Source organism: Cellulomonas sp. A375-1 (assembly GCF_001040865.1).
Lineage (GTDB): Bacteria > Actinomycetota > Actinomycetes > Actinomycetales > Cellulomonadaceae > Cellulomonas > Cellulomonas gelida.
Genome location: NZ_LFKW01000018.1, coordinates 1 through 50,350 on the forward strand (window position 1 = coordinate 1; position 50,350 = coordinate 50,350).

47 protein-coding genes, 1 tRNA gene and 1 pseudogene are annotated in these 50,350 nt (G+C 73.9%); 15 read left to right on the plus strand and 34 right to left on the minus strand.

The genetic code is table 11. The features are described from left to right. The 7 genes from CWIS_RS01800 to urtA form a co-directional block, all read right to left on the minus strand. Window positions 1–2,026 (minus strand): biotin carboxylase N-terminal domain-containing protein (locus tag CWIS_RS01800; RefSeq protein WP_048341525.1); only part of this gene is annotated, 2,026 nt, incomplete at its 3' end. 271 nt (window positions 2,027–2,297) lie between these two features. Further along, entirely contained in the window at window positions 2,298–3,026 is a 729-nt protein-coding gene (locus tag CWIS_RS01805) for a GntR family transcriptional regulator (RefSeq protein WP_229747283.1), read from the minus strand. An 87-nt stretch (window positions 3,027–3,113) separates the two neighbouring features. Beyond that, the gene (gene urtE / locus CWIS_RS01810; protein ID WP_048341580.1) at window positions 3,114–3,809 is read right to left on the minus strand and encodes an urea ABC transporter ATP-binding subunit UrtE; all 696 of its coding nucleotides are present in this window, start codon (window positions 3,807–3,809) and stop codon (window positions 3,114–3,116) included. Then, window positions 3,809–4,675, minus strand: a complete 867-nt coding sequence (gene urtD, locus CWIS_RS01815; RefSeq protein ID WP_082156142.1) for an urea ABC transporter ATP-binding protein UrtD — start codon at window positions 4,673–4,675, stop codon at window positions 3,809–3,811. The genes urtE and urtD overlap by 1 nt, the downstream gene beginning before the upstream one ends. Further along, a complete protein-coding gene (gene urtC / locus CWIS_RS01820; RefSeq protein WP_048341527.1) occupies window positions 4,672–5,823 on the minus strand; it encodes an urea ABC transporter permease subunit UrtC in 1,152 nt (383 codons plus the stop codon). Before urtC ends, urtD begins: the two co-directional genes overlap by 4 nt. Beyond that, on the minus strand, window positions 5,820–6,704 hold the full coding sequence (gene urtB / locus CWIS_RS01825) for an urea ABC transporter permease subunit UrtB (protein ID WP_048341528.1): 885 nt from the start codon (window positions 6,702–6,704) through the stop codon (window positions 5,820–5,822). Before urtB ends, urtC begins: the two co-directional genes overlap by 4 nt. 123 nt (window positions 6,705–6,827) lie before the next feature. Further along, the gene (urtA, locus tag CWIS_RS01830; RefSeq protein ID WP_231583629.1) at window positions 6,828–8,087 is read right to left on the minus strand and encodes an urea ABC transporter substrate-binding protein; all 1,260 of its coding nucleotides are present in this window, start codon (window positions 8,085–8,087) and stop codon (window positions 6,828–6,830) included. Window positions 8,088–8,327: 240 nt separating this feature from the next. On the opposite strand from urtA, the gene CWIS_RS01835 reads away from it, so the two are divergent. After that, complete coding sequence (locus CWIS_RS01835; RefSeq protein ID WP_048341582.1) at window positions 8,328–9,551, plus strand: pyridoxal phosphate-dependent aminotransferase; 1,224 nt, start codon at window positions 8,328–8,330, stop codon at window positions 9,549–9,551. Between the two features lie 36 nt (window positions 9,552–9,587). Here the strand turns inward: CWIS_RS01835 and CWIS_RS01840 are convergent, their stop codons facing one another. From CWIS_RS01840 to groL, 3 genes are all read right to left on the minus strand, one after another. Continuing rightward, window positions 9,588–10,256, minus strand: coding sequence for an SIMPL domain-containing protein (locus tag CWIS_RS01840; protein ID WP_048341583.1), 669 nt, complete (start codon window positions 10,254–10,256; stop codon window positions 9,588–9,590). A gap of 10 nt (window positions 10,257–10,266) precedes the next feature. Further along, window positions 10,267–10,884 (minus strand): VanZ family protein, encoded by a 618-nt coding sequence (locus tag CWIS_RS01845; RefSeq protein ID WP_048341530.1) that lies wholly within the window; start codon window positions 10,882–10,884, stop codon window positions 10,267–10,269. 230 nt (window positions 10,885–11,114) lie between these two features. Then, window positions 11,115–12,740, minus strand: a complete 1,626-nt coding sequence (groL, locus tag CWIS_RS01850) for a chaperonin GroEL (RefSeq protein WP_048341531.1) — start codon at window positions 12,738–12,740, stop codon at window positions 11,115–11,117. A 268-nt stretch (window positions 12,741–13,008) separates the two neighbouring features. Between groL and CWIS_RS01855 the strand changes: the two genes are divergently transcribed. Continuing rightward, window positions 13,009–14,433, plus strand: a complete 1,425-nt coding sequence (locus CWIS_RS01855; protein ID WP_231583630.1) for a glycoside hydrolase family 15 — start codon at window positions 13,009–13,011, stop codon at window positions 14,431–14,433. 19 nt (window positions 14,434–14,452) lie between these two features. On the opposite strand, the gene CWIS_RS01860 is transcribed toward CWIS_RS01855, so the two are convergent. From CWIS_RS01860 to CWIS_RS01870, 3 genes are all read right to left on the minus strand, one after another. After that, window positions 14,453–14,656 (minus strand): cold-shock protein, encoded by a 204-nt coding sequence (locus CWIS_RS01860; RefSeq protein WP_048341533.1) that lies wholly within the window; start codon window positions 14,654–14,656, stop codon window positions 14,453–14,455. Window positions 14,657–14,830: 174 nt separating this feature from the next. Next, a complete protein-coding gene (locus tag CWIS_RS01865; RefSeq protein ID WP_053071497.1) occupies window positions 14,831–15,454 on the minus strand; it encodes a LytR C-terminal domain-containing protein in 624 nt (207 codons plus the stop codon). Between the two features lie 139 nt (window positions 15,455–15,593). Next, window positions 15,594–15,917, minus strand: coding sequence for a DUF3263 domain-containing protein (locus tag CWIS_RS01870; RefSeq protein ID WP_048341534.1), 324 nt, complete (start codon window positions 15,915–15,917; stop codon window positions 15,594–15,596). Window positions 15,918–16,122: 205 nt separating this feature from the next. On the opposite strand from CWIS_RS01870, the gene CWIS_RS01875 reads away from it, so the two are divergent. Then, window positions 16,123–16,797: a uracil-DNA glycosylase gene (locus tag CWIS_RS01875; RefSeq protein WP_048341535.1), complete on the plus strand. Its 675-nt coding sequence runs from the start codon at window positions 16,123–16,125 to the stop codon at window positions 16,795–16,797. Here the strand turns inward: CWIS_RS01875 and CWIS_RS01880 are convergent, their stop codons facing one another. From CWIS_RS01880 to CWIS_RS17375, 5 genes are read right to left on the minus strand one after another with little or no spacing between them, the layout of a single operon-like run. Continuing rightward, entirely contained in the window at window positions 16,798–17,355 is a 558-nt protein-coding gene (locus tag CWIS_RS01880) for a hypothetical protein (protein ID WP_048341536.1), read from the minus strand. Further along, window positions 17,352–17,903 carry a hypothetical protein gene (locus tag CWIS_RS17370; RefSeq protein WP_156186511.1) on the minus strand — a complete coding sequence of 184 codons (552 nt, stop codon included), beginning with the start codon at window positions 17,901–17,903 and terminating at the stop codon, window positions 17,352–17,354. Before CWIS_RS17370 ends, CWIS_RS01880 begins: the two co-directional genes overlap by 4 nt. After that, window positions 17,896–18,513 (minus strand): hypothetical protein, encoded by a 618-nt coding sequence (locus CWIS_RS01890; RefSeq protein WP_156186512.1) that lies wholly within the window; start codon window positions 18,511–18,513, stop codon window positions 17,896–17,898. Before CWIS_RS01890 ends, CWIS_RS17370 begins: the two co-directional genes overlap by 8 nt. Next, complete coding sequence (locus CWIS_RS01895) at window positions 18,510–19,139, minus strand: signal peptidase I (RefSeq protein WP_082156144.1); 630 nt, start codon at window positions 19,137–19,139, stop codon at window positions 18,510–18,512. The genes CWIS_RS01890 and CWIS_RS01895 overlap by 4 nt, the downstream gene beginning before the upstream one ends. 30 nt (window positions 19,140–19,169) lie before the next feature. Next, complete coding sequence (locus tag CWIS_RS17375) at window positions 19,170–19,772, minus strand: hypothetical protein (RefSeq protein WP_053071499.1); 603 nt, start codon at window positions 19,770–19,772, stop codon at window positions 19,170–19,172. A gap of 264 nt (window positions 19,773–20,036) precedes the next feature. Between CWIS_RS17375 and CWIS_RS01905 the strand changes: the two genes are divergently transcribed. Continuing rightward, window positions 20,037–20,909, plus strand: a complete 873-nt coding sequence (locus CWIS_RS01905; RefSeq protein ID WP_048341588.1) for an SGNH/GDSL hydrolase family protein — start codon at window positions 20,037–20,039, stop codon at window positions 20,907–20,909. Between the two features lie 21 nt (window positions 20,910–20,930). Here CWIS_RS01905 and CWIS_RS01910 read toward each other — a convergent pair whose 3' ends face one another. From CWIS_RS01910 to CWIS_RS01925, 4 genes are all read right to left on the minus strand, one after another. Then, window positions 20,931–21,803, minus strand: coding sequence for a hypothetical protein (locus CWIS_RS01910; protein WP_048341538.1), 873 nt, complete (start codon window positions 21,801–21,803; stop codon window positions 20,931–20,933). Then, window positions 21,800–22,513, minus strand: coding sequence for a signal peptidase I (locus tag CWIS_RS17380; protein ID WP_053071500.1), 714 nt, complete (start codon window positions 22,511–22,513; stop codon window positions 21,800–21,802). Before CWIS_RS17380 ends, CWIS_RS01910 begins: the two co-directional genes overlap by 4 nt. 13 nt (window positions 22,514–22,526) lie before the next feature. Then, window positions 22,527–22,961 carry a hypothetical protein gene (locus CWIS_RS18575; RefSeq protein WP_048341539.1) on the minus strand — a complete coding sequence of 145 codons (435 nt, stop codon included), beginning with the start codon at window positions 22,959–22,961 and terminating at the stop codon, window positions 22,527–22,529. Between the two features lie 266 nt (window positions 22,962–23,227). Continuing rightward, on the minus strand, window positions 23,228–24,370 hold the full coding sequence (locus tag CWIS_RS01925) for a sensor histidine kinase (protein ID WP_048341540.1): 1,143 nt from the start codon (window positions 24,368–24,370) through the stop codon (window positions 23,228–23,230). A gap of 69 nt (window positions 24,371–24,439) precedes the next feature. Between CWIS_RS01925 and CWIS_RS01930 the strand changes: the two genes are divergently transcribed. Both CWIS_RS01930 and CWIS_RS01935 read left to right on the plus strand, forming a co-directional pair. Further along, window positions 24,440–25,111, plus strand: coding sequence for a response regulator transcription factor (locus CWIS_RS01930; protein ID WP_048341541.1), 672 nt, complete (start codon window positions 24,440–24,442; stop codon window positions 25,109–25,111). Window positions 25,112–25,136: 25 nt separating this feature from the next. Beyond that, window positions 25,137–25,210: transfer RNA gene (locus tag CWIS_RS01935), tRNA-Thr, on the plus strand. Between the two features lie 100 nt (window positions 25,211–25,310). On the opposite strand, the gene CWIS_RS01940 is transcribed toward CWIS_RS01935, so the two are convergent. Beyond that, window positions 25,311–26,240 (minus strand): DsbA family protein, encoded by a 930-nt coding sequence (locus CWIS_RS01940; RefSeq protein ID WP_048341542.1) that lies wholly within the window; start codon window positions 26,238–26,240, stop codon window positions 25,311–25,313. Window positions 26,241–26,310: 70 nt separating this feature from the next. Next, on the minus strand, window positions 26,311–28,557 hold the full coding sequence (locus CWIS_RS19175; RefSeq protein ID WP_231583631.1) for a serine/threonine-protein kinase: 2,247 nt from the start codon (window positions 28,555–28,557) through the stop codon (window positions 26,311–26,313). Between the two features lie 126 nt (window positions 28,558–28,683). On the opposite strand from CWIS_RS19175, the gene CWIS_RS01955 reads away from it, so the two are divergent. The 6 genes from CWIS_RS01955 (at window position 28,684) to CWIS_RS01980 (ending at window position 37,384) form a co-directional block, all read left to right on the plus strand. Beyond that, window positions 28,684–30,327, plus strand: a complete 1,644-nt coding sequence (locus CWIS_RS01955; RefSeq protein ID WP_048341543.1) for an HNH endonuclease signature motif containing protein — start codon at window positions 28,684–28,686, stop codon at window positions 30,325–30,327. A gap of 189 nt (window positions 30,328–30,516) precedes the next feature. Then, complete coding sequence (locus CWIS_RS01960; RefSeq protein ID WP_048341544.1) at window positions 30,517–31,956, plus strand: trehalose-6-phosphate synthase; 1,440 nt, start codon at window positions 30,517–30,519, stop codon at window positions 31,954–31,956. Window positions 31,957–31,999: 43 nt separating this feature from the next. Continuing rightward, window positions 32,000–32,818: a trehalose-phosphatase gene (gene otsB / locus CWIS_RS01965; RefSeq protein ID WP_231583632.1), complete on the plus strand. Its 819-nt coding sequence runs from the start codon at window positions 32,000–32,002 to the stop codon at window positions 32,816–32,818. Window positions 32,819–33,030: 212 nt separating this feature from the next. Next, window positions 33,031–34,521, plus strand: a complete 1,491-nt coding sequence (locus tag CWIS_RS01970) for a PQQ-binding-like beta-propeller repeat protein (RefSeq protein ID WP_048341545.1) — start codon at window positions 33,031–33,033, stop codon at window positions 34,519–34,521. Between the two features lie 257 nt (window positions 34,522–34,778). Then, on the plus strand, window positions 34,779–35,903 hold the full coding sequence (locus tag CWIS_RS01975; RefSeq protein ID WP_048341546.1) for an ABC transporter ATP-binding protein: 1,125 nt from the start codon (window positions 34,779–34,781) through the stop codon (window positions 35,901–35,903). A 191-nt stretch (window positions 35,904–36,094) separates the two neighbouring features. Continuing rightward, complete coding sequence (locus CWIS_RS01980) at window positions 36,095–37,384, plus strand: DUF4032 domain-containing protein (RefSeq protein ID WP_048341547.1); 1,290 nt, start codon at window positions 36,095–36,097, stop codon at window positions 37,382–37,384. 171 nt (window positions 37,385–37,555) lie between these two features. On the opposite strand, the gene CWIS_RS01985 is transcribed toward CWIS_RS01980, so the two are convergent. From CWIS_RS01985 to CWIS_RS02010, 6 genes are read right to left on the minus strand one after another with little or no spacing between them, the layout of a single operon-like run. Beyond that, window positions 37,556–38,347, minus strand: a complete 792-nt coding sequence (locus tag CWIS_RS01985; protein ID WP_231583633.1) for a copper homeostasis protein CutC — start codon at window positions 38,345–38,347, stop codon at window positions 37,556–37,558. Continuing rightward, complete coding sequence (gene rlmB, locus CWIS_RS01990; RefSeq protein ID WP_048341548.1) at window positions 38,340–39,338, minus strand: 23S rRNA (guanosine(2251)-2'-O)-methyltransferase RlmB; 999 nt, start codon at window positions 39,336–39,338, stop codon at window positions 38,340–38,342. Before rlmB ends, CWIS_RS01985 begins: the two co-directional genes overlap by 8 nt. Next, the gene (gene cysS, locus CWIS_RS01995; RefSeq protein ID WP_048341549.1) at window positions 39,338–40,771 is read right to left on the minus strand and encodes a cysteine--tRNA ligase; all 1,434 of its coding nucleotides are present in this window, start codon (window positions 40,769–40,771) and stop codon (window positions 39,338–39,340) included. Before cysS ends, rlmB begins: the two co-directional genes overlap by 1 nt. A gap of 55 nt (window positions 40,772–40,826) precedes the next feature. Then, window positions 40,827–42,005, minus strand: coding sequence for an alanine racemase (locus tag CWIS_RS02000; RefSeq protein WP_048341550.1), 1,179 nt, complete (start codon window positions 42,003–42,005; stop codon window positions 40,827–40,829). Further along, complete coding sequence (locus CWIS_RS02005) at window positions 42,002–43,222, minus strand: MFS transporter (protein ID WP_048341551.1); 1,221 nt, start codon at window positions 43,220–43,222, stop codon at window positions 42,002–42,004. Before CWIS_RS02005 ends, CWIS_RS02000 begins: the two co-directional genes overlap by 4 nt. Beyond that, entirely contained in the window at window positions 43,219–43,836 is a 618-nt protein-coding gene (locus CWIS_RS02010) for a TetR/AcrR family transcriptional regulator (protein ID WP_048341552.1), read from the minus strand. The genes CWIS_RS02005 and CWIS_RS02010 overlap by 4 nt, the downstream gene beginning before the upstream one ends. 129 nt (window positions 43,837–43,965) lie before the next feature. Here CWIS_RS02010 and CWIS_RS02015 point away from each other — a divergent pair, with 129 nt between their 5' ends. Further along, on the plus strand, window positions 43,966–45,300 hold the full coding sequence (locus tag CWIS_RS02015; protein WP_048341553.1) for a D-arabinono-1,4-lactone oxidase: 1,335 nt from the start codon (window positions 43,966–43,968) through the stop codon (window positions 45,298–45,300). Between the two features lie 95 nt (window positions 45,301–45,395). Beyond that, entirely contained in the window at window positions 45,396–46,349 is a 954-nt protein-coding gene (locus CWIS_RS02020) for an NADP-dependent oxidoreductase (RefSeq protein ID WP_156186513.1), read from the plus strand. 4 nt (window positions 46,350–46,353) lie between these two features. Here the strand turns inward: CWIS_RS02020 and CWIS_RS02025 are convergent, their stop codons facing one another. Continuing rightward, window positions 46,354–47,325, minus strand: coding sequence for a LysR family transcriptional regulator (locus tag CWIS_RS02025; protein ID WP_048341554.1), 972 nt, complete (start codon window positions 47,323–47,325; stop codon window positions 46,354–46,356). A 73-nt stretch (window positions 47,326–47,398) separates the two neighbouring features. On the opposite strand from CWIS_RS02025, the pseudogene CWIS_RS02030 reads away from it, so the two are divergent. After that, window positions 47,399–48,202: pseudogene (locus tag CWIS_RS02030) on the plus strand (EamA family transporter); the annotation flags it as partial. A gap of 83 nt (window positions 48,203–48,285) precedes the next feature. Here the strand turns inward: CWIS_RS02030 and ispF are convergent. From ispF to CWIS_RS02040, 3 genes are all read right to left on the minus strand, one after another. Continuing rightward, window positions 48,286–48,840, minus strand: a complete 555-nt coding sequence (gene ispF, locus CWIS_RS17885; protein ID WP_082156147.1) for a 2-C-methyl-D-erythritol 2,4-cyclodiphosphate synthase — start codon at window positions 48,838–48,840, stop codon at window positions 48,286–48,288. After that, window positions 48,837–49,595: a 2-C-methyl-D-erythritol 4-phosphate cytidylyltransferase gene (ispD, locus tag CWIS_RS02035; RefSeq protein ID WP_048341556.1), complete on the minus strand. Its 759-nt coding sequence runs from the start codon at window positions 49,593–49,595 to the stop codon at window positions 48,837–48,839. The genes ispF and ispD overlap by 4 nt, the downstream gene beginning before the upstream one ends. Window positions 49,596–49,658: 63 nt before the next feature. Continuing rightward, window positions 49,659–50,141 (minus strand): CarD family transcriptional regulator, encoded by a 483-nt coding sequence (locus tag CWIS_RS02040; RefSeq protein WP_048341557.1) that lies wholly within the window; start codon window positions 50,139–50,141, stop codon window positions 49,659–49,661. Window positions 50,142–50,350 lie beyond the last annotated feature (209 nt).

Genomic DNA, 50,350 nt, shown 5'->3' on the forward strand with positions numbered 1-50,350 from the left:
ACCGCAGCCGCGGGCCGGACAGCCGCACGCCCGTGCGGCTGGCGTGCGCCTGCACCTGCCACGTCGCCCCCAGCAGCGTGGTCATGTCCTCGCGCGTGAGGAAGTCCGGCGCGGGGTGCGGGCCCTCCTGCACGGCCAGCCGCCACGCGCGCGTGAACCGCGGCCGCAGCTCGATCGGCACCGCCGCTCGCTCATCGGCCGCCCGCTCGTCGGCCACCCGCTCGTCGGCCGGCACCAGGACGTCCCCGGTCTGGAGCGCCCGGCCCGCGTAGCCGCCGAACCCGCCGAGCGTGAACGTCGCCGCCGAGCCCAGGTAGTCGGGAACATCCAGCCCGCCGTGCACCAGCACGTACGTCCGCAGGCCGGCGTGCCCGGGTGCCGCGACGTCGAGCACGGCCCCGGCCGCGACGCGCACGGGCTCCCACTGCGGGACCGAGCGCCCGTCGAGCGTCACCACGGCCGGGGCGCCCGTCACGCACACCCACGTGTCGTGGCTGAACCGCAGCCGCGGCCCGGTGAGCGTGCACTCGAGCCCGGGCGCACCCTCGTCGTTGCCCAGCGCGCGGTTGCCGAGCCGGAACGACAGGTCGTCCATCGGCCCCGACGGCGGCACCCCGACCTCCCACAGGCCGCGCCGGCCCGGCCAGTCCTGCACGGTCGTCATGTCCCCGCCGCGCAGCACCTCGACCCACGGCTCGTCGTCGAGCACGTCCGCGAGCAGCCCGGTGTCGACGGCACCGGCGTGCACGCGAGCGTCGGCCAGCGCGGCGCGCAGCTGCGGCAGGTTGGTGGCGACCCCTTCGACCCGCGTCCCGGCGAGCGCCTCGCCGGCCCGGGCGAGCGCCTGCGCGCGGTCCCGGCCGTGCACCACGACCTTGGCGAGCAGCGGGTCGAAGTAGCGCGTGACGCGCTGCCCGGGCTCGGCCCAGCCGTCGACGCGCACGGGCGGCAGCGTCACGTGCGTGAGCGTGCCGGTGCTGGGCAGGCCGCCGCGGCGCGGGTCCTCGGCGTACACGCGGGCCTGCACGGCGTGCCCACTCGTCGGCACGGCGTCGGGACGGCCCGCGAGGACGTCGTCGCCGTCGACGAGGCGCAGCATCCACTCGACCAGGTCGACCCCGGTGACCTCCTCGGTCACGGTGTGCTCGACCTGCAGGCGCGCGTTGACCTCGAGCATCGCGGCGTCGCCGCGCTCGAGGTCGACGACGAACTCGACGGTCCCGACGCTGCGGTACGCCTGCGCGGCGAGCAGGTCCCGGGCCCAGCCGACGAGGCGCGCGCGCAGCGCGTCGGGCAGCCCCGGGGCGGGCGCCTCCTCGATCACCTTCTGGTGGCGGCGCTGCACCGAGCAGTCGCGGTCCCCGAGCGTGACGACCCGGCCACGCCCGTCGCCGAACGCCTGGACCTCGACGTGCCGCGCGCGGCGCACGAGCCGCTCGACGTACAGCGCGGGGTTGCCGAACAGCTCCTGGGCGGTGCGGCGCACGTCCTCGACGGCCGCGACGAGCTCGGCGGGCGTCGCGCACCGGCGCAGGCCGAGCCCGCCCCCGCCCGCGACGGCCTTGACCATCACGGGGTAGCCGATCGCGTCGGCGGCCAGCAGCGCGTCGTCGAGGCCGGTCAGCGCGTCCGACGCCGCGAGCACGGGGACGCCGGCCGCGTGCGCCGCGTGCCGCGCGCGCAGCTTGTCGCCGAACGTCGCGACCTGCGCGGGCGTCGGGCCGACGAACGCGAGCCCGGCCGCCTCGACGTCCGCGACGAACACCGCGTCCTCGGACAGGAACCCGTAGCCCGGGTGCAGCGCGGTCGCACCGGACCGCCGCGCGGCGGCCAGGACGAGCCCCGCGTCGAGGTAGGCGCGCGGGTCCGACCCCAGGTGCACGACGTCGTCGGCCAGGCGCACGTGCGGCGCCGCGACGTCGTCGTCGGTGCACAGCGCGACGGTCCGCCACCCGAGCCGCCGGGCGGTCTGCAGCACCCGCACCGCGACCTCCCCCCGGTTCGCGACGACCAGCGTGCGTCCCACGGCACCCCTCCCGTCGCTCCCGATGCAGGTCCGGGGCGTATACACCCCCGTATCCCGAACGGTACGAACAGGATGTTTCCTCCCGGACCCACCTAGATGAACGCCGCGTTACGCCCCCCATGGCGCCGCTTCGTCGCCTGATCGCGTCGGTTCGTCGCAGCCGCGCCGGTTCGTCGCCTCGCAGCGACGAACCGCAGCGGGAACAACGAACCGCCGCGCGGCGTACCCGTGTCGCCGCGCACCGAGGGGCGGCGACACCGGGCGCAGGGCGTCAGCCTGCGAGGGCCATGCGGGTCATCGCGCTCGTCGCGCGTTCCATGACGACTTCCAGCGACTCGCCCACGTGCTGGTGCAGGGCGGTGAGGGCTTCCGGGAGGCGGCGGGCCACGACCAGCTCGAGGATCTCGATGTGCTCGTCGATGGTCGTGGCGATGCGGGAGGTCTCGACGAAGTCGTGCATGCGCACCGCGCGGATCTTCTGGTTGACCGTCACGAGCGCCTCGGTGAGCTGGGCGTTGCCCGACGACGCGGAGAGCACCTGGTGGTAGCGCTCGTCGAGCAGCACGAACGACGGGTCGGGTGCCGGGGGCGCCGAGCGCAGCCCCACCCAGAACTCGAGCTCGGCCCGCAGCGCGGCCTCGTCGTGCCGCACCGACGGGTTCTCGATCGCCCGCTGGATGCCGCGCAGCTCGAGCGTGATGCGCAGCTCGTACAGGTTGCGCAGGTCCTCCAGCGACGGCACGACGACCGCGTACCCGAAGTCCGTGCGCTCGATCAGCCCGTCGGACAGCAGCCGCGACAGCGCCTCGCGCACCGGGGTGCGCGACACGTCGAACGTCTTGCCCAGCTTGGGCTCGGTGAGCCGCTCGCGCGGGCTGATCCGGCCGTTGAGGATCTCGTCGCGCAGCCGGTGGTACACCACCTCGCGCAGCGACCGACCGTCCGTCGGCGCACTCGTCGTGCTCGCGTCGGCCACGTCAGGACGCGGACCCGTGCTCATGGACATGGAGCCTAACCCTGCGCCCCGCGCGCCCCGCCGACCGGCGCACGCTGCGCGCGCCGGGCCCCTCCCCCCCGCGTCGCCCGCTCACAGCGCCATCGCCGCGCGCACGGCGTCCTCCCGCTCGAGCCCGCCGGACCCCTCGCTCGTGACGCGCCCCGACTCGAGCACGTAGTACCGCGCCGCGGCGGACAGCGCGAACCCGACGTGCTGCTCGACGAGCAGCACCGCGAGCCCGCCGGCGGCCGTCAACGTCATGATCGCGTCCTCGATCTCCTGCACGACGTTCGGCTGGATGCCTTCGGTCGGCTCGTCGAGGATCAGCACCCGCGGGCCCGTGATCAGCGCGCGGGCGATCGCGAGCTGCTGGCGCTGCCCGCCGGACAGCAGGCCCGCCCGCCGCCCGAGCAGCTCACGCAGGGCCGGGAACAGGTCGAGCGCGGCGTCCATCCGAGCCCGCCCCGCGGCGCCCGCGCCGTCCGCGACGAGCTGCAGGTTCTCCCGCGCGGTGAGCGTGCCGAACGACTGCTGCCCCTGCGGCACGTAGGCGAGCCCGCGCCGCACGCGTTGGTGCGGCCGCAGCCTGGTGACGTCCTCGCCGCCCAGCAGGACCGTCCCGCTGCGCACGGGCAGCAGGCCCACCGCGGCGCGCAGCAGCGTCGTCTTGCCCGCGCCGTTGTGGCCCATGACCGCGGTCACGGAGTCCTCGCCCACCTCGACGTCGACGCCGTGCACCACGGACGTGCGGCCGTAGCCCACGTGCACCCCGGTCAGTCGCAGCATCACTCCACCTCCGTCGCGGAGCCGCGCGCGCCCGCGCCACGGCCCAGGTACACCTCGACGACCTTGGGGTCGGCCTGCACCTGCGCGACCGTCCCCTCCGACAGCACGCGCCCCTGGTGCAGCACCGTGACCGACGAGGCGAACGCGCGCAGGAACTCCATGTCGTGCTCGACGACGACGACCGTGCGCTGCTCGCCGATGCGCCGCAGCAGCTGCCCGGTCTGCTCCCGCTCGGCGTGGCTCATGCCGGCCACGGGCTCGTCGAGCAGCAGCAGGCGCGCGTCCTGGACCAGGAGCATCCCGATCTCGAGCCACTGCTTCTGCCCGTGCGCGAGCACGCCCGCGGGTGCGTCGGCGAGCGCGGTGAGCCCGATCGTCTCGAGGGCCTGCGCGACCTCGTCGGGGATCGTGCGCCGCCGCCGCAGCAGGGTCGGCAGCCCCCGGCCCGAGCCGGCCGCGATGTCGAGGTTCTGCAGGACGCTGAGCTCGTCGAACACGCTCGCGGTCTGGAACGTGCGTCCCACCCCCGCGCGCACGATCCGGTGCGCGGGCCGACCGACGAGCTCCACGCGGCCGAACTGCACCGAGCCCGAGCACCGTGCGAGTCCCGTGATCGCGTCGACGATCGTCGTCTTGCCCGCGCCGTTCGGACCGATGAGGAACCGCAGGTCGCCCTGCGTGACGGTCAGGTCGACCCCGTCGACCGCGACGAACCCGTCGAACTCGACGCGCAGCCCGCGGACCTCGAGGTAGTCGTGCCGGAACCGCTCGCCGGGTGCGGCGATCACGGCCTCGAGCGCCTGGGGGTCGAGCGTGACCTGCGGCTCGTCCACGCCCGGCTCGGTGAGGGCTGGCTGCTCGGTCATGCGGTCCTCCCTGCGCTCGCGGTGGCCTCGTCGTGCTCGTCGTCGGGGGTCGTGGGGACGTCGGTACCGGGCGCGTCGGCGGCCGGGCCGGCGGGCTCGTCGGACGACGAGCGACGCCGCACGCGCAGCCGGCCGAGCGTCGCGAACCCGTCGGGCAGGAAGGCGACGACGAGGATGAACAACCCGCCCAGGAAGTACGTCCAGAACGACGGGAACCGCTCGGACAGGCTCGTCTCCGCCCAGGACACGGCGAGCGAGCCGACGACCGGGCCGAGCAGCGTCGCGCGCCCGCCGATCGCGACGCCCACGAGGAACGCGATCGACGGCACCACCCCCACGTCGGCGGGCGAGATGATCCCGACGATCGGCGCGAACAGGGCCCCGCCGATCGCCGCGAACAGCGCCGCGACCGTGTACGCGAGCACCTTGACCAGCGCGGGGTCGTACCCGAGGAACCGCACGCGGTTCTCCTGGTCGCGCACCGCGACGAGCAGCTCGCCGTAGCGCGAGCGCATGATCAGCCGCACGGTCAGCACCATGACGAGCAACGTGCCCGCGGCGATGTAGTAGAGCATCTGCTTGTTCAACGGGTCCGCCAGCGAGAACCCGAAGAACGACCGGAACCCGTTGAGCCCGTTGGTCCCGCCGGTGACCTTCTGCTGGCCGATGAGCAGGATGACGAACGCGGCCGCGAGGGCCTGCGACAGGATCGCGAAGTACGCGCCGCGCACGCGCCGCTTGAACACCGCGAGCCCGAGCAGCGCGGCGAGTCCTGCGGGCAGCAGCAGGATCGCCAGGATCGTGACGACGGGGCTGCGCATCGGCTCCCACCACGCGGGGACGGTGCCGTCGCCGTACAGGAGCATGAAGTCGGGCACGCCGTCCGGGCCGGCGTCGGCGAGCTTGAGGTGCATCGCCATGAGGTAGCCGCCGAGCCCGAAGAACACGCCCTGGCCGAGCGTGAGCATCCCGCCGCGGCCCCACGCGAGCCCGATCCCGACCGCGACCATCGCGAGGCAGATGAACTTCGCGAGCAGGTTGAGCCGGAAGTCCGACAGGACGTTCGGCGCGACGACGAACAGCAGCAGACCGGCCACGCCGATCCCGACGAGCAGGCGGGCCCGCTCGTGCGACCACAGGGCGCTCATGCGAGGCTCCTCGTCCGGACGGCGACCAGACCCTGCGGCCTGACCTGCAGGAACGCGACGATGATGACGAACACGAGCACCTTGGCGACGCTCGCGGTCGACGAGTACTCGATCCCGGCCTGCAGGAGCCCGAGCCCGAACGCGGCGATCACCGCACCCTTGAGCTGGCCGATGCCGCCGACCACGACGACGAGGAACGCGTCGACGATGTAGGAGGTCCCGAGCGTCGGCCCGATCGAGCCGAGCAGGGTCAGCGCGACGCCCGCGACACCCGCGACGCCCGAGCCCAGGAAGAACGTGAGCCGGTCCGTGGCGCGAGTCGAGATGCCCGCGGTCTCGGCCAGGTCGCGGTTCGCGACCGTCGCGCGGATGCGCCGGCCGAGCGGCGTGAGCTTGAGCGCGAGGGCCAGCGCGACGACCGCGAGCGTGGCCAGCGCGAGGATGAACAGGCGCGTCCTGGGGACGCCGACCCCGAGCACCTGGACCGCGCCCGAGAGCCAGTCCGGCGCGCGCACGTCCACGTTCGGCGCCCCGAACACGTCCCGCGCGAGCTGCTGCAGCACGAGCGCGACCCCGAACGTGACGAGCAACGTGTCGAGCGGCCGGTGGTACATGCGGGAGATCAGGGTGACCTCGAGCAGCAGGCCGAGCAGCCCCCCGACCAGGAACCCGATCACCAGGGACACGAGCAGCGAGACACCGGCGTCGGCGACGACCTTCTGCACGACGAACGCCGTGTAGGCGCCCGCCATCATGAACTCGCCGTGCGCCATGTTGATGACGCCCATCTGCCCGAACGTGAGCGCGAGGCCGAGCGCTGCGAGCAGCAGCACCGACCCGAGGCTCAGCCCGGCGAAGAGCTGTGAGACCAGGGCATCCATGCACCCGCGTCCTTCCTGCGCCCTCGTCGGGCGCGGCCTGCCGACGCCCGTGGGCGACGAACGGCTGGGGGCGGTGGCCCGACGCACGGAGAGCATCGTCGGACCACCGCCGTCAGAGGTGGGTCAGGACAGGCCCTCGGCCCACTCGTAGCCCTCGAGGAACGGGTCCGGCTCGATGGGGCCGTCGGACTCCCAGACCGGGTAGATCAGGCCGTCGGCGTCGATCTTGCCGATGAGCGCGGTCTTGGCGATGTGGTGGTTGTCGCCGTTGACCGTGACCGTGCCCTCGGGGGCCTCGAACGTCACGCCGTCGGCCGCGGCCTGCACGTCGGCCACCGCGAACGACTTCGCCTTCTCGACCATGCCCTTCCACAGGTAGAGCGAGGTGTAGGCGGCCTCCATGGGGTCGGACGTCACGCGCTCGTCGCCGTACTCCGCCTTGAACGCCGCGACGAACTTCTCGTTCGCCGGGCTGTCGACCGTCTGGTAGTAGTTCCACGCGGTGAGCTGGCCGACGATGTTGTCGACGCCGATGCCGCCGACCTCCTCCTCGGCGATCGACACCGAGACCACCGGCACCGTCTCGGCGGTCAGGCCGACGTTCTTGTACTCCTTGAAGAACGCGACGTTGGAGTCACCGTTGAGCGTGTTGAACACCGCCTGCGCGCCCGAGCCCTTGAGCTTGGTCACGATCGTCGAGAAGTCCGTGTGGCCCAGCGGGGCGTACTCCTCGCCGACGACCTCGATCCCGTTCGCGCCGGCGTACGCGAGGATCTCCTTGTTCGCGGTGCGCGGGAACACGTAGTCCGAGCCGACGAGGAAGACCTTCGTGACGCCTTGCTCCTTGAGGTAGTCCATCGCGGGGATGATCTGCTGGTTCGTCGTCGCACCCGTGTAGAAGATGTTGGGCGAGGCCTCGAGGCCCTCGTACTGCACGGGGTAGAACAGCAGCGACTCGTTGTCCTCGAAGACCGGCAGCATCGCCTTGCGCGACGACGAGGTCCACCCGCCGAACACCGCGGCCACGCAGTCGGACTTGATGAGCTTCTCCGCCTTCTCGGCGAACACCGTGGGCTCGGACTGACCGTCCTCACCGACGATCGTCAGCTGCTTGCCGAGCACGCCGCCCGCGGCGTTGATCTCCTTGGCCGCGAGGTCGAGCGCGTCGCGCACCGTCTGCTCGGAGATCGCCATCGTGCCGGACAGCGAGTTGAGGAAGCCGATCTTCACCGCGTCGCCGTCGGTCTCGACGCACGAGCCCGCGGCGCTCTCGCCGGAGGCCTCGTCGTCGGTGCGCGACCCACAGGCCGACAGGGCGAGAAGAGCGGCGAGCGCCGCGCTGGACACCGCGAGCGCGCGGGTGGTGCGCATGGTTCTGGTCACGGAGGGGACCCTTTCGCTGGGGTGGAGCTCACGAGCGGAACCGGACGGGGGCGCAGGCACCGCGGCGCACCGCGCTGTGTCCCGGGGTGTATACATCCCTGTGCCCATGTCGCAGGACGGTAGGAGCCGGGTGTTTCGGACAGCGACGCCCGGGCGTGAACGGGGTGTTTCGTCCTGATCCCGATCCGGTCACGCCTGCGGGTGCGGCACCGCGGGTCGGCGCGCGCCTACGCTGCGACCATGCACCTGCGCGCCCTCGACCAGTCCGCGAAGCTCAAGGACGTCCTCTACGAGATCCGTGGGGCGACGCTCACCGAGGCGGCGCGCCTGGAGGCCGAGGGCCACGCGATCCTCAAGCTCAACACCGGCAACCCCGCCGCGTTCGGGTTCGAGGCGCCGCACCAGATCGTGCGCGACATGATCGCGGCGATCCCGACCGCGCACGGCTACAGCGAGTCCCAAGGCATCCTCTCCGCGCGCCGTGCCGTCGTCACGCGCTACGAGACGGACCCCGAGTTCCCGCTGTTCGACGTCGAGGACGTCTACGTGGGCAACGGCGTCTCCGAGCTCATCACGATGGTCATGCAGGCGCTGCTCGACGAGGGCGACGAGGTGCTCATCCCGTCCCCCGACTACCCGCTGTGGACCGCGATGACGTCGCTGTCCGACGGCAAGCCGGTGCACTACCGGTGCGACGAGACGACGGGCTGGCAGCCGGACCTCGAGCACCTCGAGTCCCTCGTCACGCCCCGCACCAAGGCGCTCGTCGTCATCAACCCGAACAACCCGACGGGTGCGGTCTACCCGCGCGAGACGCTCGTCGCACTCGCCGACATCGCGCGCCGGCACTCGCTGCTGCTGCTGGCCGACGAGATCTACGACCGGATCCTGTTCGACGGCGCGGTCCACACGCCGCTCGCCTCGGTCGCGCACGACCTGCTGTGCCTGACGTTCAACGGCCTGTCCAAGACCTACCGGGTCGCCGGGTACCGCTCGGGGTGGATGGTCGTCACCGGGCCGCGCGAGCACGCGACGGGGTTCCTCGAGGGCATCCAGCTGCTCGCGTCCACGCGCCTGTGCGCGAACGTGCCCGCGCAGCACGCGCTGCAGGCCGCCCTCGGCGGCGTCCAGTCGATCGACGCGCTGATCGCGCCCGGCGGGCGGCTGCACGAGCAGCGCGACGTCGCGTGGCGCGGCCTGACCTCGATCCCGGGCGTGACGTGCGTGCGGCCCGACGGCGCGCTGTACCTCTTCCCGCGCCTCGACCCCGACGTCCACGAGATCCACGACGACGCCAGGCTGGTCTACGACCTGCTGGTCAGCGAGCACATCCTGCTGGTGCAGGGCACGGGCTTCAACTGGCCCACGCCGGACCACCTGCGGATCGTCACGCTGCCCGAGGCGCGCGTGCTCGGCGAGGCCGTCGAGCGCCTCGGCAACTTCCTGTCCTCCTACCGCCAGTGAGACCCGAGGAGAGCTGACGGGCGAGGTCGTCGGTGGTCAGCTCGCGACGAAGCGCGCGTGGACCGCGGACTCGACCGTGATGTCCTCGGGCTTCAGGTCGAGCTGGCCGCCCGCCCCGTCGGCGACGGCACCGCGCATCATCGCGACGGCCTCGTGCGCCACCGGTCGGCTCTGGTCACCCAGCATCCCGGGCTCGGCGAGCGCGACCGCACGCACGTCGGCCAGCCCGAGCGCCCGCGCGTAGGCGCCCGCACGCTCGACCGCGTCCGCGACGGCCCGGGCGCGTGCGTCGGCGACGAGCCGCTTCTTCGTGACCTCGGTGAGCGTCCAGGTCACGCCCTGCACCGTGACCCCGTCGAGCACCGCGACCTGCTCGACCCACTCGGCCAGACGCGCGAGGTCCGAGAACTTCGCCTCGAGCCCGACCTGCGCGTGGTGCACGAACGGGAGCTGCTTGCCGTGGTCGTTCCACGGCCGCCGGCTCCACACGCTGAGCCGCTGCGCCGACCACCACGTGACCGGACCCGACGACGGGTCGTGCAGCGCGCGCACCTGGTCGACGATCCGGGCGTGCGCGTGCGTCGTGCGCTGCACCACGTCGTCCCGCTGCGGCCCCTCGAACCCGACGACGAGCGAGACGGTCCCGCGCTCGGCCGCGTGATGGTGCTCGAACCGGCCCTCGACGGTGATCGTGGTCTCCTGCACACGCCCGAGGCTAGTGGGCGCGGACCCGCACCGCCGGGCGTCGGGCCGCGTCGCCGACGACCGCCGGGTCCACGACCGGCACCCCGGCACGACGCGCACGCCGCCGGTCACCCACCACGCGCAGGACGACGACGAGCGCACCACCCAGCGCCCCGGCGACCGCGGCGACCAGCACGTCGTCGGTCGTCGCGCGACGCCCCGTGACCAGGACGTGCTGCAGGACCTCGATGACGACGCCCGTCGTCGCCGTCGCGAGCGCGGCCCGCCACGGGCCCCAGCCGAGCCGCGCCGCGAGCAGCGCACCGCCCAGGCCGAACAGCAGCAGGCTCCCGCCGACCTGCCCGACCGTCGCCGGCCAGGACGCCTGCGCGTACGAGCCGAGGTCCCGGAAGGGCACGAGCTCGGGATCGGCCTCACCCGCGTGCGGCAACGGCCGCAGCGTCACCGTGGCGAGCACGAGCGCCCACACGACGACGAGCGCCTCGCCCACCGAGCGGCACACGGCCGACGACGACCGCTCGGTCCCCCGGTACGCCCAGCACCCGAGGAAGACCCCACCAGCGACCACCGCCCCGACCACCGTGACCACGGCGGCGAGGTCGGAGAAGTTGCGCCACAGCTGTGTCACGGAAGCCCCCTGCTCCGGTGCTCGCAGCACGGCCGCGCCACTGCGGCCGACCACGACCCTAGCGCGCACGCCCGCGCGGCGGCAGGGGGCTGCGCGGGCCCGTCCGTGCCTGCGCCGGCGCGCCCGGGGACGACGAACGGGCCGGCCACCCGAAGGTGACCGGCCCGTCCTGGGTCGTGCTGCCGGACGCTCGGCGTCCGGCGGTGCTCAGCTCAGAGGCCGGCGTCGGCTCAGAAGCCGCCGCCGAAGTCCTCGCCGCCACCGGCCGGGGCCGCGGGGGCCTTCTCCGGCTTGTCGGCCACGACGGCCTCGGTGGTGAGGAACAGAGCGGCGATCGACGACGCGTTCTGCAGCGCCGAGCGCGTGACCTTGACCGGGTCGTTGACGCCCGCGGCCAGCAGGTCCTCGTACGTGTTGGTCGCGGCGTTGAGGCCGTGACCCGTCGGCAGGTTGCGGACCTTCTCGGCCACGACGCCGCCCTCGAGACCGGCGTTGATCGCGATCTGCTTGAGCGGGGCCTCGATCGCGAGCTTCACGATCGCGGCACCCGTCGCCTCGTCACCCTCGAGCTTGAGGTCCGCGAACGCGGTGTTGCCGGCCTGGATGAGCGCCACGCCACCACCGGCGACGATGCCCTCCTCGACGGCCGCCTTGGCGTTGCGCACGGCGTCCTCGATGCGGTGCTTGCGCTCCTTGAGCTCGACCTCGGTGGCCGCGCCCGCCTTGATGACGGCGACGCCGCCGGCGAGCTTGGCGAGGCGCTCCTGCAGCTTCTCGCGGTCGTAGTCCGAGTCCGAGTTCTCGATCTCGGCGCGGATCTGCGTGACACGACCGGCGATCTGGTCGGCCTGGCCGGAGCCCTCGACGATCGTGGTCTCGTCCTTGGTGACGACGATCTTGCGCGCCTGGCCGAGGACCTCGAGGCCGACCGTGTCGAGCTTGAGGCCGACGGTCTCGCTGACGACCTGGCCACCCGTGAGGATCGCCATGTCCTGCAGCATCGCCTTGCGGCGGTCGCCGAAGCCGGGAGCCTTGACGGCGACCGACTTGAACAGGCCACGGATCTTGTTCACGACGAGGGTCGCGAGGGCCTCACCCTCGACGTCCTCGGCCACGATGAACAGCGGCTTGCCGGACTGGATGACCTTCTCCAGCAGCGGGAGCAGGTCCTTGACGTTCGAGATCTTGCCCTCGACGAGCAGGACGTACGCGTCCTCGAGGACGGCCTCCTGACGCTCCGGGTCGGTGACGAAGTACGCCGACAGGAAGCCCTTGTCGAAGCGCATGCCCTCGGTGAGCTCGAGCTCGAGACCGAGCGCGTTGGACTCCTCGACGGTGATGACGCCTTCCTTGCCCACCTTGTCGAGGGCCTCGGCGATCAGGTCGCCGATCGCCTGGTCGCCGGCGGAGATCGCGGCCGTGGCGGCGATCTGCTCCTTGGTCTCGACCTCCTTGGCCTGCGCGAGCAGGGCAGCGGTGACGGCCTCGACGGCCTTCTCGATGCCACGCTTCAGCGCGATCGGGTTCGCACCCGCCGCGACGTTGCGCAGGCCCTCGCGCACGAGCGCCTGGGCCAGGACGGTCGCCGTCGTCGTGCCGTCACCGGCGACGTCGTCGGTCTTCTTGGCGACCTCCTTGACGAGCTCCGCACCGATCTTCTCGAAGGGGTCCTCGAGGTCGATCTCCTTGGCGATGGAGACGCCGTCGTTCGTGATCGTCGGCGCGCCCCACTTCTTGTCGAGCACGACGTTGCGGCCCTTCGGGCCGAGCGTGACCTTCACGGTGTCGGCGAGGACGTTCAGACCCCGCTCGATACCGCGGCGGGCCTCCTCGTTGAAGGCAATGATCTTGGCCATGTGGCGAGCGATCCTTCGCTTGGGTTCGGGTCGGCCGGTCGGTGCCCGCGACGGACGACGACCGGGCGCGCGGTCTTGTCCCGCACACCCGACGTCTCACCTGACGGCCGGGGTGGTTCTGTCACTCTCTACCCGAGAGTGCTAAGTCAATGGTTAGCACTCGACCCCCGAGAGTGCAAGCAGCGGTGCCCGCCTTCACGCCTGGCGAACGCACCGACGCGCGGCGGTTCGGCCCACCGGGCACCGCCTCTTCGATAGGGTGCCGCGCGTGCCAGGTGACGACGCCCGGACGACAGGCCGACGACGCGCGTCCCGCGCCGTCGGCCCCGCGCTGCTCGCGGTCGGCGCGATCCTCGCCGCGGTGCTCCCGGTGGGCGTCCAGGTGGGTGCAGCCCGGCCCGCCGCGGCCGCGGACGCCCCGGCCGCCGGCGCCCCGACCACGCCGTACGCGGTCCTGCCGCTCTTCCAGGAGGGCGTCGCGATCGGGCCCGACGGTGCGGTCGTCGCGGTCCCCGCCGGCACCCGGCCCGCGTTCCTCGACGGCACGCGCGTGCTCGACCCCGAGCTGACGAACTTCGGGGCGGTCCTGGACGGCGGCGAGGTGGAGCACGGCACCCGCGAGGCCCACCGGCTCGCGGACGCGCAGCTCGCGTGGCTCGCCGCGGGCTCGGTGCCGGGTGCGGGCGGTCCGTTCGAGGACCTGAGCCGGACCGCGCTGCTCGACCTGCACACGCTCCTGCTGCCGGGCGGCGCGATGGTCGCGGGCTGGGAGGACCGCTGGCGGTACGTGTGGCCGCGCGACGCGGCCTTCGTCGCGGTCGCGTTCGCACGCACCGGGCACGTCGACGACGCGCTCGAGGTGCTCGACTTCCTGACCCGCGCCCAGCACGACGACGGCGGCTTCGAGGCCCGCTACCTGCCCGACGGCTCGGGACCGCCCGACGACCGCACGGCGCAGACCGACGGCCAGGGCTGGGCCATGTGGGCCGCGGGGCTCGTGCTCGCTGAGCTGCCGCCCGGACCGGTGCGCACGGTCGTCGCCGCGCGCCTCGCGCCGCTCGTGGCCCGCGCGGTCGACGGCACGACGAGCCTGCTCACCACCACCGGTCTCCCGCCCGCCTCGCCCGACTACTGGGAGCGCGACGAGGACGAGCTCACCCTGGGCACCGTCGCGCCGCTCGTCGCAGGCCTCGAGCAGGCGGTGACGGTGCTGGCCGAGGCGGGCGACGTCGAGCGCGCCGAGCGCGCAGGGGCGAGCGCACTGACCGTGCGCACGGCGACGGTCGAGACGTTCGGCGCGGCCGGGTTCACGCGCTACGCCGACGGCGCCGACCACGACGCCGCCGCGGCGTTCGTCCTCGCACCGTTCTGGCAGCGACCGGCGACGGGCGGCCGCGCCGCCTGGCTCGCGTCCGCCGAGGCGATGCGACGCCCGGTCGGGCTGGCCCCCGCCGGTGAGTGGCGGCAGGACGGCGTCACGTGGACGCCGCAGACGTCGCTCTACGCCTGGGTCGCGGCAGAGCAGGGCGACCACGCACGCGCGCTCGCGCTGCTGAGCGCGATCGACTCGCACCGGACCCTGACCGGCTCCGTGCCCGAGAAGGTGCTCGCCGACGGCCGACCGGCCGCGGTCGCCCCGCTCACCTGGAGCGCGGCGTGCGCCCTGCTCGCCCTCGACGCGCTGGACCCCTAGGCCGCACGCGGCCCAGGAATCAGAGCGGGCGGACCTGGTCGGCCTGCGGGCCCTTGGCGCCCTGCCCGACCTCGAACTCGACCTGCTGCCCCTCGTCGAGGCTCCGGTACCCGTCGCTCTGGATCGCCGAGAAGTGCACGAACAGGTCGGCACCCCCCGCGTCCGGGGTGATGAACCCGTAGCCCTTCTCCGCGTTGAACCACTTCACCGTGCCCTGAGCCATGCCCGTGCTCCCTCGTACCGAATGACCTCGCGCCCCTGCACGAAGTGGCGCCGAGCCTAGTGGGAGCGCGCGAACCGACAACAGGGGTCGACGCGACGGCTGTGGACTACGGCGCGCCCGCCCCGAGGGCACTGATCGACCCTGGTCAGCCCGCCGCGGGGCGCCGGGGAACGATCAGGGCAGCGCCGAGACGAGGACGACGACGACTCCCGAGGGCGCCTGCGCCGGGTCGAGCTGCGCGGTGCTCAGGCCGAGCGTCGACGCGACGAGGTCGGCCGTGGCCCGGTCCTCCTCGGCCCCGTAGAACACGCTCGAGGCCGCGGGCTTGGTGCCCGTGAAGTTGTCGGGCTTGACGGACGTGAAGCCGGCAGCCGTGAGCTGCTCGCCGGCCTTCGCGGCCAGGCCCTGGATGCCCGCGGCGTTGTAGACCGTCACCGAGGTCGCCAGGTCCGGCTCGAGGGCCGGCGGCTCCTCGGTCGTCTCGTCCTGCCCGGGCTCCGTGGGCTCCGGCGACTCGCCGCCCGTCTCGTCGTCGGAGCCGCCGGGGGTCGCGGTCGCGGTCGCGGCGGGCGTGCCGTCGTCGTCACCGCCGCCGCCACCGACCAGGGGGAGGTCCCCGCCGCGCGTCGCGAACGTGACCGCGCCGTAGGCGAGGAGCGGAGCGAGGACGAGGACCAGCAGGAACGGCGACCAGCGGCTCCACGCCGAACGGGGCGCGCGGTGGACTCCGCGAGGGGCGGTGGGGTCCGCGGGCGCGTCGAACTCGTCGTCCGGGTAGGGGTAGTCGGCCTTACTCACGGCAGGAAGGCTATCCGCCCGAGCCGTGTGCGCGGGCACCGGCGTGTCGGACACGCTCGCGGCTGGCGCGCCCGGAGCGGACGATCAGGACGGTCCGGGCGTCCGACGACGGGCGCCGGGTCCGGTCGTGGCGTCGGCGTCAGGCCTCGACGCCCAGCCGCCGGGCGGTGCGGGCCCGCTGGCGCGACGAGCGCATGCGCCGCAGTCGCTTGACCAGCATCGGGTCGTGCGCGAGCGCCGCCGGGTCGTCGATCAGGGCGTTGAGGATCTGGTAGTAGCGCGTGGCGGACAGGTCGAACAGCTCACGGATCGCCTGCTCCTTGGCGCCCGCGTACTTCCACCACTGCCGCTCGAACGCGAGGATCGACGCGTCCCGCTCGCTCAGCTCGACACCTCCGTCACGCCCGGCAGGCGCGAGCGGGGTCGGCTGGAGCTGCGCGGTCGATGCGGTCGCTGCGTCCATGCGCGCCAGGATAGGCCCCGAACCACATCCGTGTCATTCGTCCGGCCCCACCTCACCCACCCGTCCCACCCGCGCGCTCGTCGGCCCACCCGCCCCGGACGACGTCGTCGGTCCGACGCGAGATCGGCACTCCGGACTCACGACCTCGCATGCCACTGCCGACCTCGCCGGTGCCGGGACCGGTGAGGGCAGTAGGGTCCCGGGCGTGGATGGTGGGCTGGAGGGGATCGTCGCCGACGACTGGGCGCGCGCGCTCGCGCCGGCGAGCGAGCACGTACGCGCGGCGGGCCGGTTCCTGCGCGACGAGGTCGCCGCGGGCCGCGAGTACCTGCCCGCTCCGGACGCCATCCTGCGGGCCTTCGCCCGCCCGCTCGCCGAGGTCCGCGTGCTCGTCGTCGGCCAGGACCCCTACCCCACGCCCGGCCACCCCATGGGCCTGTCCTTCTCCGTGCAGCCCGACGTGCGCCCGGTCCCGCGCTCGCTCGACAACATCTTCCGCGAGCTCGTCGCGGACCTCGGGGTGCCCCGCCCGACGACCGGGGACCTGTCCCCCTGGGCCGACCAGGGGGTCATGCTGCTCAACAGGGTCCTGACGGTGCGGCCCGGTGCACCCGCGTCGCACCGGGGCAAGGGCTGGGAGGCCGTCACGGGCCGCGCGATCGAGGCGCTCGTGGAGCGCGGCGGCCCGCTCGTCGCGATCCTGTGGGGACGCGACGCGCAGACCCTCAAGCCCGCGCTCGGTGACGTCCCGACCGTCGAGTCCGTGCACCCGAGCCCGCTGTCGGCCTCCCGCGGGTTCTTCGGCTCGCGCCCGTTCTCTCGCGTCAACGACCTGCTCGTCGGCCAGGGCGGCACCCCGGTGGACTGGCGCCTGCCGTAGTCAGCGCGAGCAGTCGCCAGGCTTGCGTGTCTCGTGAAGGTTGATCTCGATCTCGGTCTGACCCCAGCCCGCCCAGTCCTTGGCGGTGAAGGCCATGACGGGCAGCGCCGAGCAGTCGGTGGCGGTGAACTCGCCCGACGCCCCCGAGGTCGACCACTTCCAGTCAGCCGGCATCCCGGGCGCCTTCGAAAGGTCGACCGTGATCCGCAGCCGCTCCCCAGCGTTCGGGTTCACACCTTGCGGTCTCACCTGAACCCTGATGTCCGCTCCTCGCAGGCCGACTCCGGCGCCCTCGTCCCACGGCTTGGAGACTCTCAGGCCAAGCACGTCACAGGTTGCCTTCCCGCTCACCGAGCCGTCGGCGGCGAGCACGACGCAACCGAGGGCGTGAGTCGACCACGTGCCGAGGGAGACCGTCGTGGTGGCGTGGACGTCGTCGGTCCACGCCGCGGAGGTGCGGGCGGCGGAGTCCGCGGCCACGCGGGCGCCGGCGGCGGCGAGCACGGCGACGACGAGCACGGCCACCGCGGCGCGCGCCCGCCTCAGGGTCACGGTCATGAGGTTCCTCCCTGGACGACGACGTCGACCGCCCCGAGCGAGCGCCCGCTGCACGCGGCGGCGTTCGCCCCGGCGGGGACCGAGAAGGTCACGGTCGCGGTCGTCACGGCTGCCGCGGTCGCGCTGGACGGGCTCCCGGCGAGCTCGGCGGCCGGGAGCGGCGAGTAGGTGACGGCGACGCAGCCGTCGAGCAGCGTCGTCGGGTTGGTGGACGCCCAGGTGAGCGCGAGCGGGACGCTCGAGGCGTTCCAGAGGTGGACGGTGCGCTGGACGGGCTTGTCGGGCGTCAGGCCCGTCACGGCGGAGAGCCGGACGGCGGCGCCGGCGGTGTCGGCGGGCGACCAGTCAGCACCGTCCGACGAGCCGCGCAGGTCGACGAGCGCCGCGGACGCCTCGGCGACGCCGTACGCGTCGTCGGTCCAGGCGGCGCTCGTCGCGGCGGAGCCGAAGCCCACGAGCACGCCGCCGCCGAGCACGGCGGGCACGACGACCCGCCAGCGGGGGTGCCGGGGGCCGCGCCGGTGGTCGCGGGGCGGGGTGTCAGACACGGTCGGGGCTCCTCTCGGGTGTGGGGACGGACGGGAGCGGGTCGGGACGGAGCAGGACCGCCCCGGTCAGGGTGGTCGCGGCGGCGAGCCCGACGAGGGCACCGACCGCCCGCAGGTCGCGCGCCGGTGGCGACTCCTCGCGCAGGGCGAGGAGACCCGCGAGCGCCCCAGCGGCGCGCAGCTGCGGCGCGTCGGAGTCCGCGACGGCTCCCGGACCGTGCGCGTCGGGCGCCGCGCCAGGGCCGGGCGCGGGGCGGTCCACGTCCACCCGAAGGTCGTGCGCGCCCGCAGGGAGCACGTCGCCGACGAGCTCCCGCGTCACAGGTCGGCACTCTCCGGTGGACCGGCCGCAGAGCTCGACCGTCCACGTGAGGTCGTCGGGCCCGCTCGTCGTGACGACGACGTCCGTGACGCGCACGGGCGTCGGCACGCGCACGACGCGCAGGAGCGTCGAGGTCGTGCCCGTGGGCACCGCGTCCAGGGACAGCGCGAGCGACTCGTCGCGCTCGTACGGGGTCGGAGCTGCGGCGGCGGTCAGGACGGCGGCGAGGGCGCACGCCGCGGCGACGGTGAGGCTCACCGCGGCCGCGCGCGCCCGGCGCCGCCTCATCGTGGCACCGCCACGAGCCGGGGCGGCTCACCGCTCGCGTCCGACCCGTCGTGCAGGGACCGGCCACCCGACCGCTCGTCGTCGCCGTGCTCGTCGTCCCGGCGCTCGTCGTCCCGGCGCTCGTCGGTGGGGCGACGCGGCGGGGACGCGGGGAGCAGGCTGAGGCCGAGCAGGGACAGGAGCGCGACGCCCAAGGGCACCGCGACGGACGGCCGGGTCAGGGTCGTCAGGACCACGCCGCCGCCGCTGATCTGCCAGGCGGGCTGCCAGACGGTGTCGCCGACGACGTACACGCCGCCGTCGGGCGAGTCGTTGGCGTCGCCCTGCATGCGGATCTCCCACCGGCCGTCGGCGGCGGGCTCGATGCCGACGACACGGTGCGTGACGAGGTTCCGGGTGACCTCGGAGTAGATCGAGGCGACGTCGCCGACCTGCAGCTCGCTGGTCGGGCGGGGGCGGTCGATCAGCAGGTCACCGGTCATGATCCCCGGCTCCATGGAACCGGAGATGACGACGAGGGGCCGGATCCACCCTGCCTGCGTCGCGCCCCAGACGAGGACGCTGGCCAGCCCGAGGGCGGCGACGAGCCACAGCACGGCGTTGCCGAGCAGCTTGAGTGCGCGCATGACGACCTCCTAGGACGGCGCGGGTGGGGGTCAGGCCCGGTTGGCGATCGAGCCCTGGAACCCGATGACGACGTCGCCCTCGGTGCCGCCGAACACGTCGGCGTCGGCGGAGTCGGGCAGTGCGATGGTCACGTCGACCGAGGTCGCGGCGCTGCCGCTGGCGAGCGACGTCGGAGCTGACCCGAGGGTGACGGTCGCGCCGCCCGCCTCGAACAGGTCGCCCTCGGTCTCGAGGGTCGGCGGCGCGATCACGAGGTCGGACGTGCCCATGTTCTTGATCCAGACGGGCACGGTGATCGAGTCCCCCGCGGTGAGGTCCGCGAAGACCTCGGCGGGGATCACGACGACGTCGTCGCCGGTCCCGGGTGCGTCGTCGGCGGTGATGAAGTCGCCGTCCGCGGGCGTGCCGTCGGCGACGAACGCGCCGCGCAGGTCGATCGCGTCGTCCGGGTCGACGGCGCTCGCGCCGGCGCCGAACCACGCGTCGTCGGTCCAGCCGGCCGACGTCGCGGCCGCGCCGATGCCGAGGACCGCCGCACCCGCGAGCGAGAACTTGATGATCGCGGCGCGCTTGCGCTTGCGCTCGTCGCGCTCGGTGGTCTCGAGGCGAGCGTGAGTGGTCGTCGTGGTCATGGTGGGTTCCTCCCTCTGCTGCACGCGGGGGTGACGGCGGTCACCTAGTTGCGAATGGTATCACGTGCAGTAGAAGAATGACTTGGACGACTGTTCAAGATGTGGGTCGAGAGTCCCGATCTGGACAGGTGTCCACCGTTTCACCCGCTCCGCGGCATCCGAACGATGTGCCCCTTTCACGACCTGCGCACCATGCGCACCCTCTGCACCCAGGACGGGCACACCTCGCGCGGCACGCGGACGCCCGGCCCGACGCGCGGCACAATGGCGGACGTGCCCGAGCCAACCGTCCGCTGGAACCGTTACGTCGCCCTCGGTGACTCGTTCACCGAGGGCCTGTGGGACTCCCCCGACGGCGACGCCGGCCCCGCGACGCCCGACGTCCCGCTGCGGGGATGGGCCGACGTGCTGGCCGCACGCCTGTCCGAGCGACGCGTCGCAGCGGGCGAGGACCCCCTCGAGTACGCCAACCTCGCGATCCGCGGTCGCCTGCTGCGCCCGATCCTCGCCGACCAGGTCCCGGCCGCGATCGGCCTGCGCCCCGACCTGGTGAGCCTCGTCGGCGGAGGCAACGACATCCTGCGGCCCGCCGCGGACGTCGACCGGCTCGCGCGTCAGCTCGAGACCGCGGTCGTCCGGCTGCGCGCCGCGGGCATCGACGTGCTGCTGGGCACCGGCGTGGACACGGTCCACAGCGGGCTGATCCGCGCCACGCGCCCCCGCGTCGCGACGTACAACGCGCACATCTGGTCGATCGCGCGACGCCACGGCGCGCACGTCGTCGACCTGTGGGGCATGCGTTCGCTCCTCGACTGGCGCATGTGGGCCGACGACCGCATCCACCTCACCACCGAGGGGCACGCGCGCGTCGCTCAGGCCGCGCTCGTCGGGCTGGGCCTGGCACCCGACGACGAGCGCTGGGACGACCCGCTCGCGCCGCAGCCGCCCGCACCCCGCCTCGAGCAGCTGCGCGGCGACGCGCGGTGGGCGCGCGAGCACGTCTACCCGTGGGCGACCCGGCGCCTGCGCGGCCGCTCGTCGGGCGACACCCGCAGGCCCAAGCGCCCCGTACCCGAGCCGGTCGTCACGCAGGACGCAGCCGACGCAGGCGCACAGGACGCGGGCCGACGGGACTGAGTCCCCGGGCCGAGCACCCGCTCAGCTGCAGTCGAGGACCACCGTGCCGTAGGAGGCGCCGTTGCGCGTCCCGGCGATCTGGAACTGCGCGGGCGAGCCCGCGGAGATGCTGACCTGGCCGTGCCCGGGGTTGCCGGTCATGACCGCCACGGGCGTGGGCGTGCAGGTCGACGACCCGGCGACGAGCTGCGCGTCGCCGCCGCTGCCCTCAGACACCTTCTCGGGCACGAACGGGAACACCGCCGTGTCCGTGAACCGGATCGTCACGCGCCACCGGACCGCGGTGGTCGACGTCGTCGTGACCCGGATCCCGCGGTAGAACACGTTGAGCGGGTTGCCCCACTCCGAGCCGCCGGTCACGACGGCCTGGCACGGGGTCGCCAGCGGCGCGCCGCTCGGGGTGAACGTCTGGCAGGACAGCGCCGGGAGGCTCGGGGGCGTGAAGGTCCAGGTCGCGGGCACGGGCCAGCCGTCGAGCAGGACGAATGCCTTGCCGCCGGACGTGTCGGGAGGCGTGAACGCGGCGCCCGTGGCCGTGAGCGCACCGCTCGTCACGGCCGTCGCCGACGTCGACATGAACGTCTGCGTCCACGATGCGTCGGCGCCGGTCGCGACGCGCACGGCGCCCGTCGCGCACGTGCCGGAGATGCCCGACACGCGGACCTGCGTGTACTGGCCGTTGCTCGGCGTGCCCGTGGGCGTGACCGTGACGGGGCCGTTCGCGCAGCGCGCCTTGGTCGTCGCGTACGGACGCTGGGGTGCGCTGAGCGAGAGGTTCGCGGCGTGCGCGACGGTCGTCGTCACGAGCGCGAGGCTGAGCACGACGACGAGCGCCGCGGCGACCCGGCGGCGCAGACGTGCCCGCCCAGCGGCGGCGCGGGACACGGTCGTCATGCCGATGGCTCGAGCTCGGGGGCCCGGTCCGGGGCGCGACCGCGATCGCCGCCCAGCAGGTCCCAGCCCTCGTCAGGGCTCTGCTCGTGAGGGCTCAGCTCGTGAGGGCTCAGCTCGTCAGGGGACAGCGTGTCGGGGCGCTGCTCGTCGGACGGCCCGTCGTCGGACGGGAGCTCGTCGCGGTCGTCGTCGTCGAGGTCGTCGTCGGACTCGTCCTTCGACGGCCAGACCAGCATCGCGAGCGCGAGCGCGATCATGGCGATCCACACCCACGCGTTCGAGAACGTCTGGAAGACGAGCCCGACCTTGGGGATGTGCACCCGCGCGACGCCGAGGACCTCGTCGCCGGCCGGCTCGAACGGGTCCAGGAACTCGTTGTTGTCACCCTGCATGACCCAGCCGTCGGCGGTCCCGCCGACGACCCGGTGGATGATGCGGCTGTTGCCCGCGACCTCGTCGGGCGCGTAGACGATCACGTCGCCGACCGCGGGCTGCCCGCAGCGCGCGACCACGATGTCGCCCGTGACGTACGTGGGCTCCATGGAGTGGCCCGAGACGAGCGTCAGGGTGGTGCAGCCGCCGAGGCTCGTCGGCCAGATGAACCAGGCGATGACCGCGACCGCCACGTAGAACAGGACCGACGGGAGCGCGCGTAGCGCCCGACGCGCGAGGGGCGCGTCGGGCGCTACGAGCTCTGGCCGGTCCAGCACGTCAGCCCGGAGGTCAGCTGTAGATGGTGAGCGCGAACTGGGCGATGGTGTCGGGGGCGACACCCGTCGGCAGCGCGACCGTGAGCGAGCCACCGGCGGCACCGACGGACGGGGCCGAGGCCGGCGTGAACTTGACCCAGTCACCGGACGCCAGCTTGTAGGCGGCCTCGTACTTCTTGGTGGCGCACGCGGCGTCGACGCCGGAGAAGGTCACGTTCGCGACCTTCCAGGGCGCCGTGACGGTGCCGTCGAACGTCGGCGTCGCGAAGGACGTCGTGATGGGGGTGGCCGCGGGCTGGCAGCTCGCGTTGACCGCGACGGTGCCCGTCTGGAAGTTGCCGCTCCAGCTGAGGTTCAGCTGCGACGCGGACGCGAGCGACAGGCCCGCGACGCCGACGATCGCCAGACCGACGGCCATGACCTTGCGGCGGTTGTTCTTCTTGCTCATGGGGGACTCCTCGACGAAGATCGCAACCCTCGCTCCGAGGGCCAGCTCGCTGTGGTCCGTGGGGGGCGGGCCGGTAGCGAACATAGGAGTCATCGGAAACGGGGTGTCCGACGGGCTGGGTGCTGCCACCCACCCCGTCCGAAATGCCGAGGTGATTCACCCGACAGTGGTCACCCGAAGATCTGGACGAGTGTCCGAAATCGGACTTCACCTGCGACGATGCAGTGCGAGCCGGGCCGCGGCGGACGCGTCGCGCCGGCGGCCGGCTAGAGGGGCAGGCGGGCCTCGAGTCGCACCCCGCGGGGCCGCAGCGGGGCGAGCGTCACCGTTCCCCGGACGAGGTGCAGCCGGCTCGCCAGACGCGCCGTGCCGCCGTCCGGGTCGGCGTGCGACGGGTCGAGGGGCTGGCCGTCGTTCTCCACCGAGACGACGAGCGCACCGTCCTGCACGTCGAGCTCGACGACGATCCGCGACGCCGGCCCGAACTTGAGCGCGTTGGTCACGCCCTCCTCCACCACGCGCACCGCGAGGAGGCGCTGCGCGGTCGTCAGCGAGCCGCGCTCGGGGTCGTCGATCTCGCGCACCGGGGGCGCGACGACGATCTTCGTCGCGATCGTCATCGGCAGGCGCCCGACGAGCGCGCGCACGGCCGGGACCACGCCGAGCTCGAGCCGCTCCGGGTACAGCAGCCGGCTCATCTGCCGCACGTCCAGCTCGCGCACCACGTCGAGCTCGCGCCGCGCCCACTCCAGCGACGCGACGTCGTCAGGGTGGTCACCGCGCGCCCGGATGCGGTCGATCACCTCGACCAGGTGCGCGTTGACGATGACGAGCTTGCCCTGCAGCGTGCCGTGCAGACCCTCGGCGACCTCGCGCCGGACCCTGACCTCCTCGGCCTCGAGCGCCTCGAGCACGTGCTCGACCTCGACCGCCTCACGCTCGGCCCGGCGCAGCTCGGCGCGAACCCTGCGGCGCGAGAGCAGCCCCCACATGCCGATGCCCGACGAGATGCCCGCGATGATCAGGCCCGCCGAGAACTCCGCCTCGATCGTCAACCCGTCGGGCTCGTCGTACACCCCCAGCGCGAGCTGCACGAACACCCGGCACACGGCCGCGATCGTCGACGCCACGACGGCGCCCGCGAACAGCTGGGGTGCGGTCGGCCACCGGTAGACCCGCAGCGCCCCGAGGGCGACGAGCAGCACGACGACGGCGGCGACGTTGGCGGCGATCCTCGACCAGACGCTCACCTCGGCCCAGTCGGGCACGTACCGGGAGTAGATGTAGGCGGCCTGCATCGAGGCGCCCAGCCCGTAGCCGAGCGCGACGATGCCGGTCAGCCGCAGCAGCAGCCGACGGTTCTGGGCGTCGTCGCCGGGGCGCACGACCTCGCGCGTCACGTCGCTCATCGTCGCTCCCGCCCGACCCGCTGTGGTCCTTGCCCGCTTCCCGGGCCGTCGCAGACGATACTGAACCCGATGAGCACTCTTGACCCGGACGTGATCCGAGTGGCGGTCGTCGAGGACCAGCCACTCTTTCGCTCCATGCTCGAGCGCACCCTGGGCCAGACGGCCGGGCTCCAGGTGGTCGTGTCCGTCGGGACCGTGAGCGACGCGCGACGTGCGCTGCGTCCCGGCGCCGCGCACGTCGCGATCCTCGACATCGACCTGCCCGACGGCAACGGCATCGCCCTCGGCGTGACGCTGCGCCGTCAGCAGCCCGAGCTCGGCATCCTCCTGCTGTCCGCGCACGACGCGATGGACCTGCTGCTCGACCTGCCCGCGGACGTCGCCGAGGGCTGGGGCTACCTGTCCAAGAACAGCTCGACGAGCGAGGACCTGCTGGTCTCCGCGGTCCGCTCGGCGGCCGTGCGCCAGACCGTGCTCGACCCCGAGCTGCTCGCGCGCATCACGCCGCGCGCCGGCTCGGACGTCGCCCAGCTCACGCACCGCCAGTACGAGGTGCTGCGACTGCTGGCCGCGGGACTGTCGAACGCCGGCATCGGCGAGAAGCTCGGCATCACCGAGAAGTCCGTGCAGAACCACGTCAACGCGCTCTACGCGACGCTCGGCATCGACGCCGACCCGTCCCGCAACCCCCGCGTCAGCGCCGCCCTGCGCCTCCTGGAGGAGACCGGGCCGGGCCTCTGAGCACCGGTAGGCTGAGCGCCGACCCGCCTCCTTAGCTCAGCTGGCCAGAGCACCTGTCTTGTAAACAGGGGGTCATCGGTTCGAATCCGATAGGGGGCTCCCCAGCCGCCGCGTGCAGATCGCGGCGGACGACGAACGGGCCCGGTCCGGAGCCGCTCCGCAGAGCGACCCGGACCGGGCCCGTTCGTCGTGCTGGTGGTCAGCCCTTGGCGGCGAGCGCGGCCTCGACGGCCTCCTTCAGCGGACCCTGCTGGTAGAGCAGGCCGTTGTCACCCTCGGCGCCCGGCCAGTCCTGGCCGTCGATCGTGACGGTCGGCGTGCCGACCTTGCCGCGGTCCAGCTGCATCTGGTGCGTCGCAGCCGAGACCCACGGCGCGAAGGTGCGCCACTCGCCCGTGCGCTCCTCGGCGGGCTCGCCCACCTCGTACGTGCCCTCGACCGTGTCCGTGAACGTGTCCGCGACGTCCTGCGGGACGCCGACCCCGACGGCCAGCTCCGCGATCTCGTCGTCGGTCGGACCCGTCGTGCCCTCCTTGGGCTGGGCCGAGAACAGCGCCGTGACGAACGCGGTGAACTTCTCGGGTGCCTTGTCGGCGACGATCGCGGCGGCGTTGGCGGCGCGCGTCGAGTACGACGTGCCCTTCGACTGCGAGTCGAGGAAGGAGATCGGGCGGTACTCGATGGTCACGCCGTCCTCGGCGGCCAGCGCCTCGAGGTCCGCCGAGTTCGCGGCGTCGAACATGCCGCAGTAGGGGCACATGAAGTCGAAGTAGATCGTCACGTTGACGTCGTCGGGCGAGGTCTTGCCCACGCCCGCGGCGCTGACGGGGATGCCGCCCTTGTCGTTCGCGGTGGCGGGCGCGGTCACGTCCGCGAGCAGCGGGGCCACGACCTGCGCCGACGAACCGCCGTACACGACCGTGCCGTAGCGCGCCTCACGGTCGGCGTTGCCGCGGATCGTGATCGCGACGACCACCGCGACCGCGGCGACGACCAGCAGGAGCAGGCTCGCGCTGAGGATCTTGGTCCGCTTGGCCTTGCGCTCCTGCTGCTGCCGCATCTGCAGCGCCTTGGCGCGGGCCTCGTCGCGCCGCTGCGACTTGGTCGGCTTGGGGTCGTTCGTGGGCACGGTCTCTCCTCGGTCGTGGACGACAGCCCACAGGGTACGGGGCGTTCCCGTGCGTCGGGAGCCGCCCAGGTCAGGGGATCGTCGGGACCGGCGCGGGAGCCCACACGATGCCCGCCCCGTTGGAGACGAGCGCCGCGATCACCGCCGCCGCCACGAGGCACACCGCGACCATCACGAGGGCGCCGAGCCGGCCCGGCGCGACGACCGCGAGCGCCCTGCGGGCCCCCGTGCGCGTCATGCCCGACGCCGGCCCCCACCACGCCACGACCAGCCAGAGCATGACGAGCGCGGCGACGACCATCGCCGCGGCCGTGCCGTCGACCTCGTCGCCCGCGTCCAGGTCACCGATCGTCCACGTCCCGTTGTCCACCAGCCACGCGACGGCCCCGCCCGCGAGCAGGGTCGCGCACGACGCGACGACGAACGACGGGACGAGCCCGACGACCGCGCGCACCAGGTACCACGGCGTCGCCGCGAGCGTGCGCGGGACGTCGCTCGCGCGCACGCCGCGCACCTCGCGCCGCCCGTGCATCGCCTCGACCGCCGTCCCGTACGTCCGCACGAGCAGCAGCAGCACGACGAGCACGACGAGCACGACCACGGGCGCCAGCGCGGCGGCCGTCGCGACGACCGCGGCCGCCGCGAGCAACGAGCCCCAGCGGCGCACCGCCGGCGGGCGCTCGTAGCCCGACCCCTCCGGCACGACCTCGGACGCGTCGAGGTCGTCCTCGATCCACTCGACGCCCGTCTCGTCGACCCACTCGGTGTCGCCGTCGCCGTCGAACGCGTCGGGCTCGTCGTCGTACCGGCCCGGGCGGCGGAACCCGTCCGGCGCGAGGCGCTGGCCCTGCAGGTCGGCGGGGTCGAGGTCGAAGTCCTCGACGTCGGGGTTGTCGAGGTCGTCGTCGTACGCGCGCTCGTCGAAGTCGGCGCCCGCACCGGCGGGCAGCACCGTCGTCGCACCCGCACCCGCGCCCGCGGGCATCACGCGGGTCGCGCCGTCGTGCACGCCTTGGGCCGGCAGGACGCGCGTGGGGTCCGGCTTCGCGGTCGGGTTCGGGATGACGGTCGTCGCGGCCAGCGCGAGCGAGCGCTCGTCGTCGTCGTCGTGGTCGTCGTCCTCGTGCTCGTCGTCGTGGTCGTCGTCGTCGTGGTCGTCTTCGTCGCGGCCGTCATCCTCGAGGTCGTCCTGGCTGACCTGCGTCGTGGCGATCCCGTCGACGTCGTCGTCCTCGTCGCCGGCGCCGGCGTCCGCCTCCTCGTCGGCGGCGGCGTCCGCCTCCTCGTCGGCGGCGGCGTCCGCGTCCTCGTCGGCGCTCTCGCCGTCAGCGTCGTCGTGCTGGTCGGCGTCCTCGTCGACGTCGTCGTCACCCATGGCAACGGCTGCCGCGGCGTCGCCGTCCGCGTCGCCCTCGTCGAGCGCGTCCTCGTCGCCGTCCAGGTCGTCGTCCACGGGGTAGGCGACCGTGTGCGCCGCCGCGACGGGCCCGTCGAGCGGGTCGCCGTCCACCGCCACCACTGCGAGCGCGGCGATCAGGTCGTCACCGTCGAGGCGACTGTCGGGGTCGGGGTCGAGCGCGCGGCGCAGGGCGTCTGCCGTGAGCGGGCCCAGGCCGTCGACGTCCACCTCGCCGGCGCTCGCACGAGCCAGGACCGCCTGGAGCGGGCGTACGCCGAACGGCGGTCGGCCCGTCGCCGCGAACGCGATCACCGCGGCAAGGCCCCACAGGTCGGTCGCGGGGGACGGCTCGGCACCGCCCAGCAGCTCGGGCGCGAGGTAGCCGGGCGTGCCGACGACAAGCCCCGCCGACGTGATCTGGGCGGCGTCGTCGCCCGCGGCCTGCGCGATGCCGAAGTCGATGAGGACCGGGCCGTCGGACGTGACGAGCACGTTCGTGGGCTTGAGGTCGCGGTGCACGACGCCCGCCGCGTGCACGGCCGCGAGCGCGTCGAACAGGCCCGCCGCGAGCTCGTGCAGCTCGGTGAGCGCCAACGGGCCGCTCGCCCTGACGTGCTCCTCGAGGTTCGGGCCGGCGACGAGCTCGGTGACGATGAACGCCTCGGTCGAGTCCGCCTCCGCGTCCAGCACCGCGGCCACCGCCTTGTGCCGCAGGCGCTGCAGCGCGAGGACCTCGCGGCGCAGGCGGTCTCGCCCCTCGGCGTCCGCGCCGATCTGCGGGTGCAGGAGCTTCAGGGCCACGGCGGTGCCGCCGTCGTCGACCGCGCGGTAGACCGTCCCCATGCCCCCGGAACCCAGGGGCGCGACGATCGTGTACCCACCGATCTGCGACCCCGGTGCCAGGCCGATCCGTTCCATGCCTGGTCACGGTAGGCGGCGGCGCGCGGGCGCGCGAACAGGCGCGCGGACCTGGCCGGCCCGCGAGCGCGTCCGGACTGTGGCCAGGTCTGGTGCGGCGCGTCCGGTTCGCATAGAATCGAACACGTGTTCGACTCCATGACCTCCGTGCCGACGGGCAGCGCGCTGACGCGCCGTCGCGGCGCGCCGTCGTCGTCAGGCGAGAGCTCCGTCGTGTCGGACGGTGCCGCCGTGGTGCTCGACGAGGGCGCCGCGGTGTTCGACGAGGGCGCCGGGGTGCTGGCGTCGTTGCAGGACGTCGCCCACGCGCTGCGCACGCTGGCGGTGCAGGTGAGCGGCGCGCAAGCGTGGACCGGGGCGACGCGTGCATCGGCGATCCGGGTGCTGGACGGGTTGGCCGGTCTGGTCACGGCGGTGCGCGGGCCGGTGCTGGTCGCGCAGCACGCCGCGGCGGCCGCGGCGGGTGCCGAACGGTCGTTCGTGGACACGCGCGCCCGGCTGACCGGGACGACGAGGTTCACCGCCGCGCGCCAGGTCGACTCGGCCCGGGCGATGCAGGCCCTCCCTGACGTCGGGCAGGCCGTGCTGGACCAGGCCATGCCCACGGGTCATCTGGACGTCCTGGGGCGCACCCTGGCCGAGGCAGGCCCGCAGGTCACCGCGATCCTGACCCGCCCCGAGACGCAGCGGCGCCTGGTCGACCTCGCCCGGCACAGCGACCCGCGTGAGTTCTCCCGCTCGGTGGCCGCGCTGGTCGCAGCGCACGACCCCGACGCGCTGGCGGACACCCGCGAAGCTGCGCGCCGCGCGCGCTACCTGACCATGACCCACACCCCCGAGGGGACGTTCCTCAAGGGGCGGCTCGACCCCCTGTCCGGGCAGGCCCTGGCTCGCGCGCTCGACGCCACCGGCCACCGCGCCGACCCCGACCGCACCGCCGACCAGGCGCGCGCCGACGCCTTGACCGCGCTGGCCCATCACACCCTGACCGCGGGTCACCGCCCGGAGCCCGGCTGCGGCACAAGCTCCGGTGCGTCCGCTGACGAGCAGGCGTCCCCTGCCGATCGCGCGCGCGACGCCGCCCAGCCCGACGGTGCCGTGAGCGCACCGGCCGCACAGGTGAACCTGCTCGTCCCGGCCGAGACCTGGCTGGAGATCCGCGAGCACCGGCGAGCCCGTCGCGCCGTGACCGACGCGCCCACGCTCGATGCCTCGCCCACCGGCGGCGCGCGCAGGCTCGTGCTGCCGGCGGTGAGCGACGACGGGATCGTGCTGACCCGGACCGAGCTGGCCACCGCGCTGTGCGATTGCACGATGACGCGGGTCGTCATGGACGCGCAGGGGCTGCCGCTGGACGTCGGACGCGCTCGCCGCATGTTCACCCCGGCCCAACGGACGGCGGTCATCGCCCGCGACCGGCAGTGCGCCTGGAACGGCTGCTCCACCACCGCCCGCCACAGCCAGGTCCATCACATCCGCTGGTGGCACCGTGACGCGGGTCGCTCGGACCTGGCCAACGCCGTGCTCCTGTGCGGTTTCCACCACCACGAGGTCCACCGGCTCGACCTCGACATCCACCGACTCCGCCCGCCCTCGCCGGAGCCCGGGCGGCACCGCCCGGGGACCGTGCGAACCGGGCGCGGTGCCGACGAGGTTGCCGAGAGACGTGATCAGGCGGGCGGCGCAGTCGCGCTCGCCGTGCTCGCGGGGCCGTCGCGGTACGAGTTCCGCGACCAGCGAGGAGTCCTCGTCAACGGCCCGGAACCGTGACGCCTCGGCGTCCGGCCGCGAGGTCCGTCGCCGCAGGACGCGACACCCACGACGTGCCGCCGCGGCCGTGCGCGCGCAGGCCGACGAGACGCCCGGACGAGACCCGGCAAGCGTGCAATTCGGACGTTCGGGCAGCGCGGTGGAGGGCCCGCGACTAAGGTCAAGAATCAGTCAATCCCGGGAGTAGTAGTGCCTGCCGTGCCGCAAGACGGCTACGACCTCGTCGTCGTCGCCAACCGCCTGCCCGTCGACGTGAGCCTGGACGAGAAGGGGAAGCCCACCTGGACCCGCTCGCCCGGAGGGCTGGTGACGGCTCTCGCGCCGGTGATGGCCCAGGCTGACGGTGCGTGGGTCGGCTGGGGCGGGGCGCCCGACCTCGAGCTCGAGCCGTTCGAGGTCGACGGCACGCAGCTCGTGCCGGTGACGCTGTCGGACGCCGACATCGAGCTCTACTACGAGGGCTTCTCGAACGACACCCTCTGGCCGCTGTACCACGACGTGATCGCCCCGCCCGCGTTCCACCGGCAGTGGTGGGACGCCTACCGGCGGGTCAACCAGCGCTTCGCCGAGGCCGCCGCTGCGCAGGCCGCGCAGGGTGCGACCGTGTGGGTGCACGACTACCAGCTGCAGCTGGTCCCCCAGCTCCTGCGCGCGCTGCGGCCGGACCTGCGGATCGGCTACTTCCACCACATCCCGTTCCCCCCGCTGGAGATCTTCGCCCAGCTGCCGTGGCGCAAGGCGGTCGTGGAGGGTCTGCTCGGGGCCGACCTCATCGGCTTCCAGCGTGGCGGCGACGCGGCGAACTTCGTGCGCGTCGTGCGCCGGCTGACCGACCTGACCACGCGCGGGCAGGTCATCACGCTCAACGACGCGCACGGCCGCGTCACCCGCCACGTCCGCGCGGCGGCGTTCCCGATCTCGATCGACTCCCGGGCGTTCGACGAGCTGGCCCGCACCGACGAGGTGCAGCTGCGCGCCAAGGAGATCCGCCGCGAGCTCGGCGACCCGAAGACCCTGCTGCTGGGCGTCGACCGCCTCGACTACACCAAGGGCATCCGGCACCGCATCAAGGCGTACGGGGAGCTCCTCGAGGACGGCCGCCTGTCCCCCAGCGACACGACGCTCGTCCAGGTCGCCTCCCCCAGCCGCGAGAACGTGGGCGCCTACGCGCAGCTGCGCGACGAGGTCGAGCTGCTGGTCGGGCGGATCAACGGCGACTACGGGCAGGTCGGGCACGCGCCCGTGCAGTACCTGCACCAGTCGTTCCCCATGGAGGAGATGGCCGCGCTGTACCTCGCGGCCGACGTCATGCTCGTCACCGCGCTGCGCGACGGCATGAACCTGGTCGCCAAGGAGTACGTCGCGGCACGGTCGGACGACCGTGGCGCGCTGGTGCTGAGCGAGTTCACGGGCGCCGCCGACGAGCTCACCGGCGCGATCCTCGTGAACCCGCACGACATCGACGGCATGAAGGACGCCATCACGTACGCCGCGCACCTCGACCCGCGCGAGGCCCGCAAGCGCATGCGCCGCCTGCGCCGCCGCGTGCTCGGGCACGACGTCAACGCCTGGTCGCAGGAGTTCCTCGCGGTCCTCACCGCGGTCCCCCAGCGGAGCACGCATGTCTGAGTCCCCGCAGCATCCTGAGCACCCACGTCCGGCTCCTCGGTCGGTGCGTGCCGCCACCTCCGCGTCGGGGTCCGTGTCGGCGTCGGCGGTCGACGTGCGGTCGACGCTCGAAGGGCTCGCGCACGACGGGACCGCGCGGCCGCTGCTCGTCGCGCTGGACTTCGACGGCACTCTCGCGCCGCTGCAGGACGACCCGTCGCTCTCGCGGATGCTGCCCGACGCCGTCGCGCCCTTGCGCACGCTCGTCGAGGCGCCCGGCGTGTCGCTCGCGCTCGTGTCCGGGCGTGCGCTGCACGACCTCCACGCGCTCGCCGAGGTCCCGGTCGGGACGTACCTGATCGGGTCGCACGGCGCCGAACGGGCGCGCGTGATGCGCCACGGTCTGGACCGCGACGTCGTGCAGCTCACCGACGAGCAGGCGGACCGCCTCGCGACTCTCGGCGCGCGCGCCGCCGAGATCGCGCGCGGACGCGACGGGGTCTGGGTCGAGTCCAAGCCCACCGCCGTCGTCGTGCACACCCGCCTGGCCGAGCACGACGACGCGCGGGACGCCGAGTCGAAAGCTCTGGCACTCGGCGACGAGCTCGGCTCTGGCGTGCTGCACGGCAAGGACGTCGTCGAGATCTCGGTGCTGCGTGCCAGCAAGGGCGAGGCGCTGCGCGCGCTGCGCGACGAGCTCGGCGCGCGAGTCGTCGTCTACGCGGGCGACGACGTGACCGACGAGCACGCGTTCGCGGCGCTCACCGAGCACGACGTCACCATCAAGGTCGGCGCAGGCGACACCGTTGCGCGCCTGCGCGCCGCCGACCCGCACGAGTTGGTCGACGCGCTCGTCGCCCTCGCCGCCGCTCTCCCCACCTGATGCCGGCCCGCCCTCCAGACCTGCCGGCCCGACCCCGGCCGGGACACCCCACCCGCACCACCTGCGCGAGTCCACCCGAGATGGGTCTGCCTGCCTGAGCCCGACTGCCGAGCCGGGCGACCGAGCACGGGAGCGCCCACCGCCCGCTCCAGACCGGCCGCCGCGCGGCCTACGGCGGCCGCTCGGCCCGCGACGGGTGCCATCATCGGCACATGCCCGTCGAAGTCGAGCTGGTCGAGCTGGTCGAGCCCGAGCCGACCCCACCGGCGGCCGGCGCCTCGGCTGCGAGGCCACGCCGCGCCGGGTGGTGGCTCGCGCTGGGTGCGGCGCTGCTCGTCGGGGCGCTCGTCGTCACCCAGCACGTCATGGATGAGCGGCGCCTGGCGCACGAGGCGCGGTTCGACCACGTGCCGGGCGTGCTGCGACCCCTCGACGCCATGCCCGTCGTCGCGACCGGCGACATCCCCGAGCCGTGGCAGCTGGTGCCCGCCGGACCTGTGGTCATCGGATCGAGCGGCGACACGAGGACCGCGACGGTCGTCGGCTACGACCGCGCGACGGGACAGCGCGTGTGGTCGGCGGACGTCGCACTCCTCGACGGCTCCGGCCGCCCCGGGCAGGACCTCTCTCTCCCGGCAGACGTCCGGTGCGAACCCCTCGGCACACCTGGGACGAAGCGGTGGAGCGACCAGGTGGCGTGCACCGTCGGCGCGAGCGGCCAGGTGATCCCACCCGAGCCCGAGCGCCTCGTGGTCCTGCGCACCTCGGACGGCAGCGTCGTCGCCGAGCGCACCCTGCGGGCGGAGGCGTGGACCACGCTCGGCGACCTCGTCGTCGAGGCGTCCGCACGCCGCGACGACGACGGTGCGGAGACCTGGACCGTCGCCGCCACCACCGCGACCGGCGAGCCTGCTTGGGAGTGGACAGCGGCCGAGCCGATCGCGCGCGACGGGCTGACGTACACGGGCTCGCTCACCGCGAGCTCGGACGGACCGCTCCTGTCGGTGCAGGGCCACTGGTGGCGCCTCGACGACGCAGGACGGCTGACGCAGGAAGGCAGCAGACCCGGCGACTACCAGCGTTCGCCGGGGCGCGGCACCGCCCTGCTCGACCTCCCGTTGGTCGAGGTCGACGACGGCAGCTTCGTCCCGGCCGGACGGGTGGTCCTCGAGCACGCCACCGGCTCGGTGGAGTTCCCGGGCAGGGAGCTGCACCTCACGGTCGACGACGGCAGCGCGCCCGAGCTCATGTGGTTCACCACGGGGCCCGACGACGAGACGCTCGAGGCCCGTTCCACGACGACCGGCGAGGTGGTGTGGAGCCAGCACCTGACCGTGAGCGCGGGCCTGGCTCTCGGCGGGCGGCTGTACGTGTGCGCGGACGGCTCACTCGACGCGATCGACGCGGACGACGGCCGCACGCTGTGGCACGTCGACCGCAGCACCGAGACGGCGTGGTGCTCGCTCGCGACCGACGGTCGGGTGGTGATCGCCGTCGAGGACGGCCGGGCCCTGCGCGCGCACGACCTCGACGACGGCACCGAACGCTGGGCGGGGACGCTCGACGACAGCGGGGCACCTGCAGGCCTCGACATCACGAGCACGCCCCCAGGCGTCCTCGTCGCCGTCCGCAGCGACGAGGACGGCCCCCACGAGCGCGGCGCGTTCCTCGTCGCCCCGACCGGCGCCGCGGCCGCGCGTTGACGCCCACTGCGGTCGGACCGTCGCGCCCACTGCGGTCGGACCGTCGCGCCCGACGACGGTCAGGCGCGGGTGCGTCCTACCACGCGGTCCCGCCAGGGCGCCTGGGACCTCCCGGTGAGACAGATCACCCGCGTGTGGCAGGATGACCCACAGACCGGCGCGGGTCCTCCCGCCCGGTCTGTGTCAGTGAAGACACTGAACACCCTCCACAACGGATCGTCCGGCACGTACCTGCCGGTGAAGGGATTGGTAGCGCCATGGCTACTGTCACGTTCGACCACGCCACCCGGGTCTACCCGGGCACGGAGCGTCCCGCGGTGGACGCCCTCAACCTCCACATCGAGGACGGCGAGTTCCTCGTCCTCGTCGGCCCGTCGGGCTGTGGCAAGTCGACCTCGCTGCGCATGCTCGCCGGCCTCGAGGACGTCAACGCCGGCCGCATCCTCATCGGCGACCGCGACGTCACGGACGTCCAGCCGAAGGACCGCGACATCGCGATGGTCTTCCAGAACTACGCGCTGTACCCGCACATGACGGTGGCTGACAACATGGGCTTCGCGCTCAAGATCGCCGGCACGCCGAAGGCGGAGATCCGCCAGCGCGTCGAGGAGGCCGCCAAGATCCTCGACCTGACCGAGTACCTGGACCGCAAGCCGAAGGCCCTCTCGGGTGGTCAGCGTCAGCGTGTCGCCATGGGTCGCGCGATCGTGCGTCAGCCGCAGGTGTTCCTCATGGACGAGCCCCTGTCGAACCTCGACGCGAAGCTCCGCGTGCAGACGCGTACGCAGATCGCCTCGCTCCAGCGCCGTCTCGGCGTCACCACGGTCTACGTCACGCACGACCAGACCGAGGCCCTCACGATGGGTGACCGCATCGCGGTCCTCAAGGACGGTCTCCTGCAGCAGGTCGGCACGCCGCGCGAGATGTACGACACGCCCGCCAACGTCTTCGTCGCCGGCTTCATCGGCTCGCCGGCCATGAACATCGGCACGTTCCCGGTGCTCGACGGCCACGCGTCGCTCGGCCGCTCGCGCGTGCCGCTGACGCGTGAGGTCATCAGCAGCCTCACCGAGGACGACAAGAACCACATCACGCTCGGCTTCCGCCCCGAGTCGGTCGACGTCGTGCCCGCCGGCACGCCGGACGCCGTCCCGGTCATCGTGAACATCGTCGAGGAGCTCGGCTCGGACGCGTTCGTCTACGGCTCGCTCACCAACGAGTTCGGTGGCGCCAGCCAGGTGCACTCGGGCGCCGGCGACGCGCAGGTCATCGTGCGCGTCGACCCGCGTCAGGTGCCCGCCAAGGGTGAGACCGTCGCGATCAAGATCCGTCCCGGCGAGCAGCACCTGTTCCACGCCGGCTCGGGCGAGCGCCTCGCCTGATCCCCCTGCACCACGCGGAGGGGCGGTGGTGGCCTGCGGGCCGCTGCCGCCCCTTCGGCATTCACCCCTTCAGCATTCGCCCCCGGCTTTCACCCCGTCCCGCGGACCGGACGGCACCCTTCACGGGTTCTGCGCGCCACGTCCGCTGCTCCGACGAACGGACCGTCGGACCTCGCTGGCAGGATTGACCCATGAGCCCCACCCGGCAGCGCCTGCAGATCACGGCGGCCACGCCCGACCCGGCGCTGCTCGACCTGCCGTGGCACATCCCGCTCGAGGAGTGGCCGGCCGAGACGCTGGCCGCGCTCCCTCGCGGCATCTCCCGGCACATCGTGCGGTTCGCGCGACTGTCGGGTCGCGTCATCGCCATCAAGGAGATCGGCGAGACGGTCGCGTACCGCGAGTACGAGCTGCTGCGCCAGCTGCGCCGCCTGGACGTGCCATCGGTCGAGCCGGTCGGCGTCATCACGGGTCGGCGTTCGCCCGAGGGTGAGCCGCTCGAGGCGGTGCTCATCACGAAGCACCTGCAGTTCTCGCTGCCGTACCGCTCGCTGTTCAGCCAGTCGCTGCGCCCGGACACCGCCACGCGGCTCATCGACGCGCTCGCCGTGCTGCTCGTCCGGCTGCACCTCGCGGGCTTCTACTGGGGCGACGTGTCGCTGTCGAACACCCTGTTCCGACGAGACGCGGAGACCTTCGCCGCCTACCTCGTCGACGCCGAGACGGGCGACCTGCACGAGCAGCTGACCGAGGGTCAGCGCGCGTACGACCTCGAGGTCGCCCGCGTCAACATCATCGGCGAGCTCATGGACCTGCAGGCGGGCGAGTTCCTCGAGGAGGACGTCGACGCGGTCGCGATCGGCAACGCGCTCGCGGAGCGGTACCGCGAGCTGTGGCGCGCCCTGACCGAGGTCGAGTCGTTCGGCTACGGCGAGCGGTGGCGTGTGCAGGCGCGCATCGACCGGCTCAACGACCTGGGCTTCGACGTGGGCGAGCTCGACATCACGAGCGACCTCGACGGCACCACGGTGCGCATCCAGCCGAAGGTCGTCGAGTCCGGCCACCACTCGCGGCGGCTCATGCGCCTGACCGGTCTGGACGTCGGCGAGAACCAGGCGCGGCGGCTCCTCAACGACCTCGACGAGTACCGGGCAGCGACCGACCGTCAGGCCGAGGACGAGTCGTTCGTCGCGCACGACTGGCTCACCGAGGTCTTCGAGCCCGCGGTCCGCAAGGTCCCGCGAGAGATGCGCGGCAAGCTCGAGCCCGCGCAGATCTTCCACGAGCTGCTCGACCACCGGTGGTACCTCTCGCAGCAGCAGCACCGCGACGTGCCGCTCAACGAGGTCGCGAAGAGCTACGTGAAGCACATCCTGCCGAACCGGCCCGACGAGCAGTCGATCCTCGGCATCCAGCCGGGCGACCTGAGGGACAGCACGGACACGATCCCGACGATCGACGACGACCAGCTCATCGGCTGACGGCACCTCCCCCGCCCGTGCCGGTGGGCGGCGGGTCGGGCTGGCGCTGGTCGGCGGAGGCCGGTTCGCGCACGGCCGGTCGGCAGATGCTGGTGAGCATGCACCTGGTCGGTTCGGTCAGCCCGCGGCCGGGCGGCAGTCACGGGTCAGCCTGCGGCGGGTCGGGAGTGACTAGTCGGTCTGCGGCTGGTGGGTCAGCGGGCGGTCGAGTGCGGCGCGCGCGGCGGCGACGACACGCTCGTCGGTCGTCGTCCAGCCCGCGTCCGCCCCACCACCCGGTCCGCCGTCGCCCGCCACCGCGCGCGAGGCCGACAGGTGCACCGCGGCGACGCCCGTCTCGACGATCGCGGGGATGTCCGCGACGCGCACACCGCCGCCCGCCATGACCTGCACGCGACCACCCACGTGCGCGACCGTCGTACGGATCCGCGCGAGGCCGTCGCCCGCTCGGGCCGCACCCCCCGAGGTGAGCACGCGCGTGACCCCGTGCCGAGCCAGGACCTCCAGCGCCGCAGACAACGCCGGCGACGAGGGCGCGAGCACGTCGAACGCGCGGTGGAAGGTCACCTCGACGCCGTCGGCCGCGGCCACGAGTCGTTCGAGGACGCCCTCGTCGACCCGGCCGTCGGCGGTGAGCGCGCCGACGACGACACCGGACGCCCCCGCGCGCACAGCGGCGCGGACCTCCCGGACCTGCACGGCGACCTCGTCGGGCGCGTAGACGAATCCGCCCGGGCGCGGGCGGACGAGCACGTGCACGCCGGTCCCGGGCACCGCCTCGACGACCGCCTCGAGCAGCCCGACGCCGGGCGTCACCCCCCCGGTCGCGGCCAGCGCGGTGCACAGCTCGAGCCGCTGCGCGCCGGCGCGGACCGCCGCGACCGCCCCGCTCACGTCCTGCACCGCGATCTCGAGGATCGTCGGCGCCGCCTCGGTCACCGCGTCGGCGGCCGGGTCAGGCACGGTGGCGAGCGACCTCGTACAGGGCGATGCCCGCGGCGACGCCCGCGTTGAGCGACTCGACCTCGGACGAGATCGGGATGGACGCGATCGCGTCGCACTGCTCGCGCACGAGCCGCGACAGGCCCTTGCCCTCGGACCCGACGACGACGACGAGCGGGTCACCGGCGTAGGGCAGGTCGGCGACGGCGACGTCCCCGCCACCGTCGAGCCCGACGACGAACACGCCGGCCTTCTTCCACTCCTGCAGGGTCCGCGCGAGGTTGGTGACCCGCGCGACGGGCACGCGTGCGGCGGCACCGGCGGACACCTTCCACGCAGCCGCTGTGACGCCGGCCGCACGACGCTCGGGCACGATCACGCCGTGCGCACCGAACGCACCGGCCGAGCGCAGCACGGCGCCGAGGTTGCGCGGGTCGGTCACGCCGTCGAGCGCGACGGCCAGCACGGGCACGCCCGCGCGCGCCGCGATGTCGAGCAGGTCCTCGTCCTCGGCGTACGCGTACGGCGGGACCTGGATCGCGACGCCCTGGTGCACGGAGCCGTCGGTGAGCCGGTCGAGCTCGGTGCGGGACACCTCGAGCAGCGGGTAGCCCGCGTCGGCGGCGGTCGAGACGATCTCGCGCGTGCGGTCGTCGGCCTCGAGCTTGGCGGCCAGGTACAGGGTCGTGACGGGCACACCCGTGCGCATCGCCTCGAGGACGGAGTTGCGCCCCGAGACGATCTCGTGGGTCGACGACTTGCGTCCGCCCTTGCTGCCGGCGGCGGACCGCGACGCGGACGCGGCGGGTCGGCCGGACGTGCCCCGGGCTCCCGCCACGCGACGCTCGGCCGCGACCTTCTTCTTGTGGGCCGTGTGGTACGGACGGTCCTCGGCCTTGGGCGTGGGGCCCTTGCCCTCGAGCGCCTTGCGGCTGTGACCGCCGGTGCCGACGGTCGCGCCCTTCTTGCCGCCCTTGCGCGTCGCGCCGCGACGCGAGCTGTTGCCGGCCATCAGTCCTCCGATCGGGGTGCGAGCGTCCAACGGGCGCCCGCAGGTGAGTCCTCGACCACGACACCGGCGGTGGTCAGCCGGTCGCGGATCGCGTCAGCGGTCGCGAAGTCACGCGCGGCACGCGCTGCGGCGCGCGCCTCGAGCTGGGCCTCGACGAGCTCGTCGAGCGCCCTCGCGTACCGCTCGTCGGTGCCGTCGGCGCGCCACTGCGGCGAGCCCGGGTCGAGACCGAGGACGTCGAGCATCGCACGGAGCGTGACGAGCGCGTCACGCGCCGCGGGCAGGTCACCCGCCGCGAGGGCGGTGTTGCCGGAGCGCAGGGTCTCGTGCACGACCGCGAGCGCGGCGGGCACGTTGAGGTCGTCGTCCATCGCCGCGACGAACTCGTCGGGCAGCGGCGCGGACGCGACGGCGTCGTCGGGCACGTCGCCCGTGCGCTCGACCGCGCGCTCCACGAAGCCTGCGAGCCGGTCCCACGTGGCCTCGGCCTCGCGGAGCGTGTCGTCGGTCCACTCGAGCATCGAGCGGTACTGCACGGCGGTGAGCGCCCACCGCAGCACCACGGGCCGCACGTCGCGCAGCACGACGTCCACGAGCAGCCCGTTGCCGAGCGACTTGCTCATCTTCGCGCCGCCCTGCGTGACCCAGCCGTTGTGCAGCCAGTACCGCGCGAACTCCTGCCCGGCGGCGCGGGACTGCGCGAGCTCGTTCTCGTGGTGCGGGAAGCGCAGGTCGAGCCCGCCGCCGTGGATGTCGAACTCGGGGCCGAGGTAGCGCGCCGCCATCGCCGAGCACTCGAGGTGCCAGCCGGGGCGCCCCCGGCCGAACGGCGTGTCCCAGGACGCGGTCTCGGGCTCGCCCGGCTTGGGCGCCTTCCACAGCGCGAAGTCGTGCACGTCGCGCTTGGCGCCGCCCGCGGGGGCGTCGTCGGGCGCGGGGACCATGTCGTCGACGGGCTGGCGAGTCAGCGCGCCGTAGTCGCGGAACGACCGCACGTCGAAGTACACGTCGCCGGGCGCCGCCTGGTAGGCGTGCCCCTTCTCGACGAGCGTGCGCATGAGGTCGACCATCGCCGGGACGTGGCCGGTGGCGCGTGGCTCGTAGGTGGGCGGCAGGACCCCGAGCGCGTCGTACGCGGCGGTGAACGCGCGCTCGTTCGTCATCGCCCAGGCCCACCACTCGACGCCCGCCTCGGCGGACTTCGCGAGGATCTTGTCGTCGATGTCGGTCACGTTGCGCACCAGCGTGACGCGCACGCCCTGCCGGCGCAGCCAGCGCACGAGCACGTCGAACGCGACGCCGGACCGGACGTGCCCGACGTGGGGCGGCGCCTGCACGGTCGCACCGCACAGGTAGATGCCGACCTCGCCGGCGACCCGGGGGACGAAGTCGCGCACCGTGCGGGTGGCGGTGTCGTACAGGCGAAGACTCACGCGGGCAAGGCTACCGGCGCGACGCTCGTCGGACGTCCGGGCGCGGCGCGACGGCTCAGCCGAACGTGCGCCCCTCGCCCCGGTACGTCGGGACCGTCGCCTCGACGGCCTCGCCGCGCACGAGGTGCACGTCGGCGAACCGCTCCATGACCTCGCCGGACTTCGCGTGCCGGAACCACACGCGGTCGCCGACGCGCAGGTCCGCGCGTCCCCGCACCCGCAGCGGGGTCTGGACCTCACCCGCACCCTCGCGCGGCGTGAGCGTGAGCCCGCCGGGCCACACGGGCCGCGGCTGGCGTGACGCGGTCGGTGGCCCCGAGGCGATGTAGCCGCCGCCGAACGCCGTGGCGTACCCCGACGCGGGGATGCGCACGACGTCCAGGCCGAAGAACGCGGCCGGGCGTGGCTCGAACGAGCGGTACTGGTCGAACAGCGTCGGGACGAACAGCCCCGAGCCCGCGGTGACCTCGGTGACCGTCGGGTCGGAGACCGACGACTCGACCGAGCCCGAGCCGCCGGAGTTCACGAGCGTCAGCCGGTGGCCGACGGCCTCGCTGACCGCCTCGACGACGAGCCCGCGACGGCGCGCGAGGTCCCGGACCGACAGCCGCTTCACGGCACGCACGGCAGCGCTCGAGTCGGGCATGCCCGCGACCTGCGCCTCGTAGAACATGACGCCCCGCACCTCGAGGCCGTCGCGGTGCGCGATCGCCTCCGCGAGCGCCTGCGCCTCGGCGGGCGTGTGCACGGGCGAGCGACGCACGCCGAGGTGCGCGCGCAGCGGTCCGACGCCCACGCGCAGCGACGCGTCGACGTCGAGGCAGACCTGCAGGGTCCGGCCGTGCGCGGCCGCGGCCTTCGCCGCGAGGTCCGCCTGCGCGACGTCGTCGACCATGAGCGTCACCGCGGCCGCGGCGACGGGGTCGGCGGCGAGCTCGTCGAGCCCGACCGTGTCGACCGACGGGTATCCGACGAGCACGTCGGCCACACCGTGCCGTGCGAGCCACACGGCCTCGCGCACCGAATACGCCATGACGCCCGCGAACCCGGGCGTCGCGAGGACCGTCTCGAGCACCGCGCGCACGCGCACGGACTTGCTCGCGACGCGCACCGGCGTGCCGACGGCGCGCGCGACGAGGTCCGCCGCGTTGGCCTCGAGGGCGTCCAGGTCGACCACGGCGAGCGGCGCGGGCAGGTGCCCGGTCGCGGCGTCGAGCCGGTCTCCGATCGTCACGCGATCACCTCTCTCTCACGGCGGGCCGCCTCGGCGTCGTCGTGCACCGCGAACCGCCCGGACAGCGTCGTGATGACGAGCACGAGCGCGATCGGGATGAGGAACCCGACGCGCAGCGACGAGAACCCGCTCACCACGCCGACGAGCACCGCGCCCAGCAAGGTGCCGCCGTAGTTGAAGACGTTGAGCCGCGCGACGACCGCGTCGGCGTTGTCGGGGTCGAGCGCGCCCGCGGCCGCGAAGCACAGCGGCGCCCCGAGCCCGAGCCCCGCACCAGCGAGTGCGAACCCGACCAGCGCGACACCGGCACCGGGGGCCGCGACCACGACGCCGAGACCGGCCGCGGCGACGAGCGACGCGGTCCGCACGACGCGCACGCGGCCCCACCGGCGCACGGCCGCGTCGCCGAACAGGCGCGGCACGAACGCGGTGACGAGGTAGGCCGCGAGCGTGAGCGGGCCGAGCCACGCGGCCGCGTCGAGCGTGCTGTCGACGTAGAGCGAGCCCCAGGTCTGCGCCGCGTTGTCGGCTGCGTAGAACGCGAGCAGCGCGACGCCCAGCACGAGCAGGGGTCCCCACGGGATCGGCGCGGCCGGGGCCGTGCCCGCGTGCTCGCCGTCCGCCGCGCGCCGCTCGTCGGACCCGACGGCACGCGCGTCCGTCCGCAGGCCGTCGCGCAGCTCGATCCACCCCGCACCGAGCGCGACGAGCACGCCGGGCAGGAACACGAGCATCACCGGGTCGTAGGGCAGCCACATCACGGTCGCGGAGCAGACGAGCGCCCCGACGATCGCGCCGGCGGACCACCCGGCGTGGAAGCTCGCCATGAGTGGGCGGCCCGCGGCGCGCTGCACCGCGACGCCCTGCATGTTGGTGCCCGCGTCGACCATGCCGAGCGCGATCCCGTACAGCGCGAACGCGCCCACGGCCGCGAGGAACACCGGCGCGAGCGCGACGAGAGGCAGGGTCACGGCGATGCCGAACAGGCCCGCGGCGAGCGCGACGCGGCTGCCGCCGGGGCGCCGCGAGAGCAGGTCGGCGAGCCCGGAGCCGGCCACCGCGGCGAGCAGGACGCCCAGCACGGCGTAGGTGAGCTGGTCCTCGCTGATGCCGTAGCGGTCCCGCACGACGGGCAGGCTCGCGAGGATCGTCGTCAGGACGTAGCCCTGGGCCGCGAAGGCCAGGGTCCCGGCGCGACGTGCGGGCAGGGCGCTCACGCCTCGCTGCTCGCGGCGCCGTGCGCGACCGTCCGGGTCACGAGGAACTCGCCGAAGCGGATCATCGACTCCCGGGCGGCGTCGTCGTCGCCGTCGACGAGCCAGGACAACGAGAGCCCGTCGACGAACGCGACGATCGCTCGCGCCAGCTCGGGCACCGGCTGCGCCCACTCGACGCCCGCGACCCGCGCGATCTCCTCGAGCACGGCCTCCGCGGCGGACCGCTGCCCGCGGTACTGCTCGAGCGCGACCTCACGCAGGTCGGCGTGCCGCAGCGAGGCGGTGGTCAGTTCGTACGACAGGAGCTGGGACCCGCGCGACGTGGAGATCGACTGCCAGAACGCGCCGACGACGGCCTGGACCACGTCCTCGGTGGACATGCCGTCGGGCAGCTCGGACAGGTCGGTGGGCGCGTTCTGCGCCGTGATCTTGTGCGCCATCGCACGCATGAGCTCGGACTTGTCCTGGAAGCAGTAGTGCACCACCCCGAGGGAGACGCCCGCCTCGGCGGCGACCGCGCGCACGGTCGCTGCCTCGATCCCGTCCCTGCTCGCCACGGTGATGGCAGCCTCGATGAGCTGCTCGCGCCGCTCGGCCACCGGCATGCGGTTCATGCGGTCCCCTTCACATGGCACCGGTCAGGGCCCGGGCCCCCGCCCGCGACCAGTGCCGCCGCGACAACGATAGCCAAGCATGACCGCTGCGCTTGACTTGGACAAGTGTTCAGTCCCACCCTCGTCCCCATGACGAACGGGACAGACGCGACGCGCTGGGTGAACTGGGCGCGCACCGCTTCGTCATCCCCTGTCCGGTTCGACCGGCCGCGCGACGTGCCCGAGCTCGCTGCGAGCGTCGCCGCCGCCGCGGCGCAGGGCCTGACGGTGCGCGCGGTCGGCGCCGGCCACTCGTTCACGCCCGCGGCCGTGACCGACGGCGTGCAGCTCAGCCTCGACGCGATCGACACCCTCGAGGACGTGCACCGCCGCCCCGACGGCACCGCGCTCGTCACGGTGGGCGCAGGCATCCGCCTGGCCGCGCTCAACGGCGTGCTCGCCGCCCTCGGTCTCGCGCTGCGCAACCTGGGCGACATCGACCGGCAGTCGATCGCGGGCGCGATCTCGACGGGCACGCACGGCACGGGCGCGCGGCTCGGTGGCCTGGCGACGCAGGTCGTCGGCGCCCGCCTCGTCACCGCGGCCGGCGACGTCGTCGAGACCTCGCCGACCCAGGATCCCGAGCTGTTCGAGCTCGCGCGCCTCGGACTGGGCAGCGCTGGCGTGCTCGCGGCCGTCACGCTCGAGGCCGTCCCCGCGTTCCTGCTCGAGGCCGTCGAGGAGCCGTGGCCGCTCGACGCGGTGCTCGAGCAGCTCGACGGCCCGGACGGCCTCGTCGAGGGCAACGACCACTTCGAGTTCTACTGGTTCCCCCACACGCGCCGCGCGCTGACCAAGCGCAACAACCGGGTCGAGGCGGGCGCCGGCCTGAACCCCCTGCGGCGCTGGGTGGACGACGAGCTGCTGTCCAACACCGTGTTCGAGGCGACCAACCGCCTGGTCACCGCGGTTCCCCGGGTCACGCGCCGCGTCAACGCGATCGCCGCGCGCAGCCTGTCCGCCCGCAGCTACGTCGCGCGGTCGCCGGAGGTGTTCGCCTCGCCGCGGCGCGTGCGGTTCCGCGAGATGGAGTACGCCGTCCCGCGCGAGGCCCTGCTCGACGTGCTCGCGGAGATCGACCGGTGGATCGAGTCGTCGGGCGAGCGCCTGCCGTTCCCGGCCGAGATCCGGTTCGCGGCAGCCGACGACCTGTGGCTCTCGACCGCGCACGGCCGCGACACCGCGTACGTGGCCGTGCACCAGTACTGGCGGCTGCCGCACGAGCGCTACTTCGCCGCCGTCGAGCGGATCGTCGCCGAGCACGCCGGACGCCCGCACTGGGGCAAGCTGCACGGGCTCGACGCGTCCCGCCTCGCCGAGCTGTACCCACGGTTCGCCGACGCGCAGCGCGTCCGCGCCCAGGCCGACCCGACGGGCGTGTTCGACAACGACTACCTCACGCGCGTCTTCGGCCCACGCCCCTGACACGTGTCACCCGTGAGGGTGATGAGAACCGTTTCAGCGCGCCCACCGCGGAACGGCCCTGGCCGTGCACGGCCCACGGGTGCACTCTGATCGGCGTGTCGCACACCAGCACCGCCGTCGTGGCGATCTCCTACGGCGGACCCGACTCCCTGCGCGTGATCGACGTGGACCCCGGCGAGCCGGGGCCCGGGGAGGTCCTCCTCGACGTCCGGGCCGCCGCCGTCAACCCGATCGACTGGAAGATGTACGCGGGCGGGCCGGGCGCGGACCCGCAACGCCTGCCCCTGCGACTGGGCATCGAGGTCGCCGGGGTCGTGACGGCCGTCGGCCCCAACGTGCGCTGGCTCGCGGTGGGCGACGAGGTCGTGGCGTGGCCGGTGCGCGGCGGGTACGCGCGCAGGCTCGTCGTCCCCGAGCAGGCGACCGTTCGCAAGCCCGCCGAGCTCGGCTGGCCGCAGGCCGCCGGTCTGCTGGTCGCCGGGACCACCGCGGTGCACACCCTGACCGCGACGCGCACCGGGCCGCAGGACGTCGTCCTCGTGCACGGCGGGTCCGGCTCCGTCGGCCGCATGGTGGTCCAGCTCGCCGAGCTCCGCGGCGCGCGCGTGATCGCGACCGCGTCGCCCGACACGCACGACGACCTGCGCACGCTGGGCGCCGTCCCCGTCGCGTACGGCGAGGGCCTGCTCGAGCGCGTCGAGGCCGCCGCGGCCGAGCTGGGCGCACCCGTGACGGTCGCGATCGACACGGTCGGCTCCGACGAGGCGCTCGACACCTCCGTCGCGCTGGTCACCGACCGCTCACGGATCGCGACGATCGCGGGCTTCCGGCGCGCGGGCGAGCTCGGCATCCAGGCGCTCGGTGGCGGCCCGGGGGCCGACCCGGGCACCGCGGTGCGCGACGCGGCCCGTGCGCAGCTCGTCGAGCTCGCGGGCGACGGGACGCTCGACGTCCACGTCGCGCGCACCTACCCGCTCGAGGACGTCGCGCAGGCCCACGCCGACAGCCGGACGGGCCACGCCCGCGGCAAGCTCGTCCTGCTGCCCTGAGCGCTCACCCCTCGGCCGGTGCCGGGCGCGCGGGAGCGGTGATCTGCGCCGCGAGCGCCTCGAGCTCGGCCAGCACGCGCTGCACGACGAGCCGCTCGGCCTTGTCCCGGCGCACCAACGCCTCGACGAGCCGTCCCGCGCGCACCCCGGCGAGCGGGAGGAGCCGCACGCGCGGGTCCGCCCCGAAGGTGTAGCGCGGCAGCAGCGAGATGCCGTGGCCGGCGCCGACCAGCGCGGCCGCCACGTGGAAGTCGTTGATCCGGTGCCGGACCCGCGGCTCGGCCCCGGCCCGCGCGCCGATCGCGGCGAGCACGTGGGCCACGGGGAACCCCGCACGCACCGCCACCCAGTCCTCGTCCACCAGGTCCCGCGGCTCGATGCCGTGCGCGTTGCTGTACTCGTCGTCGTGCTCGTTGCTGGGCCCGTCGCTGCGGCGAGCGGCGAGGGGGTGGTCGGGCGCGAGCGCGACGTCGAGGGGCTCACGCAGCAGATGCCGCACGACAACCCCGCCGCCCCAGCCCGGAGACCCGTCGGGCCGGTGCGCCACGACGACGTCGATCTCGTCCGTCAGGGCGACGAACTGCGCCTGCGGGACGTCGTCGTCGGAGCACTCCACGCGCACGTCGGGCAGCGCGCGCACGCGCTCCAGGAGACCCGGGAGCAGCAGCTGCGCACCGCTCGCGAACGCGCTCACGCGCACGGTCCCGCCGGGTCGCTCACGAAGCCGGTCGACCGCGGCCCCGGCACGCTCGAGCGCGACCGCCACGTCCACCGCCGCCTCGCTGAGCGCCGTTCCCGCGGCGGTGAGGCGCACGCCGCGGCCCACGCGCTCGGTGAGCGGCACGCCCACAGCCCGCTCCAGCTGGTGCACCTGCTGCGAGACCGCCGAGGGCGTCAGGTGCAGCACGCGCGCCGCCGCGGTCACGCCGCCCTGCGTGCCCACGGCGCGCAGCGTCTGCAGGGCGCGTGCATCCATGCAGCAACGCTACAACGTCCGTTCACGACAATGCGCTTGTCGTGAATGATCAGCCTGCCGCACGCTCGTGGCCATGACCGTGCGCGACCGTCTCCTCGCCGTCGTCGTCGCCGTGACCTGGGGCCTGAACTTCCCGGCGATCCACCTGACGCTCGAGCAGTTCCCGCCGTTCCTCGCGGTGGCCCTGCGCTTCTCGCTCCTCGCGGTCCCCACGCTCCTGCTCGTGCCGCGCCCGAGCGCGCCGTGGCGCTGGGTGCTGCTCTACGGCGCGGGCTTCGGCGTGCTGCAGTTCGTGTTCCTCTACTCGGCCATCGACTCCGGGATGCCGACGGGCCTGGCCTCGCTCGTCCTGCAGTCGTCGGCGCCGTTCACGGTGGTCCTCGCCGCCGCGCTGCTGCGCGAGCACGTGTCCGGGCGCCAGGCGCTCGGCGTGCTCGTCGCGGTCGTCGGGCTCGCGGGGATCGCCGTGCACCGGGCCGGGCTGAACGGTGGCGCGACGCTCGTCCCGGTGCTGCTCACGCTGTGCGGCGGCCTGGGCTGGGCGATGGGCAACCTCGGCAACCGGCGCGCGATGCAGGCCGCACCGGGTGAGCCGCTGCGCCTCATGCTGTGGATGTCGGTGATCCCGCCGCTCCCGCTGCTCGCGCTCTCGCTGACGCTCGAGGGCCCCGCGCGCATCCGCGCGTCGTTCACCGGCCTGGCCACGCCGACGGGCTGGACCGCGCTCGGCGCGCTCGCGTTCACCGTCCTGGTCGGGACGCTCGCGGGCTCGGGCCTGTGGACGTCGCTCATGTCCCGGTACCCCGCGGGCGTCGTCGCGCCGTTCTCGATGCTCGTGCCGGTGGTCGGCATCGGCTCGTCGTGGCTGATCCTGCGCGAGCGCACGTCGCTCGCGGAGCTCGGCTGGGGTGCGCTCGTGGTCGCGGGCGTCCTGCTGGGCAGCACCGCGCGGCGGCGGCCTCAGCCCGTCGTGCCGCTCGCGTCGGGCGCGGGGGTCACCGGCACGACGAGCGCGGTGGCGATCGCCGCCACGCCCTCGCCCCGCCCGGTCAGCCCGAGCCCGTCCGACGTCGTCGCCGAGATCGTCACCGGCCCACAGGCCGCCGACGAGAGCACGGCCTCGGCCTCGGCCCGCCGCTGACCCACGCGCGGCCGGTTCCCGACGACCTGCACCGCGACGTTCCCGATCTCGAAGCCCGCGGCCCGCACGCGCCGCGCCGCCTCGGCGAGCAGCGTCGCACCCGCGGCACCGGCCCACTGCGGCTCGGCAGTGCCGAAGTTGGAGCCCAGGTCGCCCAGGCCGGCCGCCGAGAGCAGGGCGTCGGCTGCGGCGTGCGCGGCGACGTCGGCGTCGGAGTGGCCCGCGAGCGGCCGCTCCCCGGGCCACGCGAGCCCCGCCAGGTGCAGCACCGCGTCGGGCGCGGGGTCCTCGTCGTACGCGTGCACGTCCACGCCGACGCCCGTGCGCGGCAGCGGGTACGCGGGCCTCGACGGGACGGGAGCCTCGTGCGTCATGCGTCCCCCAGGAGCTCGGCGACCCGCAGGTCGCGTGCGGTCGTGATCTTGGCGGCGCGCTCGTCGCCGGCCACCACCCAGACGGCGTGGCCGAGCCGTTCGACGAGGCCGGCGTCGTCGGTCGCGGCGAGGGACTCGTCGTGCGCGTGCCGCGCGGCCTCGTCGTGCGCGCGGCGCAGCAGCCCCAGCGTGAAGCCCTGCGGCGTCTGCACCGCCCGTAGGTCCGAGCGCTCGACCGTCGCGCGCACCGGCTCGGCTCCCCCCGCGTCGGCCGGCCCGACGCGCTTGACCGTGTCCGTCACGGGAAGCCCCGGCACCACCGCCTCGTGCCCCGCCGCGACGGCGGCGACGACGCGCGCGACGAGCGCGGCGGGCGCGAACGGCCGCGCGGCGTCGTGCACCAGGACAGTCGTGCCGGCGTCGAGGTGCGCACCGAGTGCCGCGAGCCCGGCCGCGACCGACGCCTGCCGCGTCGCACCGCCCGCGACCACACGCACACGAGGACCCGGGGACGGCGTCCCAGGGTCCTCGGTCGGTGTCGCGGCGAGCGCGACGACGAACGCGTCGAGGTGCTCCGCCGGTGCGGTCACCACGATCTCGTCGAGCAACGGTCCGTGCGCGCCGCTCGCGTCCAGGAGACGACGAGCGGCGTGCACGACGAGCGCCTCGCCCCGGAGAGGGACGAGAGCCTTCGGCAGCGCATGGCCGAGCCTGGACCCGCTGCCCGCAGCGGTCAGGACGGCGACGACGCTCACGCGCCGGCCGTCGTCAGGTCGGCCACATCCACCACCCGTACGCCACCACGACGCCGGGAGGCGTCAGGAGGCGAGAACCTCGTCGAGGATGGCCTCGGCCTTCTCCTCCTCGGTGTGCTCCGCGAGCGCGAGCTCCGAGACGAGGATCTGGCGAGCCTTGGCCAGCATGCGCTTCTCGCCCGCGGACAGGCCGCGGTCCGCATCACGCCGGGAGAGGTCGCGCACGACCTCGGCCACGCGGATCACGTCGCCCGAGGCGAGCTTCTCGAGGTTGGCCTTGTACCGGCGCGACCAGTTGGTGGGCTCTTCCGTGTACGGGGCGCGAAGCACCTCGAAGACGCGGTCGAGGCCCTCCTGGCCGACCACGTCACGAACACCCACCAGGTCGACGTTCTCCGCAGGGACCTCGATGGTCAGGTCGCCCTGGGCGACCTTGAGCTTGAGGTAGATCTTGTCCTCGCCGCGGATGGTCCGGGTCTTGATCTCTTCGATCAGCGCTGCACCGTGGTGCGGGTAGACAACAGTCTCCCCAACCGTGAAAGTCATCTGCAGGTGTCCCCTTTCGCAGGGGGCCTATCTTAGCACGCCAATCGGACGCGCCGACCGGCCGATGGTGTCACTCGGACGCACGTCGTCGCAGGTCAGAGGCTTGCACGCGGGCGCACACGGGCGCGCGAGACCGCTCGGGGACGGACCTCGTGACCCGGGGACGTCACGCACACCCGCTCCGATCGTGTGGGCAGCCTCACGCCCGT

Bases quoted from the DNA above. Each gene is read 5' to 3' on its own strand.
- CWIS_RS01805 (WP_229747283.1), bottom strand. From the start codon at position 3,026: ATGAGCACGGGTCCGCGTCCTGACGTGGCCGACGCGAGCACGACGAGT.
- urtE (WP_048341580.1), bottom strand. From the start codon at position 3,809: ATGCTGCGACTGACCGGGGTGCACGTGGGCTACGGCCGCACGTCCGTG.
- urtD (WP_082156142.1), bottom strand. From the start codon at position 4,675: ATGACCGAGCAGCCAGCCCTCACCGAGCCGGGCGTGGACGAGCCGCAG.
- urtC (WP_048341527.1), bottom strand. From the start codon at position 5,823: ATGAGCGCCCTGTGGTCGCACGAGCGGGCCCGCCTGCTCGTCGGGATC.
- urtB (WP_048341528.1), bottom strand. From the start codon at position 6,704: ATGGATGCCCTGGTCTCACAGCTCTTCGCCGGGCTGAGCCTCGGGTCG.
- CWIS_RS01835 (WP_048341582.1), top strand. From the start codon at position 8,328: ATGCACCTGCGCGCCCTCGACCAGTCCGCGAAGCTCAAGGACGTCCTC.
- groL (WP_048341531.1), bottom strand. From the start codon at position 12,740: ATGGCCAAGATCATTGCCTTCAACGAGGAGGCCCGCCGCGGTATCGAG.
- CWIS_RS01860 (WP_048341533.1), bottom strand. From the start codon at position 14,656: ATGGCTCAGGGCACGGTGAAGTGGTTCAACGCGGAGAAGGGCTACGGG.
- CWIS_RS01870 (WP_048341534.1), bottom strand. From the start codon at position 15,917: ATGGACGCAGCGACCGCATCGACCGCGCAGCTCCAGCCGACCCCGCTC.
- CWIS_RS01880 (WP_048341536.1), bottom strand. From the start codon at position 17,355: ATGACCGTGACCCTGAGGCGGGCGCGCGCCGCGGTGGCCGTGCTCGTC.
- CWIS_RS01890 (WP_156186512.1), bottom strand. From the start codon at position 18,513: ATGAGGCGGCGCCGGGCGCGCGCGGCCGCGGTGAGCCTCACCGTCGCC.
- CWIS_RS01895 (WP_082156144.1), bottom strand. From the start codon at position 19,139: ATGCGCGCACTCAAGCTGCTCGGCAACGCCGTGCTGTGGCTCGTCGCC.
- CWIS_RS17375 (WP_053071499.1), bottom strand. From the start codon at position 19,772: ATGACCACGACGACCACTCACGCTCGCCTCGAGACCACCGAGCGCGAC.
- CWIS_RS01905 (WP_048341588.1), top strand. From the start codon at position 20,037: ATGGCGGACGTGCCCGAGCCAACCGTCCGCTGGAACCGTTACGTCGCC.
- CWIS_RS01910 (WP_048341538.1), bottom strand. From the start codon at position 21,803: ATGACGACCGTGTCCCGCGCCGCCGCTGGGCGGGCACGTCTGCGCCGC.
- CWIS_RS18575 (WP_048341539.1), bottom strand. From the start codon at position 22,961: ATGAGCAAGAAGAACAACCGCCGCAAGGTCATGGCCGTCGGTCTGGCG.
- CWIS_RS01925 (WP_048341540.1), bottom strand. From the start codon at position 24,370: ATGAGCGACGTGACGCGCGAGGTCGTGCGCCCCGGCGACGACGCCCAG.
- CWIS_RS01930 (WP_048341541.1), top strand. From the start codon at position 24,440: ATGAGCACTCTTGACCCGGACGTGATCCGAGTGGCGGTCGTCGAGGAC.
- CWIS_RS19175 (WP_231583631.1), bottom strand. From the start codon at position 28,557: ATGGAACGGATCGGCCTGGCACCGGGGTCGCAGATCGGTGGGTACACG.
- CWIS_RS01970 (WP_048341545.1), top strand. From the start codon at position 33,031: ATGCCCGTCGAAGTCGAGCTGGTCGAGCTGGTCGAGCCCGAGCCGACC.
- CWIS_RS01975 (WP_048341546.1), top strand. From the start codon at position 34,779: ATGGCTACTGTCACGTTCGACCACGCCACCCGGGTCTACCCGGGCACG.
- CWIS_RS01980 (WP_048341547.1), top strand. From the start codon at position 36,095: ATGAGCCCCACCCGGCAGCGCCTGCAGATCACGGCGGCCACGCCCGAC.
- rlmB (WP_048341548.1), bottom strand. From the start codon at position 39,338: ATGGCCGGCAACAGCTCGCGTCGCGGCGCGACGCGCAAGGGCGGCAAG.
- CWIS_RS02010 (WP_048341552.1), bottom strand. From the start codon at position 43,836: ATGAACCGCATGCCGGTGGCCGAGCGGCGCGAGCAGCTCATCGAGGCT.
- CWIS_RS02015 (WP_048341553.1), top strand. From the start codon at position 43,966: ATGACGAACGGGACAGACGCGACGCGCTGGGTGAACTGGGCGCGCACC.
- CWIS_RS02025 (WP_048341554.1), bottom strand. From the start codon at position 47,325: ATGGATGCACGCGCCCTGCAGACGCTGCGCGCCGTGGGCACGCAGGGC.
- ispF (WP_082156147.1), bottom strand. From the start codon at position 48,840: ATGACGCACGAGGCTCCCGTCCCGTCGAGGCCCGCGTACCCGCTGCCG.
- CWIS_RS02040 (WP_048341557.1), bottom strand. From the start codon at position 50,141: ATGACTTTCACGGTTGGGGAGACTGTTGTCTACCCGCACCACGGTGCA.